This window comes from Mesorhizobium sp., from assembly GCF_041661565.1.
GTDB lineage: Bacteria > Pseudomonadota > Alphaproteobacteria > Rhizobiales > Rhizobiaceae > Mesorhizobium.
Genome location: NZ_JBAZUD010000018.1, coordinates 1 through 47,968 on the forward strand (window position 1 = coordinate 1; position 47,968 = coordinate 47,968).

Below are 47,968 nucleotides of genomic sequence, written 5' to 3' on the forward strand. Positions count from 1 at the left end.
TCGAAATCGAGCGGCCGGATCGTGCGCAGGTCGATGATCTCGGCATCGATGCCCAGGCCGCGCAGCTCGGCTTCGGCCTTCACCGCATAGGTCATGCCGATCCCGAAGGAAACGATCGTGACGTCCTTGCCAGATTTGTGGATGCGCGCCTTCCCGATCGGCAGCACGAAATCGTCCAGCTTCGGCACGTCGAACGACTGGCCGTAGAGGATCTCGTTCTCGAGGAAGATGATGGGGTTGGGATCGCGGATCGCGGCCTTGAGCAAGCCCTTGGCGTCGGCGGCGCTATAGGGCATCACCACCTTCAGCCCGGGAATATGGCTGTACCATGCGGCGTAGCACTGCGAATGCTGGGCGGCGACGCGGGCGGCAGCCCCGTTCGGGCCGCGAAACACGATCGGCGCGCCCATCTGGCCGCCGGACATGTAGAGGGTCTTGGCGGCCGAGTTGATGATCTGGTCGATCGCCTGCATGGCGAAGTTGAAGGTCATGAACTCGACGATCGGCTTCAGGCCGGCCATCGCCGCGCCGACTCCCACGCCGGCAAAGCCGTGTTCGGTGATCGGCGTGTCGACGACGCGACGCGGCCCGAACTCCTGCAGCAATCCTTGCGTAATCTTGTAGGCGCCCTGGTATTCGGCGACCTCCTCGCCCATCACGAAGACGTCTCCGTCACGGCGCATTTCCTCGGCCATCGCGTCGCGCAACGCTTCGCGAACCGTGGTCGAGACCATCTCGGTGCCAGCAGGAATGTCCGGATCGGCGGCGATCTCGGTTTTTGGCGCGGCTGCCACGGGTGTAGGGGCAGGCTTTTCAGCCTGCTTTTCATCCGCCGGGGCTTTTTCCACCGGAGCTTTTTCCTCGGCCACGGGAGCGTCTGCCTTCGGCGGTGCTTCCGCCTTTGCGGGAGCAGCGGCCTTGCCGATATCGGAGGCGCTCTCGCCCTCCTGCAACAGGACCGCGATCGGCGTGTTGACCTTGACCCCTTCGGTGCCGGCAGCGACCAGGATCTTGCCCAGCGTGCCCTCATCGACGGCTTCGACTTCCATCGTCGCCTTGTCGGTTTCGATCTCGGCGATGACGTCGCCGGCGACAACCTTGTCGCCCTCGTTCTTCAACCACTTGGAAAGATTGCCCTCTTCCATGGTCGGCGAAAGGGCGGGCATGAGAATTTCGATCGGCATGTCCTTGCCCTCCCGTTACAATACGATATCGGTCCAGAGCTCAGACGGATCCGGCTCCGCGTCGTTCTGGGCAAATTCGGCGGCATCGGCAACGACGTCGCGAACCTCCTTGTCGATGGCCTTCAATTCGTCCTCGGTCGCCCACTTCTTCTCGATCAGCCGTGCCTTGACCTGCTCGATCGGGTCATGCTCCGAGCGCATCTTCTGCACTTCTTCCTTTGAGCGGTACTTCGCCGGATCGGACATCGAGTGGCCGCGGTAGCGATAGGTCTGCATCTCGAGGATCAGCGGGCCATTGCCGGAACGGCACCATTCGGTAGCCATGTCGCCGGCCGCCTTGACGGCCCGCACGTCCATGCCGTCGACCTGGATGCCGGGAATCTTGAAGGAGGCGCCGCGATGCGAAAAATCCGTCTCGGCCGAAGAGCGGGAGACCGAGGTGCCCATCGCGTAGCGGTTGTTCTCGATGATGTAGATCACCGGCAGCTTCCACAGCGAGGCCATGTTGAAGCTTTCATAGACCTGGCCCTGGTTGGCCGCGCCATCGCCGAAATAGGTCAGCGAAACATTGTTGTTGTCACGATAGCGGTTGGCGAAGGCGAGACCCGTGCCCAGCGACACCTGAGCGCCGACAATGCCGTGGCCGCCATAAAAGTGCTTTTCCTTGGAGAACATGTGCATGGAGCCGCCCTTGCCCCGGGACAGCCCCCCGCGGCGGCCGGTCAATTCGGCCATGACGCCGCGCGGCGAAAGCTCCATCGCCAGCATGTGGCCATGGTCGCGATAGGCGGTAATCATCTGGTCGCCGTCGATCAGCGCCATCTTCATGCCGGTGACGACAGCCTCCTGTCCTATATAGAGATGGCAGAAGCCGCCGATGAAGCCCATGCCGTAGAGCTGGCCGGCCTTCTCCTCGAAACGACGGATGAGCAGCATGTGCCGATAGGCGGCAAGCTCTTCGTCCTTGGTGAAGTCGACGGGCTTTGGTGTCGAAAGCCCTGATTTTCCATCGGATTTGGATTTCGCAGGCGCTTTTCTGGCGGCGGTGGCCATGCATAACTCCCTGTTGCGTCTCTTCGCGGACATTGGAGCAAGATCAAATCCGCTCCGGGGAGATCAGCGCCTCCCCATCGATTTCCGGGAGGCTAACACGCGTAACAGCGTTGCGCCATGCCGAATTTGCATAGCTGGCATGCGACTAACCGTTTAAAATCATTGAAAATATTGGCGATTAACCAGATAACGGTTATTTTGCTGGAGCCGGCAGCATGATGGTGATTTCGTCGGCCTGGGACAGGTTGAGCGCCCGGCGCGCCTGCTCGTCGAGCATGTCCTTCTCCAGCGTGCCTTCGTGCATGAGGCGAACGCGGCGTTCGAGCTCCATCCGGCGCGCCTTGATCGCGTCGAGTTGCCCCTGCAAGGCGACCGTCTGGGCTTCCAGCTGATATTTCGAATTGATGCCGAACTCGCCATGGTAGGCGTGGAAGCCGAAATAGGCCAGGAAGGCCACGCAAAGCGAGGGTATGATCAGCCGGCCGGTGTTTCTCTGCTTGTGCTGACGCGTCCACATCGCCCGTTCCCTCGCGGCCGCGGACTCAAGGCGGCTCCCGATCTTTTTGGCCCGATTGTGCTTAACGGACGGTTACGCAGCGCCGGCCCGGCGGCAACGAAATGAAAAAGGGCGGGAATGACCCGCCCTTTGTTTCGACATTCATCGAACCGTTTGGCTCGGTTCAACCCTTCAGCACCGACTTGCCGGCGTAAAGCGCCTGCTTGCCCAGCTCTTCCTCGATACGGATGAGCTGGTTGTACTTGGCCATTCGGTCCGAGCGCGACAGCGAGCCGGTCTTGATCTGTCCGCAATTGGTGGCGACGGCGAGATCGGCGATGGTCGAATCCTCGGTTTCGCCCGAGCGGTGCGACATGACGGCGGTGTAACCAGCTTTGTGCGCGGTCTCGACGGCGTCGAGCGTTTCGGTCAGCGAGCCGATCTGATTGACCTTGACCAGGATCGAATTGGCGACGCCCATGCGGATGCCGTCGCGCAGCCGCGCGGTGTTGGTGACGAACAGATCGTCGCCGACCAGCTGCGTCTTCCTGCCGATGAGGTCCGTCAGGAACTTCCAGCCTTCCCAGTCATCCTCCGCGAGGCCGTCCTCGATCGAGATGATCGGATAGTCGGCGGCCAGCTTGGCGAGATATTTGGCCTGGGTCTTCGGGTCGCGAGTCTTCTTCTCGCCCTCATAGACGTAATTGCCATCCTTGAAGAATTCCGTCGCCGCGCAATCCAGGCCGAGCGCGACCTCCTCGCCCGGCTTGAAGCCGGCCTGCTCGATCGATTCCATGACGAAATCAAGCGCCACCGGCGCGCTCTTCAAGTTCGGCGCGAAGCCGCCCTCGTCGCCGACATTGGTGTTGTGGCCGGCGTCCTTCAGCTTCTTCCTGAGCGTGTGGAAGATCTCCGAACCCCAGCGGACGCCTTCGCGCAGCGTCGGCGCGCCGATCGGCAAGATCATGAACTCCTGGAAGTCGATCGGATTGTCGGCATGCGCGCCGCCATTGATGATGTTCATCATCGGCACGGGCAGGATATGCGCCTTGGTGCCGCCGACATACCGGTAGAGCGGCAGGCCGGCAGCTTCTGCGGCCGCCTTGGCCACCGCCAGCGAAACGCCGAGAATGGCGTTGGCGCCAAGCCGGCTCTTGTTGGGCGTACCATCGAGTTCGATCATGGTCTGGTCGATATGGATCTGGTTCTCGGCTTCCATGCCGCCGATCGCCTCGAACAGTTCGCCATTGACCGCTTCGACGGCTCTCAGCACGCCTTTGCCGAGATAGCGGGCGCCGCCGTCGCGCAGTTCAACCGCTTCGTGAGCGCCTGTCGACGCGCCGGACGGCACGGCGGCGCGGCCCATAGAGCCGTCTTCGAGAATCACATCGACCTCGACGGTCGGATTTCCACGGCTGTCCAGGATTTCACGCCCGACAATGTCGATGATGGCGGTCATTGCTATGTCCCCGATTGATCGATGAAGCGTTGGCGCCCGTCTTAGCCAAAGCAACGCAAAAGGCAATCGGCCGAGCGGCGAATCTTGAGACGCACGCGATTCACGAAGCGCGAATTCCTGTCATCATAAGTCATGTCCGCGGGCATTTGATTTAAGCTATGGGTGTCTCCGCGCGGGGCGAAACGAGAGGAGTTTCGCCATGTCTGAGTTAAGCGGTATTGTCAGTCTTTTGCTGATCGCGGCTGCGTTCCTGACCTCATGCGACAATCAGCAGTCTCCACCCAAGGCCATGGCGCCGCTGCAGATCAGCGGCCAGGCGGCATATTGAATCAAAGGGGGCGCCAGTGATGGCGCCCCCTTTGATTTCAACGTCCGAAGCTCAGTGCCAATACGGCGTGACCTTGAAATATTCATAGGACGCGTCGCGCGCGGTTTGGCCGTCGGCTCCCGCCAGTTCGTTGATCGAGTAGGCAGGGGCCGCCTGCAACTCATCCTTGGAGAACGGCACGACATAGCCGCCCTTGTCCTTGTCATAATCGAGGCTCGCCCAGGGAACCGCGTGATATTTCTCACCGATGCCAAGAAAGCCGCCGAACCCGATCACCGCGAACATGATCCCATTCGACGTCTTGTCCAGCATGATGTCCTCGATGCTGCCGATGCTCGTGCCTTCGGTGTTGTAAACCGAGGTGCCGATGACTCGCGAAGCGGCGATGGCTTCAGTATGGCCTGTCTGGGTCGTCATGATCTGCTCCTCATGTCATTAAATGATACTTTGACAATGAGCAGCCGGAACGAAAGTTCCCTCATTTGTTAAGGCCTGAGCCGGCAAACCCGACAAACAGAACCTCCCGCCCGAGCATCATCCGCGCTTACAAACGCCGGCAGCAAGCGCTTGCTTCAGCGACCCTTCGCGATACGATCGAATGCCATCAGCTTTTCCAGCAGGGCCGGCATGTCCTTCAGCGGCAGCATGTTCGGGCCGTCGGAAGATGTCGAATGGTCAGGGTCCTGGTGGGTCTCGATGAAGACGCCGGCGACGCCGACAGCGACGGCCGCGCGGGCCAGCGTCTCGACAAAGCGACGCTCGCCACCTGATGAGCCGCCCTGCCCGCCCGGCTGCTGAACCGAATGCGTGGCATCGAAGATGACCGGCGCTCCGATCTCGGCCATGATCGGCAAGGCACGCATGTCCGAGACCAGCGTGTTGTAGCCGAAGGACGCGCCACGCTCGGTGGTGAGCACATTGGCGTTGCCGGAACCGGTAATCTTGGCGACAACGTTCTTCATGTCCCAGGGAGCGAGGAACTGCCCCTTCTTCACGTTGATGACCTTGCCGGTTTTCGCGGCGGCGACCAGCATGTCGGTCTGGCGCGACAGGAAGGCTGGTATCTGCAGCACATCGACATGCGGTGCGACGATCGCACATTGCTCCTCGGTGTGCACATCGGTCAGAACGGGAAGCGAAAATTCCTTCCGAAGTTCGTCGAAGACGGGAAGCGCCGCGTCCATCCCGGCACCCCGCGTCGCTGACAGCGAGGTGCGATTGGCCTTGTCATAGCTGGTCTTGTAGACGAGGCCGATGCCGAGCTTGCTGGTCAATTCCTTCAGTGCGCCGGCCATGTCGAATGCATGCTGGCGCGATTCGAACTGGCATGGGCCGGCGATCAGCGACAGCGGCGCGCTGTTGTCGAAGACGACAGTGCCGACGGTAACCGACGAGTTGGGCCCCATGGAATTGGCCGCTTGGGGGTTGGTCATGGAATCTCCCGGAAGATGAAAGCCACGCCCTGCCCCGGCGCAGGCGGCACGACGATATCCTTGCCCGATATATCGTGCTGGATGGCGTTGCTCGCAAGCAGCCTCGATGTGGCATCGATGCGGTCGACCGAAAAGACGACGGCGGCAAAGCGAAGGTCCGTCGGCGGGCCGGACGGCAGGACAAAGCGCGAGGTGAAGGACGCCGGATCGAGGACGCTAAGGACCGCGTTCGGCAAGTGAAACGCGCCGCCCTGCTCTTCGGGGACGGGAGCGTTTATTGCCACCGAAATCAATCGATGCTGGTCGACAGGCCGGTCGCTGACCGCCACGATCTCGACAATCCCGGTGGCGCCGTTGGCATGAGCTTGCAAAGCCGCACGGTCCACCTTCGGCGCATTGACCCGCTCGCAGGCGAACAGGAAAGCGTCCGTCGCCTCGCGGCCAGATGCGAAGGCGAGCTTGAAGGAGGCAATCTCACTCTTTCCGGCCGTATCCGTGAAGGCGCGCGAAAAGCTCAGCTTATCTCCGGCTGACAGGCCGGCATCGACAAAACGGGCATGGTCGGCATCCGCATCGGCGGTGCCCAGGACGACCGCGGAAAACCCCTCGTCGCCAAGGACGTCGCGATAGAGACGGTCACGCGCGACAAAGACATTGCCGTCGGCAATAGCCTGCATGGCGGCCTGTTGATTGCCGACCGCGAGGGGTTCGAGATACGTGCCGTCGGCGAGGAAGACGCAGCAATTTTCTGTCCCGAACGGATGAATGCCGGTGGGCGCGACAACGAAGCCAAGGGAACCAAGCCGCCGTCGCGCGCCCTCGACGCTCTGCGTCGGCAGCACCAGATGATCGAGCGGATGAGTGCTGGATGAGGCTGTTCGGATCATGCCGGCGCGATGTGCATCATTCCGCGCCGCGGTTCAAGGCTTGATCGTGATCGTCGCCCCCAGATGGCGTCGCAACATTCAAGCGAAATACTCCCCCGTCTCTTCTGCCGCATCAAGAATTGACGTTAGGATATCCCCCGCGTGGGGGATGCTCCGAATTCCGGTGTGAACCATGGTCACGCGGTGTGCGATTCGACACCGACCGACTCTGGTTGCCCTGCCCCACGGCTGAAACTGATTGACGATGACGGGCAACAGCATGCTCAGGCTCGTGGACCATTGCCGGATCTGTCGCATTGGACGAGGTGAAGGCTTGGCGAAGGGCCCGCAACCTGCCCGGCGACCTCCATGTGCTGCCAGGCTATTTCGTGGGCGCCGAGAAACGCGCTTGCTTGAGCGCGGCCTCGGTCAGGTCCTTGCCACGACGTCGGCGGAATAACGCATTTCGCGCAAGGGTTTGACCTTGCTGGTTGTCTGCGCGTAGAGCGGGTGCGCCTTGTAGGCGGCCAAAGCCGCGTGATCGGCGAATTCGGCGTAGACAACGACATCGACCTCGTCCGACAGCGGATCAACCTTGGTGTTGAGGGTCACCTCGAAAAGACTGGAATGAGGAATTTCTCCCAGCGCCAGCAGGCCGGTGCGCACCGCCTCCACATCCTCTTTGCGCCGCGCGCTGAAGAAAACGATATGCCGGATCAACCCCGCCTCCTCGATCTGATTGCCGGGGTCTTTTGTGTCGGCATGAGGGGTGCGTCAACCGGCAGGATGTCGCGGCGGCAGGTCGTTCTTGTCGAGGCTAGAACTTGGCGGTGACGTATCGCACCGCATGGCTCACTTGCCTGACCGTAGTGTCAAGGTACCGGCCCTGATTGTAGAGGCCATCCCAGATCAGGAAAAACGCAAGCGCGCTGATAATGATTACGTAACGCATGCCTAAAGCTATCGCATCATCTGGCCCGCCGCCATAGGCGTATTGGCGACTTTGGCTCGGATCGTCGCAGACAAGCGAAAGACACCGCCGTCGTGAAACTCGGCGGCGATTGGCCCGTACCTTTCATTGACCACGCCTTGGCGTGCAGGTGCCGCCCAGAGCGGACGAGTCGATGCAAGGGGACCAGATGAATATCGTGCCTATCAACCGTGGCGGAGATGGCGGCAGGAAGAAAATAGCTGTGATCGGGTCGGGAGTTTCGGGAGCTGCGGCGGCGTGGGCGCTTCACCCCACGGCCGATGTGACGGTGTTCGAGGCATCCGATCGCGCGGGCGGGCACACCGCGACGGTGGATATTGACTATGACGGCACGCCGATCTCGGTCGACACCGGTTTCATCGTCTACAATCAACTCGCCTATCCTAACCTTTGCGCGCTGTTCTCGCATCTCGGCGTCGCCACCCACGAGAGCGACATGGGTTTTTCGCTGTCGCTTGACGGCGGCAAGCTCGAATGGTGCGGCTCGACGCTGCGCACGATATTCGCGCAGAAGCGCAATTTCTTCTCGCCCGGATTTCTGTGGATGCTGCGCGAGATCCTGCGCTTCAACAAGGAATGCGTTGTCGATCGCGACAGCGGCTCGCTCGGCCATACGACCATCGGCGACTATCTCGAGAAGAAGGGCTATTCGGCGGCATTCCGCGACAATTACCTGATGCCGATGGCAGCCGCGATCTGGTCGACCCCAAGGGCCAGGATGCTCGACTATCCGGCCACGAGCTTCATCTCGTTCTTCGAGAACCACCGCCTCATCCACGGCGAGCGCCCGACATGGCGCACCGTCAGCGGTGGCTCGCGCAATTACCTGCGCAAATTGCTGGCCCCGCTCGGTTCCCGCGTGCGGCTCTCTAGCCCGGTCAGGACCATCGTCCGCGATGCGTACGGCGTCACCGTTTGGGCGGGAGACCAGCCCTCCGACCGATTCGACGCCGTGATCATCGCGGCTCACAGCGATCAGGCGCTCGCCATGTTGGGCGATGCGTCCAACGTCGAGGAGACGGTTCTTTCCTCGATTCCGTACCGGCCCAATCGCGTCGTCCTGCACCGTGACACCAGGCTGATGCCCAAGCGCCGGGCCGCGTGGGCGGCGTGGAACTATCTGCGCTCGTCCTGCGACCGGGACGAGCCCGAAGTCTCGGTCACCTACTGGATGAACAAGCTGCAGGGCATCGATGCGGCCAAGCCGCTCTTCGTTTCGCTCAATCCCGTAGTAGAGCCACGCAAGGATCTGGTGTTCGGCGAATGGACTTTCGACCATCCGCAATACGACGCCCGCGCCTTGTCCGCGCAGGCTCGGCTCGATGACATCCAGGGCGTGCGCGGTACCTATTTCGCGGGTGCCTGGACTGGCCATGGCTTTCATGAAGATGGACTGCGTTCCGGGCTTGCGGCGGCTGTGGCACTCGGTGCTAAGGTGCCATGGCATGCCGTCCCCAGCGAATTTCCCGAGCGCGCCATGGCGGCGGAATAGTGCAGACCCGATGACCAGGAAGCGCGTCTCGACCATGGCAGTAAACGGACCGCCGCCAAGAGCGGCGGGCGTGCTCTACCCTGGCGAGGTCATGCATGCGCGGCTAAAGCCGTTCGGCCACCGCTTCACCTACTCGGTCTTTTCCTTGCTGGTCGACATCGATCGACTGGCCGAACTGGGCCGCGCGACCTTCTTGCTGGGGGTCAACCGCCGGGGCCTGTCCTCATTCCACGAAAGCGACCATGTCGAGCGTGGCGGCGAAACGCTGCGGGCCTTTGCCGACCGGTTGCTCGCCGGCGCGGGATTGACCGTACCGGCCGCGCGCGTCCTGCTGCTCGCCTATCCGCGCATACTGGGCTACGTCTTCAATCCGATCTCGGTCTATTTCTGCTACGACAGGGCGGACAGGCTGATCGCCATGATCTATGCCGTCCGCAACACATTCGGTGAGCGGCACACCTACGTCGCCCCGGTCGAGGTGGGGGATCTCAGTGAGGCCGGCGTGCGCCAGGCGCGAACCAAGATCTTCCATGTATCGCCATTCATCGACATGGGCGCGCGCTACAACTTCCACATATTGCCGCCGGGCAAGGTGGTGCGCCTGCGTATCCATGAAACGGAAAAGGGCGAACCGTTGCTGTCGGCGACCTTTGTCGGCGAGAGCAGAAAACTTGGTACAGCCCAGCTTGCAGGCTGCCTCTTGAAGTTCCCCCTCATGACGTGGAAGATTGTGGCCGGGATTCACTGGGAAGCGCTGAAGCTCTGGTTGAAGGGCGCGCGCTTTCGTTCGAGCCCGCCCGCCGCCGAACCGGTCAGCTACCGGGATCAGGCGACGGCGTTCGAACCTGGCGAATGATCCAAGAGAACCGTGGCCGGGCAATTGGGGCCGGCACCACGGAAATCCAGGGGCATGAGATGGCGCAAAAGGAACATCTTGGCATTTCGTTGAGCGAGGCGGTGAGGCTTGACGAGTTCAATTTCGCCGAGATCGTCAAGGGCCTGCCGGCCAAGGCGCGCATGGTGCTATCCGCGGCGATGAACCTGCCGCGCGGCTCGCTCAAGGTCAGGATGCCGGACGGCCGTGCCGTTCTCGTGGGGGGCAAGGGCCCCGGTCCGGACGCGGAACTTGTTCTCAAGAACTGGCGCCTGCCCGGCCGCGCTTTTTCCGGCGGCACGATCGGCGTTGCCGAATCCTACATGGACGGCGATTGGGAGAGCCCTGACGTCACCAGCTTCCTCGAATTGTTCGTGGTCAATTCTGCGACCGGCGAGCGTATCGCAGGAGGTGCAAGCTGGCTCATCAACACGGTCCAGCGCATTCGCCATTGGTTCAACGAGAACACGCGCACCGGCTCGCGGCGCAATATCTCCGCCCATTACGACCTCGGCAACTCCTTCTACAAGGAATGGCTCGACCCGAGCATGACCTATTCGTCGGCGCTCTACGCCAACGGCGCCAACGACCTGGAAAGCGCACAGGCCGCGAAATACCGGGCGCTGGCCAAGGATACAGGGATCGGACAACGTGATCGCGTCCTCGAGATCGGCTGCGGCTGGGGCGGTTTCGCCGAATTCGCGGCGCGCGAGATCGGCTGCCACGTGACGGGCCTGACGATCAGCCGTGAGCAGCACGACTATGCCCAGGCCCGGATACAAAAGGCCGGACTTGGCGAGAAGGTCGACATCAAATTGCAGGATTATCGCGACGAGACAGGCACCTACGATCGCATTGCTTCCATCGAGATGTTCGAGGCCGTTGGTGAAAAGTACTGGCCCGTCTTCTTCGGCAAGATGAAGTCCTGCCTGAAGCCCGGCGGCACCGCCGGCCTGCAGATAATTACCATCAACGAAGACTCCTATGAAACCTATCGCGCCAGGCCCGATTTCATCCAGCGCTATGTGTTTCCCGGCGGCATGCTGCCGACGCCATCCATCCTCAAGGCGCTGGGCACGGATCATGGCCTCGCCCAATTGCGCGAGCGCGTGTTTCCGCAGGACTATGCACGCACGCTCGCCGAATGGCGCGAACGATTCTGGGGATCGTGGGAGAAGATCGTCCCGCTCGGCTTCGACGATCGCTTCAAGAAGCTCTGGGAATTCTATCTCCACTATTGCGAAGCCGGCTTTCGTGCCAGCTACATCGACGTTCGCCAGGTAGTCTACAAGGCGTAGGTGACGTAGCTGCTGACGGCTCGGAAAGGGGGCGTGGTCGAACCGAACCGGTTCGAGACGGATGTCTCATTCGACGACCTTGCCCGACGGCTCGAGTGCGCGAATCGTCCGACTGCGGAATTCAGCCCTTGTCCTCGTCACCCTGGGTGATCAGTCGGGCACTGCGCTGGCCGGTCGCGTAGATCCATAGCCAGCTTAGCGACACCGCCAGCCGGTTTCGAAAGCCGATCAGGAAATAAATGTGGGCTACTCCCCACAGCCACCAGGCCGCCCAGCCGGTCAGCTTGAACCAGCCCAAATCGATCACCGCCGCACGCTTGCCGATGGTGGCGAGATCGCCATCATGCCTGTAGCGGAAAGGACGCGGGGTCGCGTCGCCGGCCAGGCGCGCCTTCAGCGTGGCAGCGACATGCTGGCCCTGTTGCTTGGCGGCCGGCGCAACGCCGGGGACAGGCCGCCCATCCGGTCGCAACACATGCGCGGCATCGCCGATGACGAAAATTTCCGGGCTGCCGGGCACCGTGAGATCGGGCTCGACGAGCACCCTCCCCGCCCGGTCGGCTTCAGCGCCAAGCCACTCGGCGGCCGGCGATGCGGCGACACCCGCGGCCCACAGGATGGTTCTCGCGGCCAGTTGCCTGTCGCCAAAGACCACGCCCTCCGCGTCGCACCGTGTCACGGCCCGGCCGAGTTCGATCGTCACGCCCAGCCGTTCGAGCGCCTTTTCGGCATAGTCGGAGAGCTTTGGCGCGAAATTGGCAAGGACGCGATCACCTGCCTCGATCAAGACAACCCGTGCCTGGCGTGTATCGATGTTGCGGAATTCGCCACGCAGCGTGTCGTGCGCCAACTCGATGATGGTGCCGGCCAGTTCCACGCCGGTCGGCCCACCGCCGACGATTGCGATGGTCAGCAGCGCCTGGCGCTTGATGGGATCGGTCTCCCGCTCGGCCTGCTCGAAGGCCAGCAGGATGCGCCGCCTGATCGTGGTTGCATCCTCCAGCGTCTTCAGGCCCGGCGCGAAAGGCTCCCATTCGTCATGGCCGAAATAGGCGTGGCGGGCACCGGTGGCCAGCACCAGCGTGTCGTAGGCGACCGCACTGCCGTCGTCGAGCAGCACGCGTTTGCCGGGGCGGTCGACGCCGACGACATTGGCGAGCAGCGTGGTCACATCCTTGCGCTTTCGCAAAAGGTGCCGGATCGGCCAGGCAATCTCGGACGTTGCCAGCGCCGTGGTCGCAACCTGGTAAAGCAGCGGCTGGAAGAGGTGGTGGTTACGCTTGTCGATCATGGTTATGCGCACCGGCGTGCCACCAAGTGCTCGGGTGAATTCCAGACCGCCGAAACCCGCGCCGACGACGACGACATGATGGCTGGCCTCACTCATCTCACTCACCCCGGTGGATCGAAGCTGAAATAGGAGTTCTTGTGCGCCGCAACAATGCCTCGGCTCTTGCGTCTCCCCCGGTGCCTGGTGCGCCACGCTCGCCGATTTCGCTGCGGAGTCGCCGTGTAGTGTCGGGAATGCACATGCCGGATGCTCCTGCCCCGGTATAGCCTCGCGCGACACATTGAGGTGACACATGGCTAAAGATCACGAAGACGGGGGTCCGGCGCAATATCCTTCGTCGCCCTCCTCTACGCACGAACCGGGCCCCGAGGCTGGACCGACTTCGAGCGACTGGAGCGATGTCAAACGATGGCGCAAGGCCGAGCGTGAGCGCTTGATCGCGGCCCGGCTTGCCGTTTCTCCCGACACGCGCGCAGCAATGTCGCATCTTATCGCCGAGGGCCTCGACACCATCATCGGCGATGTCGCCGGCCGCATGGTCAGTCTCTACTGGCCGTTTCGTGGCGAGCCGGACCTGCGGCACTGGATGGCGTCCATCAATGCACGTGGCGGCCGCACCGCACTGCCCGTCGTCATCGAAATCGGCCAGCCGCTGATCTTTCGCGCCTATGTGCCCGGAGACCGGCTGGACAAAGGCGTCTGGAACATACCGATCCCGGCCGAGGGCGACCCTGTGCTGCCGGACGTGGTCATATCGCCGATCGTCGGCATCGACCCCGGCAACTATCGCCTGGGCTATGGCGGCGGATTCTTCGACCGCACGCTGGCGGCGATGCCGTTCAAGCCGCTGGTCATCGGCGTCGGTTACGAACTGCAGCGCATGGCAACGATCCATCCGCAGCCGCACGACATTCCGATGGACCGGGTCGTTACGGAGGATTCGCGCTAGCTAGGCCATCTCCGGCTTCATGCCCATCGCGGTTCGATCGACGATCTCGCGCAGGGCGAAGGAGGAATTGATCTTGGTGACGTGCGGCATCGCCGACAGCCACTCCTTATGGATGCGCTCATAGTCGACGAGATCCTTGGCCGCGATGCGCAGGATGTAATCGTACTCCCCCGACATCAGGTGGCAGGACAGCACATTGGGGCAGCGCTTGATCGCTGCCTCGAAATCCGACAGTGTTTTTTCGAACTGTCCAGACAGCGAGATGTGTACGATCGCCGTCATCTGATGACCAAGCGCCGCGTTGGAGAGACGCGCGTGATAGCCACGGATGGTCCCCGACTTCTCCAGATTGTCGAGCCGGCGCGAGCAGGCCGACTGCGACAGGCCGACCTTCTCGGCAAGGGCCGCGTTGGGTATCCGGCCGTCCTTCTGCAATGCCTCCAAAATGGCGATATCAATCCTATCGAGCGGCATTATTCGTGAATCCTGCGAACATATCACTGTTTTGCGCAACGATTATCGAAACAAGAGGATCCGCGCAAGCGCATTCGCAAAGACCTGCGCCACGATTCGTGGTTCAATTCTCCCATACAGGGAACGAGCCCCCAAGGGCCGGATCAGGAGAAGAAGAATGCGCGTCGGCTGCCCCAAGGAAATCAAGAATCATGAGTATCGCGTCGGGCTGACGCCCGGTGCTGTCCGCGAATATGTCGCCCATGGCCATGAAGTGCTGGTCGAAACCGGCGCCGGCGCCGGAATCGGCGCCGATGACAATGCCTATCGGGCCGCCGGCGCCACCATCGCCAGGACCGCCGCCGACGTGTTCGCCAAATCGGACATGATCGTCAAGGTCAAGGAGCCGCAGCCCAATGAATGGGCGCAGCTTCGCGAAGGCCAGATCCTGTACACCTATCTCCATCTGGCACCGGACCCGGAGCAGACCAAGGGACTGCTTGCTTCGGGCGTGACTGCAATCGCCTATGAGACGGTCACCGATGACCGTGGCGGCCTGCCGCTGCTGGCGCCGATGTCGGAAGTCGCCGGACGACTTTCGATCCAGGCGGGCGCCACGGCGCTGCAGAAGGCCAATGGCGGCCGCGGCGTGTTGTTAGGCGGCGTGCCCGGCGTACTGCCAGGCAAGGTCACCGTGCTCGGTGGCGGCGTGGTCGGGCTGCATGCGGCCAGGATGGCGGCGGGGCTCGGCGCCGACGTCACGATCATCGACCGCTCGATCCCGCGCCTGCGCCAGCTGGATGATCTGTTCGCCGGCCGCGTCCACACCCGCTATTCGACGGTCGAGGCGCTCGAAGAAGAGTGCTTTTCGGCTGACATCGTCGTTGGGGCCGTCCTGATTCCCGGCGCCGCCGCACCAAAGCTGGTCACGCGCGAAATGCTGTCCGGCATGAAGAAGGGCGCGGTGCTGGTCGACGTCGCCATCGACCAGGGTGGCTGCTTCGAGACCTCTCACGCCACCACGCATGCGGAGCCGACCTACGAGGTTGACGGCATCATCCATTATTGCGTCGCCAACATGCCCGGCGCGGTGCCGGTGACGTCCGCCCACGCCCTCAACAATGCGACGCTGCATTATGGCCTCCAGCTTGCCGACAAGGGCCTGAAGGCGCTGATCGACGACCATCACCTGCGCAACGGCCTCAACGTACACAAGGGCAAGATCACCAATCGGGCGGTCGCCGAAGCGCTCGGTTACGAGCTGGTCGAATCGAAAGCCGTTCTCGCTGCCTGATTCGCAACTCGTGCGCTGATCGATGATGCCGGCGGCGGTGGCCGCCGACAATTTTTTGCCGCGCATTGTCCAAAATCTCACCTTGAAATGCTCAAAGCCATTTCAACCAAAGATTACAAAGAGGCAGCATGGCCCAAGGGGCGTTCGTTTATCCCCGCTGTTGCAATTTTGCTACAGACAAAGCGGGGGAGCCCGGTTAGTCATGACAAATCAATAGGCAAGGGGCAATGTAATGAAACGTTCTATCCTTCTCGCGGCCGCAGCTGTCGTCGCTATCTCTTCCCACGCTTTTGCAGCGGACGCGGTCGTGGAAACACCAGTCGGTGACGCCGCAACCTGGACGGGCCTTTACTTCGGTGGTTTCGCCGGCGGGTCATTCGGCGATACCGATTTCGAGGCAGGCCCAAGCGGTGGCCCTACCCTACTCGGACTTTCGGTCTCGGCCAGCGGGTTCACTGGTGGTGGCCAGATCGGTTACGATTGGCAGGTCGACAATTTCGTGTTCGGCGCCGTGGCTGATATCGCGTTCAGCGATTACAAGGCAAAAGTATCCGCCGAGATTATTCCTTTCGGCTCAGGCGAGGCGGAATCGAAGCTGCAATATCTCGGCACAGTTCGTGGTCGCCTGGGATACGCATGGGATCGCGCCCTGATCTACGGCCATGGCGGTTTGGCCTATGGCAAGTCGGAACAGACGATCTCCTTTAACGGCAATGAGATATACAGCGGTAGCAAGACCCGTACTGGCTGGACCGTAGGTGCCGGTATTGAGTACAAGCTGACGGATCATGTGTCGTTTGGAACGGAATACGCCTATGTCGATCTTGGCAACAAATCGATCTATGATGATGGCGACACCTTCGTGAATGAAGATTTGAAGTTCCACACGATCAAGGCGCTCGTAAACTACCGCTTCTAATCGCCTCGGCCGATTTATAGACTCTCGGCTGCCGGCCAACCCTTCGATCGGTGACAAACCCCGCCAATGGCGGGGTTTTTCTTTGATGACAGCCTTTTTGGCGATACAGGCACCGTTAGTGTCTGGCGGCAGACACCGCTCTATTCCTAATGCTATGCGTTGCGTCGCGACCAGGGAGTGGGAGGCGCTACGGCTAACACCTTGGAACCAGCGCACCACGAGCGAAGCCGTGCTCACAGGCAACAAAAAAGCGGAGCCAAGGCCCCGCTTCCTAGAAGTCGAGATTGCCGCCGGTTCATCCGCGGTCGGCCAATCGATCGACAATGACCTTTTAGCGCGACAATGCGACGGGAGTGCGACAGCCGTTTCAGTCGGCAGCCGAGCCTTGCCCGTCAGGCCCGGTCGATCCTGCACTGGTAGCAATTGTTGCGCGCTGAACGGACATGCACGTAGGCGATGTCGCCGCGTCCAAACAGGGTCTCTGTCCGCTCTGCGATTGTCCCGGTCGGGATGACGCCGCCGCTGCCGTAGACGATGCGGTCGCCCCGGTCGTAGCCGCGCACGATATAATCAGGACTTTCAAGAATCTCCGGCAGCGCTTCATCTTCGGTGGCCCGCTCGCATTCTTCGGCGTGCAGGAAGATCGGCCCGGTCTCCGCATAGGGCTGTAGCTTGGGGAATGGCCGGTAGGCCAGAACAAGGTAGCCCTGCCCCGCAGCGATGTTCTTCAGGCAGTGCCGGCAAGGCACGCCGTCTCCGTCCGAGACCTTCAACTCCGGCATATAACCGTACGCGTCAGGCCCACCGCGCTGCAGGGCCCTGACAGGTTCGGTGGGTAGGGCTTTGAAGTGGATGGGCATGACAAGATCTCCGTTTCCATTGACCGGAGATTATTTGCCAGCACCGATGCTTCCCACCCGATTCATGCAAAGGATACGGTACGGCCAAGCGTCGGTTGTCGCTAAAAGCGCGGTGATTGTAAGCCGGCTTATTTATTGTTAAGCCGGGCCGGGGATTGGCGAATTGATGACTTGGCAACCACTACCTAACGTGGAACGAAGCCTCGATATTCGAACCGTTCAGAAGCCGGCTTAGGTTACGGCCGCATGACACTGGCCGAGCGTTCCAGGAAGGGCATGGGACGAACGGTTTCCTTCTTCTGCGCCACTGGCGTGAAGCCGAGCTTCTGGTAGAGCGGCAGCGCCGCGGGATGGTCCAGCGTGCAGGTCTGCACCGTCACCCGCCGCGGTCCATACGACCATGCCGCCGTGATCGCCGCGCCCAGGAACCAGCGGCCGATGCCTTGCCCGGTGGCATGCTCCATCATGCCGAAATAGGCAAGCTCCACCTCGTCAGGCAGATGCGGCTTGAGATCGAAGAACCCGGCGGGCGCCCCGTCGAGGTAGAGCACCCGGATGTCACGGTCCTCACGGTGTATGCCGGCTGAAAGTTCTTCGTCATCCAGCCTCAACACGTTGACCCAGTGCCATTTACGCCCCACCCGGTCCATCAGGTAACGGTAAAAATGGAGAGGAATGTCCTTGGTCTTCAGCAGCGCGATCTGGCGGTTGTAGGGCACGGGGGGCGAATACGCCGGCGGCACATGCATCTCGAGAAAGGTCACCGTGACGCCGATGTCCCGCGGTGTGCCGTTTTCCATCGTCATCATTCCTTGCCGGTCACCACGGGCGTATCGGGGAGCGAACCCCATTCCGCCCAGGAGCCGTCGTAAAGCCTGTTGTCGCTATGGCCAAGCGTTTCCAGCGCCAGCGTGATGACCGCCGCCGTGACGCCCGAACCGCAGGAGGTGATGACCGGTTTGGAAAGATCGATGCCTGCCTCCTCTATGGCCTTGCGCAGGCTGTCCTTGGACTTCAGCACGCCGTTCTCAGAAAGCGTCGAATAGGGAACGTTGTGCGCGCCGGGCATATGGCCGGAACGGATTCCGGCGCGGGGCTCGGGCTCCGCTCCCGTGAAGCGGCCGGGCCCACGGGCATCGGCGATCTGGCTTTCGCCGGTCTCGACGATCCGGCGCATGTCGGCCAGGCTTGCCACCCGAACGGCGTCGAAATCGGCATGAAACACGTTCGGTGCGATCTTTGTCGGCTCCGCCGTTACCGTCCGGCCAGCGGCTTTCCAGCCGTCAAGGCCGCCTTCCAGGATATAGGTCTGGAAGACCCCCATCACCCGGAACATCCACCAGGCGCGCGGCGCCGAGAAAAAGCCTGGGCCGTCATAGACGACGATCGTGTCGTCCGCCGAAATGCCCATCGCACCGACGTATTGCGCGAAATGCTGTGCCGTTGGCAGGGTGTGCGGCAGAGGGGAATTCGGATCCGAAATCGCATCCTGATCAAGAAACCGGGCGCCTGGAATATGCGCCGCTTCATATTCGGCGCGGGCGTCGCGATTCTGTGCCGGGAGATACCAGGACGCGTCAATGATCGTCAGGCCTGGTTGGCCCAGTCGGTCCTGCAGCCAGTCCGCATCGACGGTGAAAGGACTGTCTTCAGCCATTTGTCTCTCCTGCTTTGCTTGGCGGCGACTTGCTTGTCAGACCGCCGGCATCGGACCAAAACGGATGCGGAAGCGCCGGTTCTCGCGGCCCTTCTTCTCGATCTTGCCGATATGGATCTCACCGACTTCGCCGGTGCTTTTGACATGCGTGCCGCCACATGGCTGACTGTCGACCGAACCGTTGTCGCCGATGCAGACCAGGCGGATCTTGCCGGTGCCGACCGGCGGGCGCACGTTCTTTGATTTCACCAGGCCGGGGTTGGCCGCCAGTTCGTCGTCGCTGATCAGCCTGGTGAAGATGGGATGATCGGCCCGCACCAGATCCATCAGGCTCGCCGTCACCTCTTCCTTGCTGAAGCTGGCATCGGGAATGTCGAAGTCGACCCGGCTGTCATCCTCCGCAACAGAAGCACCCGTTATGGGAAATGGGCAGGCGACCGTCAGCAAATGACAGGCCGCGTGCATGCGCATCAACAGGTGCCGCCGCTCCCAATCGATCGCCAAGCCCAGTTTCTCGCCGACGGCCGGCAGGCCCTGCCCCGGCGCCGGCACGTGAATGATCTCCTCCTTGCTTTCACCGGTGATGGTGGCGGTAATGGCGATGCTGCTGCCATCGGCGCGCTCGAGATGGCCCGTATCGCCTGGCTGGCCACCCGACGTGGCGTAGAAGATCGTCCTGTCGAGAAGGATGCCGCCGCGGTCGTTCACGGCAACGACAGTCGCGTCAGCCCTGCGCAGATAGGCATCGTCGCGAAATAGCGCTTGTGTCTTGTACGCCATCAATCGACCTCTTCGAACGGCACCGAGATGGTGCTCCGCTCTTCCATCCAATGCGGGACCGGCAGGTTCTTCTCACGCAGGAACTCCGGGTTGAAGAGCTTCGACTGGTAACGTGTGCCATAGTCGCAAAGAATGGTCACGATGGTGTGGCCGGGGCCGAGTTCCCTGGCCAGCCGGATCGCGCCGGCGATGTTGATGCCGGACGAGCCGCCGAGGCAGAGACCTTCCTCCTGGATCAGGTCGAAGACGATCGGCAGCGCGTCCTCGTCCTTGATCTGGAAGGAGAAGTCAGGCGTGAACCCTTCGAGATTGGCGGTGATGCGCCCCTGCCCGATGCCTTCGGTGATCGAACTGCCCTCGGCCTTCAGCTCGCCGCTGGTGTAGAAATTGTAGAGCGAGGCGCCCAGCGGATCGGCGAGCGCGATCTTGACGTCCTTGCTCTTTGCCTTCAGCCCCATGGAGACTCCGGCCAGCGTCCCACCCGAGCCGACAGCCGAAACGAAACCGTCGACCTTGCCGCCGGTCTGGCTCCAGATCTCCTCGGCCGTGGTGCGGATGTGGCCATCGCGGTTTGCGGTGTTGTCGAACTGGTTGGCCCAGATGGCACCGTTCGGCTCCGTCCTCGCCAACTGCTCGGCCAGCCGTCCCGACAGTTTCACGTAATTGTTCGGGTTCTTGTAAGGCACGGCGGGCACCTCGATCAGCTCCGCGCCGAGCAGCTTGATCGTATCCTTCTTTTCCTGGCTCTGCGTGTCGGGAATGACGATGACCGTGCGATAGCCAAGCGCCTTGGCCACCAGCGTCAGCCCGATCCCGGTATTCCCGGCCGTCCCCTCGACGATGACGCCACCGGGCTTCAGCAAACCGCGTTGCTCGGCGTCGCGGATGATGAACAGGCCGGCACGATCCTTGACCGACTGACCAGGGTTCATGAATTCGGCCTTGCCCAGGATCTCACAACCGGTTTCTTCCGAAGCCTTGTTGAGGCGGATCAGGGGCGTGTTGCCGATCACGTCGATCACAGAGCGGTTCATTTAGGATTCCTTGTGAAGGTGCGCGAAACCCTAGAAACCCGAAGCATCGGTTTCAAGGCAAGAATTTGCCTGGTCCAGTCGCTTTCCGGCACCAAACCTGCCTCGCGCTCCACCGTTCATTTCCGTACCGCGTTCAAAAGTCCCCTTTTCATTCAATTCCTTCATCGCTAGAGCAGGCAGGCAGAAGTCCACAGGGCGCAGCATGACACTCTATCGGGCAAACCCGAAGCACGGCGTCGCCTGGATCACCGGCGGCAGCAGCGGTATCGGCCGCGCGCTGGCCAGGGATCTTGCGTCGCAGGGCTACGCCGTCGCCGTGACGGCACTCGACGACCAGCCGATCGACACGCTTGCCGTCGAGACCGCACAGATGCCGGGCAGCGTCACCGCCTTCCCCTGCGATGTCACCGACGAGCCGCGCATGGCCAGAACGGTCGCCGCCATCGAAAAGCAGCTCGGCCCCATCGTGCTGGCTGTCTTCAACGCCGGAAACTACATTTCCACGCCAGGGGAGGCACTCGTCGTCGACGATTTTCGTCGCTCCTTCGACGTCAACTATTTCGGGATTATCAACGGCTTGGTGCCTGTCATGGAACGCATGCGCGTGCGTGCCCGCGGCCACATTGTCCTCGTCGGCTCGGTCACTGCCTATTTTGGCTGGCCGACCACGGCCGCCTATGGCGGCACCAAGGCGGCCATCAATATCCTGGCCGAGTCGCTGAAATATGATTTTGACAAGATGAATGTGCGGATCCAGGTGTTCAATCCGGGCTTCGTGGACACGCCGCTGACCGCCAAGAACATGCTGCCGATGCCGGGCCTGATGCCGGTCAACCGGGCGTCGCGCCGCATGGCGCGGGGCATCAAGTCCGGCGGCTTCGAAGTGAATTTCCCTCGTCGGACGAGCTGGCCGCTGAAACTGCTCAGTCTGCTGCCGAGGCCAGTGTGCCGATGGGTTATCGGCATCATGACCAATTGGAAGGCGCGCCCGTTGCATTACGACCGCAAGCCGCCAAGCGAATAACGCTGGTCGAAGCGGCTGGCCTCCCACCCTTGACCGACGTTGCCTGTTTGTGGGCGCGGTCATAATTTGAGACATTGTTGCGTGGAGTTCGCGATGGGGCGACTGATCGTGCTTGCTGTACTGGGCGTCGTCGTCTTCCTTGCGCTGGCGTTTGTACTCGGTCCACGTGTAGCAGTGGACACCACGATCCGTTTCGATCCAACGGTCATCGGTGACGATCCGCAGGCCTATGTGGCAAAGGTGGAAGCCGCGGTGCCCGGAATTCGCGACGGGCTGGAGAAGGAGATAGTGTGGGCCAACCCAATGGTTCATGCCAGGACGCCGCTCGCGATCGTCTATATCCATGGCTTTTCCGCATCGAAGGGCGAGATCCGGCCATTGCCGGACGATGTGGCCGACCAACTGGATGCCAATCTCTACTACACCAGGCTTACCGGCCACGGGCAGGACGGCGCGGCGATGACGCAAGGCAGCGTCAATGCCTGGATCAACGACTATGAGGAGGCGATCGCCATCGGCCGGGCGATCGGCGACAAGGTCATCGTCATCTCGACCTCGACAGGCGGCTCGCTGGCAGCGTGGGCGGCAACGCAGCCGGACGGGTCGAACGGGGTGGCGGCGATCGCGTTCATCTCGCCGAATTTCGGCGTGAGGGCATCCGGTGCCGAAATCCTGACCAAGCCGTGGGGCCAGCAGATCGCCCAGCTTGTCGCCGGCACCGAACGCGGCTTCGTGCCGCGCAACGCGCTGCACGAGAAATTCTGGACCCACAGCTATCCGATGGCCGCGACACTGCCCATGCAAGCCCTGACTGAGCTCGCCTACGCTGCTCCGGTGGAGAAGGCGACGATCCCCGCGCTGTTCATCTTTTCGGATTCTGACAAGGTCGTGCGGGCGGAGCGCACTCGCGAGATCGCCGCCCGCTGGGGTGGCGAGCACGAACTGGTCCCCATTGAAACCACCGGCGATCCCGACAATCACGTCATTGCCGGTGATGCCCTGTCGCCATCGACCACCGCTTTTCTCGCCCAAAGGATCGTGGTGTGGATCCAGGCGGTGGTGAAGTAGGTTCGCACGAAAAAGGGCGGCTGAAGCATCGCTTCAACCGCCCTCGCCTTTGTCTTTCGCAGCAGATCAACCAGCCCTGGGCGGGTTGATCGGAGCGCGATCCGGCTTAAGCCGCGCGCGCCGCTGGACGCTTGCCGCCGAAGCGGCGCTTGTTGTTGCCCTTGAAGGCAGGCTTGGCGCCATCCGGCTTGCGCTCGCCTGCAAAGGCCGGCTTGTCGCCAAAGCGTTTCTTGCCGAAACCATTGGCCTCGCCGCCCGGCCGCCTGCCATCGCGACGGCCATTGCGGTCGTTGCGGTCATTGGCGGGCTCGAAGCGCTCGTTCTTCTCAGCCGGATTGCGCAGCGGATCCGGGCTGCCGAGATGGTCGGCAACAACAGGCAGCTTGGTGCGGATGATGCGCTCGACCTGGCGCAGCTTGCTGGCCTCGGAAGGATCGCAAAGCGTGATCGCAATGCCGTCCATGCCGTTGCGGCCGGTGCGGCCAATGCGGTGGACGTAGCTCTCGGCCTCGTCCGGCAGGTCGAAGTTCACGACATGGCTGATGCCGGGAACGTCGATGCCGCGCGCGGCGATGTCGGTCGCCACAAGGATGCGAACCGAACCTTCGCGGAAATCGTTGAGCGCCTTCTGGCGGGCATTCTGCGACTTGTTGCCATGGATGACGGCGGCCTTGAAGCCATCGCGCTCGAGGTCCTTGGTCACCCTGTCGGCGCCATGCTTGGTGCGCGAAAAGATGATGACGGATTTCATCGCTTCGTCGGCGAGCATCGTCGACAGAACTTGGCGCTTCTGCTTGGTGCGGGCGAACACGACGCCCTGCACGATCTCGGCCGCCGCCGTGCTGTGCGGAGCGACTTCGACGCGGATCGGGTTCTTCAGCAGGCCTTTCGCCAGTTCGGCGATTTCGGCCGGCATGGTCGCCGAGAACAGCACCGTCTGACGGTCGGGAGCGGTCGCCTTGGCGATGCGCTTGACGTCGTTGATGAAGCCCATGTCGAGCATGCGGTCGCCTTCGTCGAGCACCAGCCATTTGGTGTCGGCGAGGACGAGATCGCCTTCCCGCACGAGATCGGTCAAACGGCCGGGCGTGGCGATCAGGATGTCAACGCCGGGAGCAACCTTCTTCACCTGGCTGAAGCGGGAGACGCCGCCCAGCACCAGGGCGGTCGAGACATGCGCGCCCTTGGCGAGCAGCTTGATCATGTCCTCGATCTGCACGGCGAGTTCGCGGGTCGGCGCCAGAATCAGCGCACGCGCCGTCTTCGGCCGGCGCTTGGTGCCGAGAGCGATGATCTTCGACAGGATCGGCAGCGCGAAGGCGGCCGTCTTGCCCGAGCCGGTCTGGGCAATGCCGAAGATGTCACGGCCTTCCATCTGCGGCGGGATCGCTTGGAACTGGATGGGCTTCGGCTCAGTGAAGCCGGCATTGTGGGTTGCCTTGAGCAGCGCGCCCGTAATTCCAAGTGCCGCGAAACCGGTAAGTTCCGCGGTGTTGCCGGTGAGGGTAGTGTTGCCGGCTAGGGTGTTTTCGTTGGTCAAAATAGTCTTCTTTCACGCGGCGCACGGCCGCAAACATCGATGGCGGCGGGGCGCAACCCGCCGTCGAAAAATCTGTCATGAACGACAAGGCGGGCGGACTGTCACGTCCACTCGGCTGCGCTGTCGTGCCCGCAGGCATCATGCCACGGGGCTTTTTCGCCGCTTTGTGATGTACCGGAAAGAGGGCCGATATATCGGAAAGGGGGAAAACAGACGCAACCAGTCTCATTCGTCGAGAAGGCCGGATTGATTCCGGCCCAAGCGCCTATGCCGCCGCATATGGCCCAGTTCGCTCCGAAATGCAAGGGCTTCATGCTGCAGCGCAAACAAACTCGCGGCCAGCGGCGCTTGCGCTGGGCCACGGTCGCGATTACCACGAAATGCCGAGGTCGGGGAGGATGACTGATGAAGGATGTGCTGAAGGAACTCGAGCGGCGCCGCGACATCGCCCGCATGGGTGGCGGCCAGGCGCGCATCGATGCCCAGCACAAGAAGGGCAAGCTCACCGCGCGCGAACGCATCGAGGTGTTCCTCGACGAAGGCTCGTTCGAGGAGTTCGACATGTATGTCGAGCACCGCTCGACCGATTTCGGCATGGAGAAGACAAAGTTCGCCGGTGACGGCGTCGTTACCGGCTGGGGCACCATCAACGGCCGTCCCGTCTATCTCTTCGCCAAGGACTTCACCGTGTTCGGTGGTTCTTTGTCCGAAGCCCACGCCGAGAAGGTCATCAAGGTTCAGGAGATGGCGCTGCGCAACCGTGCGCCGATCATTGGCCTCTACGATGCCGGCGGCGCGCGTATCCAGGAGGGCGTCGCGGCGCTTGGCGGCTATGCCGAAATCTTTCAGCGCAATGTGCTTGCCTCGGGCGTCATTCCGCAGATTTCTGTGATCATGGGCCCATGTGCCGGCGGCGACGTCTATTCGCCGGCCATGACCGATTTCATCTTCATGGTGCGCGACACGTCCTACATGTTCGTCACCGGGCCTGATGTGGTCAAGACCGTCACCAACGAGACCGTGACCGCCGAAAGCCTCGGCGGCGCCTCCGTCCACACGACCAAATCCTCCATCGCCGACGGCGCTTATGACAATGACGTCGAGGCTCTGCTGCAGATGCGTCGTCTGGTCGACCTGCTGCCCGCTTCCAACACATCCGAGATCCCCGAGATCGAATGCTACCAGTCGGTGACCGACCACGATCTGTCGCTGGACCGGCTGATTCCGGACAACGCCAACAAGCCCTACGACATCAAGGAGCTGATATCGAAGGTCGCCGACGAGGCCGACTTCTTCGAGATTCAGCAGAATTTCGCCAAGAACATCGTCACCGGGTTCGGTCGCGTCGAGGGCCGCACCGTCGGCTTCATCGCCAACCAGCCCATGGTGCTGGCCGGCGTGCTCGATTCCGACGCAAGCCGCAAGGCGGCGCGCTTCGTGCGTTTCTGCGACTGCTTTTCGATCCCGCTCGTCACCTTCGTCGATGTTCCCGGCTTCCTGCCCGGCACCGCGCAGGAATATGGCGGCCTGATCAAGCACGGCGCGAAGCTTCTGTTCGCCTATGCCGAGGCCACAGTGCCGAAGATCACCGTCATCACCCGCAAGGCCTATGGCGGCGCCTACGACGTAATGGCGTCGAAACATCTGCGCGGCGACATGAACTATGCCTGGCCGACCGCGCAGATCGCGGTGATGGGCGCCAGGGGCGCGGTCGAGATCATCTACCGAAAGGATATCGGCGACGCGGAAAAGATCGCAGCCCATACAAAGGCCTACGAGGACCGCTTCCTGTCACCCTTCGTCGCCGCCGAACGCGGCTATGTAGATGAAGTGATCATGCCTCACTCGACCCGCCGCCGCATCGCGCGGGCGCTGAGGATGCTGCGCAACAAGGACATGCAGAACCCCTGGAAGAAGCACGACAACATCCCGTTGTGATCAACGTCGTGCAGGGGATAGCCGCTTAGCGGCTGCCCCGAGCCGCGACAAGCTCGTGCAGCACCGGCACCATCGCCGATGGCAAATCTTCGGCGATCAGCCCCGGGCCGAAGCGGCTGCCGGCCTCGGCATGGATCCAGACCGCGGCGCAGGCCGCTTCGAACGCCGGCATGCCTTGCGCCAGCAGCCCGGCGGTGATTCCCGACAGCACATCCCCCGATCCGGCGGTGGCGAGCCATGCCGCGCCATTGGCATTGATCGCCGCCCTGCCATCGGGAGCGGCGATGACGGTGTCCGCGCCCTTGTAGACGATGACGGCGTTGGCCCGAATGGCCGCCTTGCGCGCCTTGTCCAGCTTGGATAAGGCCGCGTCTCCGGCGAGATCCGGAAACAGCCTGGCAAACTCCCCCTCATGCGGTGTCATCACCAGGGCCGGCGCGTTGGCCTGGCGAGAAGCCTCGAACAGACTGTCCGGCGTTTCGCGAAATGACGTGATCGCATCGGCGTCGAACACAAGGCCATCGATGCGGGGCCGGTCCGGTGGTCGCCCGGACGCAAGCAGCGCCATTGCGAAGGCCCGCGTCCTTTGGCCGACGCCGAATCCTGGCCCGAGGACAAAGGCCGACGGCCGGCGCTGTTCGATAAAACCCTCAATATCCGCGACGTCATCGGTCTTGCGCAGCATGATCGAGGTCAGATGCGCCGCGTTGACCTGCATGGCGTTCGCCGGCGACAGCACCGTCACCGCCCCGGCCCCGCTCCTGGCGGCGGCAAGCGCAGACAGCCGGGCAGCCCCTGTGGCGCCCGGGCCGCCGGAAAACACCCCGGCATGGCCGCGCTTGTACTTGTGCGCGTCGACCGCCGGCATCGGAAAATCGGCCAGCCAAAGCGCCGGCGTGTTCTCGAACGTCCGGGGCCGGAGGCTCGCAATGATGCCGTCGCCGATGCCGATATCGGCTACCACGATCTCGCCGCATCGCTCCCTGCCCGGCAGCAGCAGATGGCCGGGCTTCTTGCGCGCGAAGGTGACGGTCACGTCGGCTCGGAACGCCCTACCCCCGAGCACTTCGCCGCTGCCGCCCGAGACACCGGACGGCAGGTCGATGGCGACTACCGGCAATTTCAGACGGGTGACGATGTCAACCGCCCTGGCGGCATCGCCCGACAGCGCCTTGGACAGCCCTGCCCCATAGAGCGCGTCGACCACGATCGAACCCTCTTCGGGGTCGAGTCCAGACAATGGCCGCGGCTTGATCGGGCATTCCGCGGCCGCGAGCACCGCGTCGCTTCCGGGCCTTGGCGCACCGAGTGCCCAGACCACGGTGTCGACGCCGCTCTCGCCCAACAGGCGGGCGACGACGTAACCGTCGCCGCCATTGTTGCCGGGGCCGCAAAGGACATGGACGCGGCGTGCGGCGGGATAGCGCTCGAGGACGACGGCGGCAGCGGCAGCGCCGGCGCTCCGCATCAGCCCGATGCCGTCGACCGGACCTGCGTCGATCGTCAACCGATCGGCCTCGCTCATTTCAGCGGGAGAAAGAAGTTCGTCGCTCATGCATTGCCGATCCGCATCCGATCAAGCATTGTCCAATTTTCGATCCGAAGCAAACAAGGAGGAGTTGGCGCGGTCCGCGATGATAGCCGGGGACGGAAAATCTCCGTCAAAAACTGCCCGTTTATTGGGCACGGTGCCTAATTATTTCGCGGATAGGCATGCTGGCGCTATACATGTTGCAGCGGCCCGAGCCGCGTCCCGGGCAGCGAATGACGCGAATTTGTGTCCCGGCGCGACGTAGCTTGGCGATCATCTAAGACCGCTTCGAATCCATCCGTTTGGCACGCTTCGTGCTTGATGGAGGCGCAAGCGGGGCTCACAACCCGTTCTTTTGGCAGTGGAGGCCATTTTTACATGAAGAAGATCGAAGCGATCATAAAGCCATTCAAGCTGGACGAGGTGAAGGAAGCGCTTCAGGAGGCCGGACTGCAGGGTATCACCGTGACCGAGGCCAAGGGCTTCGGCCGCCAGAAGGGCCATACCGAACTCTATCGCGGCGCCGAATATGTCGTCGATTTCCTGCCCAAGGTGAAGATCGAGGTTGTGCTGGGCGACGACGCGGTCGAAGGTGCGATCGAGGCTATCCGCAAGGCGGCCCAGACCGGTCGTATCGGCGACGGAAAGATCTTCGTTTCCAACATCGAGGAGGTCGTGCGAATCCGCACTGGCGAAACGGGCATGGACGCGGTCTGATCCGGACCGCCATGCTTCCGGGACGCCATCACCAAGAAACGTCATTAAACAGGGACAAATGACATGACGACAGCCAAAGACATCATGAAGCAGATCAAGGACAACGACGTGAAATTCGTTGACCTGCGCTTCACCGACCCGAAGGGCAAGCTGCAACACGTGACGATGGATGTCGTCGAGGTCGAGGAAGATATGTTCGCCGACGGCGTCATGTTCGACGGTTCCTCGATTGCCGGCTGGAAAGCCATCAACGAGTCCGACATGGTTCTCATGCCCGATCCGGACACGGTCCACATGGATCCGTTCTTCGCGCAGTCGACCATGGTTATCCTGTGCGACATCCTCGACCCGGTTTCGGGAGAATCCTACAATCGTGATCCGCGTGGCACGGCCAAGAAGGCCGAGGCCTACATGAAGGCGGAAGGCATCGGCGACACCATCTTTGTCGGCCCCGAGGCCGAGTTTTTCGTCTTCGACGACGTCAAGTACAAGGCCGATCCCTACAACACCGGCTTCAAGCTCGATTCCACCGAACTGCCGTCGAACGACGACACCGACTACGAGACCGGCAATCTCGGCCACCGCCCGCGCGTCAAGGGCGGCTATTTTCCGGTGCCGCCGATCGATTCCGCGCAGGACATGCGCTCCGAGATGTTGACCGTGCTCGCCGAGATGGGCGTGCGCGTCGAAAAGCACCACCATGAGGTGGCGGCTGCCCAGCACGAGCTTGGCATCAAGTTCGACGCGCTGGTGCGCAACGCCGACAAGATGCTGATCTACAAATATGTGGTGCATCAGGTTGCCAACGCCTATGGCAAGACGGCCACCTTCATGCCGAAGCCGATCTTCGGCGACAACGGTTCCGGCATGCACGTTCACATGTCGATCTGGAAGAATGGCAAGCCGACCTTCGCGGGCAATGAATATGCCGGGCTCTCGGAAAGCTGCCTGTTCTACATCGGCGGCATAATCAAGCATGCCAAGGCCATCAATGCCTTCACCAACCCGCTGACCAATTCCTACAAGCGTCTGGTGCCTGGCTATGAAGCGCCGGTGCTGCTCGCCTATTCGGCGCGCAACCGCTCCGCGTCCTGCCGCATTCCGTTCGGCTCGTCGCCCAAGTCCAAGCGCGTCGAGATCCGCTTCCCCGATCCGGGCGCGAACCCCTACCTCGGCTTCGCGGCGCTGCTGATGGCCGGCCTGGACGGCATCAAGAACAAGATCCATCCCGGCCAGCCGATGGACAAGGATCTCTACGACCTGCCGCCGAAGGAATTGAAGAAGATCCCGACCGTGTGCGGTTCGCTGCGTGAGGCTCTGCAAAGCCTCGACAAGGACCGCGGCTTCCTGAAAGCCGGCGGCGTCTTCGACGACGACCAGATCGACAGCTACATCGAGTTGAAGATGGCCGAGGTGATGCGCTTCGAAATGACCCCGCATCCCGTCGAATACGACATGTACTACTCGGTCTAATACCAATCCGACACCCAGGCCCCTGAAGGATTCTCGTCCTTCAGGGGCCTTTTGTTGTCTGCCGACGCGCTGCGCGATTGTCCGCGCCCTCCGCCTTCACGATCCTTGAAACCCGGACGCCTCGCCAAGCGTATGTTATGATGCGTCTTCAGACCGCATCATTTCCGAGGGGCCATCTTTCGAGGAAAACGGAGACAGGCATGCGCCGCGCTTATTTGGCATTCGCAGTCATTCCATTCATCGTCGCGTCGTCGGCGTTCGCGGGCGATGCCGAAATCAAGGCCGGCCAGGGTGCTATCGACGGACAGCTCAGAGCCCTCATCGCCAATGACGGGGCCAAGGCCTACAGCTTTGCCGCGCCGAATGTGAAGCAAATATTCCCGACCGTCGATGCCTTCATGAACATGGTGACCAACGGCTACCCGCCGGTGCGCAAGCCGCAGACCTATGCCTTCGGCAAGGTGGAGGAGACGAGCCCGGGTTCGATCGTCCAGCAGGTGCTGATCGTCGGACCCGACGGCAAGGACTACGAAGCGGTGTATACGCTGCAGCAGCAGCCCGACGGCACGTTCCAGATCACCGGCTGCAGCCTGCGCGCCTCGAATTCGCTGAGCACCTGAGGGTTACAGCGCCGGGATATCGCCCCTCGCCCAGGCCTCTGTGATCTCGGCCCCTCGTGCCTCGAAGGTGCCTGTCTCGATCGCGGCGCGGATGTCCTGCATCAGCTTCTGATAATAGGAAAGATTGTTCCAGGTCAGCAGCATGGCGCCGAGCGCTTCCTGCGATCTCACCAGATGGTGCAGATAGGCGCGCGAATAGTCGCGCACGGCAGGGCAGTCGCTTTCCTCGTCGAGCGGGCGCGGGTCATCGGCATGGCGGGCATTGCGCAGATTGACCTTACCGCGCCTGGTGTAGGCGAGGCCATGCCGGCCGGCCCGCGTCGGCATCACGCAATCGAACATGTCGATGCCACGCGCCACCGATTTCAGGATATCGTCGGGGGTACCGACCCCCATCAGGTAGCGCGGCTTGTCGTCAGGCAGTTCCGGACAGGTGATGTCGAGCATATCGAGCATCACCGCCTGCGGCTCGCCGACCGCCAGCCCACCGACCGCATATCCCTTCAGGTCCATCGCGCTCAAGGCCTGCGCCGAACGGACCCGAAGCTCCGCATTATCGCCGCCCTGGACGATGCCGAACATGGCCTTGCCCGGTTGGTCACCGAAGGCCGTCTTGCAGCGCTCGGCCCAGCGCAGCGACAACTCCATGGCACGCTCGATTTCCTTTAACTCCGCGGGCAGCGCCGTGCATTCGTCGAGCTGCATCTGAATGTCGGAATCGAGCAGGCCCTGGATTTCTATGGAGCGCTCCGGCGACATCTCGTAGGCGGCACCGTCGATGTGCGACCGGAAGGTGACGCCCTTCTCTGTCAGTTTTCGCAGCTTCGACAGCGACATCACCTGGAAGCCGCCGCTGTCGGTCAGAATCGGATGCGGCCAGCGGGCGAATTCGTGCAGACCGCCCAATCGTGCCACGCGCTCGGCGCCGGGCCGCAGCATGAGATGATATGTGTTGCCGAGGATGATGTCGGAGCCGACGCCGCGCACCTGGTCCATGTACATGGCCTTGACGGTGCCGCCAGTGCCGACCGGCATGAAGGCCGGCGTGCGGATTTCGCCGCGCGGCATGTCGATGACGCCGCGCCGCGCCTTGCCGTCGGTTGCCAGAACCTTGAAGGTGAACGGCTTAGCCATTGAATTCCTTGTCGTGCACGGGCGCGCCGGGTGCCTGGCTGTCGAGCGACTGACGGTATTGGACGCAGCCGCGCATGAATTTCGGCCAGGGCGGCACGGCGATCGATGGCTCGGTCTTCTCGGGCAGCAGATCCCACAGGTCGGGATGATGCCAGCAGAGATCATGGCCCGATGTATCTCGGTGCGCCCGGATCGCGGCGCGCAGCTTTTTCACTTCCGCGATCAGACTTTCACGGTCAAAGGCTTGCAGGTCATCGTCCATCGCTCATCTCCGCTCGGTAGAGAAGGCTCGCATCGCCATACGAGTAAAATCTGTAGCCATTTTCGATCGCATGCGCATAGGCCGCGCGCATCGTTTCCAGGCCACTGAAAGCAGAAACCAGCATGAATAGCGTCGAGCGCGGCAGGTGGAAATTCGTCATCAGCAGATCGGCGGTGCGAAAACGGTAGCCCGGCGTGATGAAAATCTCGGTCGGGCCAGACCAGGGCGCCAGCGTGCCATCCGCGCGCGCGGCGCTCTCTATCAGGCGCAGCGATGTCGTGCCCACCGCAATGATGCGCCCGCCCCTCGCCTTCGCCGCGTTCAGGGCATCGGCTGTCGCCTGGCTGACCGACCCGGTCTCGGCATGCATCTTGTGGTCGGCGGTGTCGTCCACCTTCACCGGCAGGAACGTGCCGGCACCGACATGCAAGGTGACGAAGCGGCGTTCGACGCCCTTGGCGTCGAGCGCGGCGAACAGCTCCGGGGTGAAATGCAGGCCCGCCGTGGGCGCCGCGACGGCGCCCTCCTCCCTGGCATAGATAGTCTGGTAGTCGGCGCGGTCGCGCTCGTCGTCGTCGCGCTTGGAGGCGATGTAGGGCGGCAACGGAATGTGGCCGACGGCGTGCAGCGCCTCGTCGAGGAACGGACCCGACAGGTCGAAGCCGAGCAGCGCCTGGCCGCCATCGCCCTTCTCGATCACCGTGGCATCGAGTTGCCCGAGGAAGCAGGAACTGCCGTCATGGCCGAAATGGATGCGGTCGCCGACAGCGATGCGTTTGCCCGGCCGCATGAAGGCCAGCCATCGATCCGGCGCCACGCGCATGTGCAGCGTGGCATCGACTTGCGCCCTCGCCTCGCCGCGCTGACGGACACCCCTAAGCTGCGCGGGAATAACCTTGGTGTCGTTGAAAACCAGCACGTCGCCGGCCTTGAGCAAGGATGGCAGGTCGGCAACCGTCCGGTCGCCCAGCCCTTCGCCGGGCTTGACCACCAGCATCCTGGCACTGTCGCGCGGCTGTGCCGGGCGAAGCGCGATGCGCTCATCCGGCAGATCGAAGTCAAAAAGGTCGACGCGCATTGGAAATCAAAACAGCCGGACGAGCAGCGCTCCGGCCAGGAGAAGCACCGCGCCGGCGACGCGGCCCAGCGAGATTTCACGCACCGCCACGCCGAGGAACCCGATGCGGTCGATCAGCATGCCGGCCAGCAACTGGCCGGCTACGAGGAACGCCATGAGGGCAGCGGCCCCGATGCGTGGGGTCAGGATCGTCGACAACGTGACATAGAAGCCGCCCAGCATGCCGCCGGCCACGAACAACCACGGGGCCGGCGCCTTCCAGTCAAGCGATATGCCTTGCAACTTCACCAGGGCAAGGGAGATGATGCCGAGCACGACCGCGCCCGAAAGAAACGAGAACGCCGCCGCAGCGACCGGGAGACCCAGGCCGCGCGCCAGTTGCGAATTGATCGGGGCCTGAATGGCAATGAAGGCGCCGGACAGGATGCCGAGAATCGACCAGACGACGCCCATCATTGTCGTTTTCCCTATTTGACGTCGGCCGCGACCTTCAGCGACACGATCTTGTCGGGATCCGGCACCGGCTCGCCACGCTTGATCTTGTCGACATTGTCCATGCCTTCGATGACCTGGCCCCAGACCGTATACTGGCGATTGAGGAAGGCTGCGTCGTCGAAGCAGATGAAGAACTGTGAGTTGGCCGAGTTCGGATTCTGCGAACGGGCCATCGAACAGGTGCCGCGGCCATGGTTGGCATTCGAGAATTCGGCCTTGAGATCGGGCTTTTCGGAGCCGCCCATGCCAGCCCGGGACGGAGCGAATGTGGGCTTGCTGGAGTTGCCGAACTTCACGTCGCCGGTCTGGGCCATGAAGCCCTCGATGACGCGATGGAAGACCACGCCATCATAGGCGCCTTCGCGTGCGAGTTCCTTGATGCGGGCAACGTGGCCAGGGGCCAGGTCGGGGAGTAGTTCGATCACGACCGTGCCCTTGGTCGTTTCCATGATGAGCGCGTTCTCGCGGTCCTGGATGTCTGCCATGTGATATATCCTCTTTTGAAAAACAGATTTACTTGTCGGCGGCGATGCGCACCTTGATCATCCGGTCGGGATCGGAAACCGTGCCATTGTCGGCCTCGTCACCCTTCTTGATGTGATCCACCAGTTCCATGCCGCTGATGACGTTGCCGACGATGGTGTACTGGCCGTCGAGCGGCGGCGCCGGCGCGAACATGATGAAGAACTGTGAATTGGCGGAGTTCGGGTCCTGCGAACGGGCCATGCCGACCACGCCGCGCTTGTAGTGCTCGGTCTGCGAGAACTCGGCCGGCAGGTCGGGCAGATCGGAGCCCCCCGTGCCGACGGCCTCGGCGCTGAAGCCCTTTTTCAGATTGCCGAACTTGACGTCGCCGGTCTGCGCCATGAAGCCATCGATGACGCGATGAAAGGCGACATTGTCATAGGCACCCTGGCGCACCAGCTTCTTGATCTGCGCGACATGCTTGGGCGCCAGATCGGGACGCAGCGCGATGGTCACATCGCCATCCTTCAACGTGATGATCATCGTGTTTTCCGGATCGGCGGCATAGGCCGAAACGGATGCGGTCACAAGACCGGCGAGCACGACAAGGAACGAGGCGAGCCTTTTGAGCTGCATGAGGATTTTCTCCGGGCTTATTTCGCGAATTTGGCGGTGAGCGCGCCGGCAACCGCGGCCGGCACGAAGGGACGGATGTCGCCCCCCATCGAGGCAATCTGGCGGACAAGTGTGGCCGTAATGGTGCGCACGGAAGGGCTGGCGGGCAGAAACACTGTCTGCAAATTGGGGGCCATGGTTTCGTTCATGCCAGCCATCTGCATTTCATAGTCGAGATCGGTGCCATCGCGCAGTCCGCGGATCATGATCGATGCGCCTTGCTTCCTGGCAGCGTCGATGACCAGCCCATCGAAGGCGACCACCTTGATGCGGTCGCCATCCCGGCCGAATTCGGCTTTCGCGGCGGTCTCGATCAGCGCCACCCGCTCCTCGAACGAGAACAGCGGCGTCTTGCCCGGGTGAATGCCGATCGCGGCATAAACGATGTCGGCGACCGCGAGCGACGCCTTCAGCACATCGAGATGGCCGTTGGTCAGCGGGTCGAAGGAGCCGGCATAGAGGGCAATGCGTTCAGTCATGGCTGGTGCTTCTAATGCATGATCCCAAAAAGTGGAAATCGGTTTTCGCGGACAAATGGTTTTCGTTTGTCCTGGAGATCATGCCCAAATGAAAGCTGGAGCCTGTTCCATCTTCAGTCCACCAAGATGGAACAGGCTGTAGCGAGCTTCTCTCGATAAGGCAATTCCGACTGGCAAGCGCGCCGTGAACCTTTTCTTGACCATGAACGACAGATGAACACGCTGATCACGAAGCCTTCACGCACCGTTCACTAGCTTGCTTCTTCATAAGATGAAACCAAAGTCCCATCTACTCGTTGTAAGGCGCAGGAGAACACGCACATGCTGATCTACATGCTAGCCACCGCAATGACCGTCGCCATGCTGATCGCCACCGTATTCGGGTTGCATCAGGAAGCACAGCGCGTCCGCGTCAAGGCGACCACAAAACGCTATGAAGGCTTCGGTCAGCGCAAACCGTTTCGCCACTACTAACCAGCCTCGATCTGCCCGAACGCCCGCCATTGGCCGGCGTAGACTGATCGATCGGAGCGGCGACTAGTCCGTAGAATCCGGCGCACCGTCCGGAACCGCAGCGGACCCAGAAGTGTCCTCGAGACCTTCTTCGATGTCGTCCTCAGCCTGGGGCTCAGAGATCCGCTCGACCGAAACCACCTTTTCCCCTTCAGCGGTGTTGAAGATGGTCACGCCCTTCGTCGCGCGGCTGGCAAAACGGATTCCGGCCACCGGGACCCGGATGACCGTGCCGCCGTCCGACACCAGCATGATCTGATCATCATTTCCGACAGGGAACGTTGCAACCAGCCTGCCGATCTCGGCCGCTTTTGAAACGTCGGTGGCGCGGATGCCCTTGCCGCCACGTCCGGTCAGCCTGAAATCGTAGGAAGAGGAACGCTTCCCGTAACCGAATTCGGTCACCGTCAGCACATACTGCTCGTGCGCCTTCAGGAACTCGTAGCGCTCGTCGGAAAGCTCGGTCTCCTCGCCGACATCTTCATTGGTCAGCGCGATCTCTTCCTCTTCACCGGCAGCGATGCCGGTGGCTAGCCGCCGTTCCGCCGCTGCCCGCTTCAGATAGGCAGCGCGCTCGGCCGGTGACGCGTCGACATTCTCGATCACCGACATCGAGATGATGCGATCGGTCTCGGCCATGGTGATGCCGCGCACGCCGACAGAATTGCGGCTCTGGAACACGCGGACGTCGCCGACCGGGAACCGGATGCACTGGCCGGAACTGGCCGTCAGCAGCACGTCGTCATCGTCGGTGCAGGTTTCGACACCGAGGATTTCGTCGCCCTCTTCCTCCAGTTTCATCGCGATCTTGCCGTTGCGGTTGACCTGGACGAAGTCGGAAAGCTTGTTGCGGCGCACCGTGCCGCGCGTGGTCGCGAACATCACGTCAAGTTCGCCCCAGCTGGTCTCGTCCTCGGGCAGCGGCATGATGGTGGTGATGCGCTCGCCCTGCTCCAGCGGCAGCATGTTGATCAGCGCCTTGCCGCGCGACTGCGGATTGCCGATCGGCAGCCGCCAGACCTTCTCCTTGTAGACGATGCCGCGCGAGGAGAAGAACAGCACCGGCGTGTGCGTGTTGGCAACGAACAGCCGGGTGACGAAATCCTCGTCCTTTGTCGACATGCCGGAGCGGCCCTTGCCGCCGCGGCGCTGCGCCCGGTAGAGCGACAGCGGCACGCGCTTGATGTAGCCCGAATGGCTCACCGTCACGACCATATCCTCGCGCTGGATCAGGTCCTCGTCTTCCATGTCCGCGCCACCGTCGGTGAGTTCGGTGCGGCGTGGCGTGCCGAACTCGTCGCGCACGGCGGCCAGTTCGTCCTTGACGATCTGCTGGATACGCGCGCGGGACGACAGGATGTCGAGGTAGTCCTTGATCTCGTCGCCGATCGTGTTCAGTTCATCGGCGATTTCGTCGCGTCCAAGCGCGGTCAGTCGCTGCAGGCGCAATTCGAGGATGGCGCGCGCCTGCTCCTCGGACAGATTGTAGGTGCCATCCTCGTTGATGCGATGGCGCGGATCGTCGATCAAGAGGATCAGCGATTCGACGTCGCCGGAGGGCCAACGCCGTTCCATCAATTGCTCGCGCGCCGTCTGCGGGTCCGGCGCGGTGCGGATCAGCTTGATGACTTCGTCGATGTTGGCGACGGCGATGGCGAGGCCAACCAGCACATGGGCGCGGTCGCGCGCCTTGCGCAGCAGGAACTTCGTGCGCCGGCTGATTACCTCTTCGCGGAACGACACGAAGGCCTTCAGCATGTCGGTCAGCGTCAGCAATTCGGGCTTGCCGCCGTTCAGCGCCACCATATTGGCGCCAAACGACGTCTGCAGCGGCGTGAAGCGGTAAAGCTGGTTGAGGATGACGTCGGCGACGGCGTCACGCTTGAGCTCGATGACGACGCGATACCCCTGGCGGTCGCTTTCGTCGCGGATGTCGGAAATGCCCTCGATGCGCTTGTCGCGCACCAATTCGGCCATCTTCTCGATCATCGACGACTTGTTCACCTGATAGGGGACTTCGGTGATGATGATCGATTCACGGTCGTTGCCGCGCTGCTCGATGTTGACCTTGCCGCGCATGACGATGGAGCCGCGGCCGGTCGAATAGGCGCTGTAGATGCCGGAGCGGCCGAGCACGATGCCGCCGGTCGGGAAATCCGGCCCCGGGATGATCTCCATCAGCGCCGGCAGGTCGATCGCCGGATTGTCGATGATGGCAATGGCGGCGTTGCAGACCTCGCCCAGATTGTGCGGCGGAATGTTCGTAGCCATGCCGACGGCGATGCCGCCCGAGCCGTTGACGAGAAGATTGGGAAACCGCGCGGGCAGCACCTTCGGCTCGCTGCCGGACGCATCGTAGGTGTCCTGGAAATCGACGGTGTCCTTGTCGATATCCTCCAGCAGCTCGTGCGCGACCTTGGTCAGGCGCGATTCCGTGTAGCGCATCGCCGCCGGCGGATCGCCGTCGATCGAGCCAAAATTGCCCTGCCCGTCGATCAGCGGCACGCGCAGCGACCAGTCCTGCGCCATGCGCACGAGGGCGTCGTAGATCGACGCGTCGCCATGCGGATGGTACTTACCCATCACGTCGGCAACCGGGCGCGCCGACTTCACATATTTGCGGTTCCAGTGGTAGCCGCTCTCATGCGCGGCGAAGAGAATGCGGCGGTGCACCGGCTTGAGGCCGTCGCGCACGTCGGGTAGCGCACGACTGACGATCACGCTCATCGCGTAATCGAGGTACGAACGCTGCATCTCCTCGATGATCGAAATCGGCTCGATGCCCGTTGGGCCGCCATCGGCGCCGCGCGGTGTCTTCTGGTCAGTCAAATCTGGTCACAATCTCTGCAGGAATCACTTGCCGCTTATATAGGAAGCCGGCCCGAAACTCCAATGTTCGCGGCGCTTTTCCGCTGTCATATTTGCTGGCGATTTCAAAAGGATACCGCCGATTGCGACGATATGCCGACCGAGGCTCGCCAACCACGGCGGTGCGCCACGCCTCGTGGCCGGCTGGCGGCTAGGATGCCGCGTCTTGCTGGCCGGTCACGCCGTTGCCGTCGCGGCGTCGTATCCCAGGACCATCGGCTTGAAGCGAAAGACCCTCGCTCGGCTGGGTCCGGACCGTCGCGACCGTCCGCAACTTGGATCGGCCGTTGCGGCGACGTCCAGCGACATGGCTTTGCTCTAGGCCCGGCTTTGCTCTACGAATGTCAGGGTCCGGCCGCGCCCGGGTGCAGGGGTTAGAGATGCCGAGCTTCGACAGCTTGTTCAACGCCTTCGTCACCATTCTCGTGACCATCGATCCGCCCGGCCTGGCGCCGCTGTTCCTTGCGGTGACACGCGGCATGAATCGGGAGGAGCGCCAGCAGGTATCGGTGCGCGCCTCGATCATCGGCTTCCTGGTGATGGCGCTGTTCGCGCTTGCCGGCGCCTCAATCCTGGCCGTGTTCGGCATCACGTTGCCGGCCTTTCGTGTCGCCGGCGGCTTCCTGCTGTTCTTCATCGCCTTCGAAATGGTGTTCGAGCGACGGCAGGACCGCAAGGAGAAGATCGGCGACGTCGCCATCACCAAGGACATGATCCACAACATCGCCGCGTTCCCACTGGCGATCCCGCTGATCGCAGGCCCCGGCGCGATTTCGGCAACGGTCCTGCTCTCCGGCTCGTTTCAGGGCTTTGCCGCGCAGGCGGCACTGGTCGGCATCATCTTCGTCTGCCTGGCCATAACCTATCTGGTGTTCGTGCTGTCGGAGCGCATCGACCGCATCCTCGGCCACACGGGTCGCTCGATCCTGACGCGGTTGCTCGGCGTCATCCTGGCGGCGCTTGCGGTGCAGTTCGTGGCCGACGGCATCAAGGCGCTGATGGTGGGATAGCGCAGGATCTGCGCGGTCCCCAACCACGCCTTGGCAACGGTCCATGGGAATTCAACAGTCGCGAAGCTCTTGCTCAGCATCGCGCGCCGACCAATCGCCTAGAGCAATTCCAGGAAAAGTGTGTGCCGTTTTCCGTCCGGAATTGCGTCAAAACAAAGATTTGGAGCAGGTCGCCGTTTCCATGAAGCGGTGAACTGATCTAAACGATCGATCGCTGATTAGCGGATCCGTCCGCTCAGAACGGGATCTCGTCGTCCAGCTCGCGTGACGAACCACCACCACCGCCCTTGGGAGCGCCGCCACCGCGATTGAAGCTCTCACTCGGGCTGGACTGGCCAAAATCGGACCCTCGGCTTCCGCCGCCCGAATAGCCGCCAACCTGCCCGCCCTCGCCTTGGCCGCGTGCATCCAGCATCTGGAGTTCGCCACGGAATTTCTGCAGGACGACTTCCGTCGTGTATTTGTCGTTGCCGGTCTGGTCCTGCCACTTGCGCGTCTGCAGCTGGCCCTCGACATAGACCTTCATGCCCTTCTTCAAATATTGCTCGGCGACCTTGGCCAGCTGCTCATTGAAGATGACGACATTGTGCCACTCGGTCTTTTCCTTGCGCTCGCCGGAATTCTTGTCGCGCCAGCTTTCGGAGGTGGCAATGCGGATGTTGACCACCGGCTCGCCCGAATTCAGGCGGCGAACTTCCGGATCGGCACCGAGATTACCGACCAGAATGACCTTGTTGACGCTACCCGCCATCTCACTTCTCCGCGCTCATCCGAACAAATTTTTGTTGGCGCACCTTACAGCCTTCGGACAGCCGACGCTTGCCGCGGCTGCCTTTTTGCACAAGGTTTTTGTTCCCTGTTCGTTCCTATCGGCATCGCTCATGCATGTCAAGGAGATGAGTCGTTGGGGTTTGAAGCGCCTCGGCCCGCGGTCCTCTGGGAATAGCCCCACCCGACTTGAGGATCTGCCGTCCTTCGACATCGCGGTGTCGAAGTTTTGAACAGACCGGTCTGGTCCCGTTGGCGAGACGCCACTATAAACCTGCGATGACCCCTACCCCTGCGCACCGGAAATCGCATCGCATCATCGCCGTCGCGGCGGTCGTCATTGCCGGCTCCTTATCCGGCGCTGCACGCGCCGGTGACAATTCTGCGCCCAACCAGACAGGCGCCTTGCCGGGGGTTACCAGCGATTATCGCATCGCCAAACCAGCCCCCGCGCCTGAGCCCGACGATGCGTTCCCCAGCAATGGGACTGGCCAGTTCAAGATCGGCGATACCGACGTCAGGATTTCCGGCAGCATCACTGTCGATATGGGTGCCGGCGCGACCGGGCTGCCGCGTCACTGACAAGGCGCAATTCACCTGTCATCCGCTCCATAAAACAGCCCCGCCGCGCTTACGCGTAGGACGGGGCTTTTCTGGATCTCAAATCCAGTCTGTGCCGGAAGTGTACTTCCGGCTGTGATTTCGGATGCTTCGCGGTGTCAGCCGACGATCCGACTAGCAGTCTCTGATTTTCGGGGGATACGGCAGGTCACGGTTTGTCGGGAAGCGAAACGCTAACCCTGGCACTTATGCCTGCCGCGGCTCCAACCAGATGTGGAGCCCTTGGGGACTATCAGGTGGCGTCATGCTCCGCTCCTTGTCCACTGTGACCAGTGCTGTCCCGAAGCGCGGATCGCGACTGCCTGCGGCGTCTCGCAGACCGCCTCTGGGCGGCGATGCCATCGAAAGACGGCGGCTTCGTTGACGTTTGGAGTCTGCTCCCCTCGTTCGAAGACGTCAACCGCTCATTAGCCGATTAGGAAAAATGTGATCGCCGGGTTGTTCGACCCAACCCAGGATGCACAGCTTTTGTCAGGAGCATGTTCGGCCTTTGTTCTTTCTGCTTGCCCCCTCGCGTGAAAGACGGTTAAACGACTGCTGTCGGGAGTTGTGGCGTCTCTCGACGTGGCGGCAAAAAGACCTACATAGGGGGTGGTCGGGAAAACCCCGCCAATCCCATGAATTCCAGATCCGAGGCGGCGAGCGGCGATGGCCGACCATAAATTCCTTTCGGTTCGCGGGGCGCGCGAACACAATCTGAAGAATGTTGATCTCGATCTGCCGCGTGACAGTCTCATCGTCATGACCGGCCTGTCGGGCTCCGGCAAATCGTCGCTCGCCTTTGACACGATCTATGCCGAGGGCCAGCGCCGCTATGTCGAAAGCCTGTCGGCCTATGCGCGGCAATTCCTCGAGATGATGCAGAAGCCGGACGTCGACCAGATCGACGGGCTATCGCCGGCCATCTCCATCGAACAGAAGACCACGTCGAAGAATCCACGCTCGACGGTCGGCACGGTCACCGAGATCTATGACTATATGCGGCTTCTGTTCGCACGCGTCGGCATTCCATATTCCCCGGCCACCGGCCTGCCCATCGAAAGCCAGACGGTCAGCCAGATGGTCGATCGTGTGCTGGCCGTTGAGGAAGGCACGCGCCTGTTCATCCTGGCGCCGATGGTGCGCGGCCGCAAAGGCGAATACCGCAAGGAACTGCTGGAACTTCAGAAGAAGGGCTTTCAGCGCGTCAAGGTCGACGGCGTCTTCTACGAGATCGCAGATGTGCCGGCGCTCGACAAGAAGTACAAGCACGACCTCGACGTCGTCGTCGACCGCATCGTCGTGCGCGGCGACCTCGCCACAAGGCTGGCCGACTCCCTCGAAACCGCGCTGAAACTGGCCGATGGGCTGGCAGTGGCCGAATTCGCAGACAAGCCGCTCGACTCCAGCCAGACCGGCGTCGATTCGGTCAACAAGTCAAAGAACGAGACGCATGAGCGCATTCTTTTCTCCGAGAAGTTCGCCTGCCCCGTGTCGGGCTTCACCATTCCGGAAATCGAGCCCCGGCTGTTTTCCTTCAACAACCCATTCGGCGCCTGCCCGGCCTGCGACGGTCTCGGCAGCCAGCGCGCCATCGACGGCAATCTGATTGTTCCCGACGAGAATATCTCGCTGCGCGACGGCGCCGTCAGCCCTTGGGCGAAGTCGACCTCGCCCTATTACGCGCAGACGCTGGAGGCGTTGGGCAAGGCCTACGGATTCAAGCTCGGCGACAAGTTCAGGGACCTTAGCGAAGAAGCCAAGGAAGCCATCCTGCGCGGCACGGGCGAGCGCGAAATCACATTCCAGTACGATGATGGCCTGCGTTCCTACAAGACGACCAAGACCTTCGAGGGCGTCATCCCCAATCTGGAGCGCCGCTGGAAGGAGACCGAATCCGCCTGGATGCGCGAGGAGATCGAGCGTTTCATGTCGGCAACCCCCTGCCCCGCCTGCAAGGGTTATCGGCTGAAGCCGGAAGCGCTGGCAGTCAAGATTGCCGGCAAGCACATCGGCGAGGTCACCGAACAGTCCATCCGCAACGCCGACAGCTGGTTCACCGCACTGCCGGCGCAGCTCAACGACAAGCAGAACGAGATCGCGGTGCGGGTGCTCAAGGAGATCCGCGAGCGCCTGCGCTTCCTCAACGATGTCGGGCTCGATTATCTCACCCTGTCGCGCAATTCCGGCACGCTGTCGGGCGGCGAGAGCCAGCGCATCCGGCTGGCCTCGCAGATTGGCTCCGGCCTCACCGGCGTGCTCTACGTGCTGGACGAGCCGTCGATCGGCCTGCACCAGCGCGACAATGCGCGGCTGCTGGATACGCTGAAGCATCTGCGTGACATCGGCAACACGGTCATCGTCGTCGAGCATGACGAGGACGCCATCCTGCATGCCGACTATGTCGTCGACATGGGCCCAGCCGCCGGCATCCATGGCGGCGAGATCATCGCCCAGGGCACGCCGCAGCAGGTCATGGCCAATCCCAATTCGATCACCGGCAAATATCTGTCGGGCGAACTTGAAGTGGCGACGCCTGGCGTGCGGCGCGAGGCCAAGAAGGGTCGGCGCCTGAAAATCGTCGGCGCGCGCGGCAACAATCTCAAGAACGTCACGGCCGAAATCCCGCTTGGCACCTTCACCGCGGTCACCGGCGTTTCGGGCGGCGGCAAGTCGACTTTCCTGATCGAGACACTGTTCAAGGCGGCCTCGCGCCGCATCATGGGGTCGCGCGAGCATCCGGCCGAGCATGACCGCATCGAGGGTCTCGAATTCCTCGACAAGGTCATCGACATCGACCAGTCGCCGATCGGCCGCACGCCGCGTTCGAACCCGGCGACCTATACCGGCGCGTTCACGCCGATCCGCGACTGGTTCGCCGGCCTGCCGGAAGCCAAGGCGCGCGGCTACCAGCCTGGACGCTTCTCCTTCAACGTCAAGGGCGGCCGCTGCGAGGCCTGCCAGGGCGACGGCGTCATCAAGATCGAGATGCACTTCCTGCCCGACGTCTATGTCACCTGCGATGTCTGCCACGGCAAGCGCTACAATCGCGAGACGCTCGATGTCCTGTTCAAGGGCAAGTCGATCGCCGACGTGCTCGACATGACGGTCGAGGAAGGCGTCGATTTCTTCGCCGCCGTGCCTGGCGTGCGCGACAAGCTGGAAACGCTGAACCAGGTTGGCCTTGGCTACATCCATATCGGCCAGCAGGCGACGACGCTTTCGGGTGGCGAGGCGCAGCGCATCAAGCTCGCCAAGGAGCTGTCGCGCAAGGCGACCGGCAAGACGCTCTACATCCTCGACGAGCCGACCACCGGACTGCACTTCCACGACGTCGCCAAGCTGCTGGAAGTGCTGCATGAACTGGTCGACCAGGGCAACACGGTCGTGGTCATCGAGCATAATCTCGAAGTGATCAAGACCGCAGACTGGGTGCTCGACCTCGGCCCCGAGGGCGGCGACGGCGGCGGCGAACTGGTCGCCCAGGGAACGCCCGAAGCCATCGTGCGCGAGAAGCGCAGCTACACCGGCCAATTTCTCAAGGAGCTGCTGGAGCGGCGCCCCGGGGGCAAGCGCGAAGCGGCGGAGTGATGAGCGCGACTGTTGGCGCCCAGGGAGCTTTTCAATGACCCCACGGAGGGCATTTGACGGCGATCTGCCAGCCATCGTCTCGCTGACCCAGTCAGCCTACGCGCCCTACACGGCGCTGTTGGGCGCGCCGCCTATCCCGGTCACGGAGGATTATGCACCGCGCGTCGCGCGCGGCGAGGTCTGGCTCCTGGAGGATGGCACCCAGCTTGCCGGGGCGCTCACGCTGGAAAGGCACGACGACCACGCGTTGATCTTCTCCGTCGCTGTCGCACCGCAATTTCAGGGCAATGGCTTCGGCGTAGCGCTGCTCAACTTCGCCGAGCAACAGACGCGATTGTGGGGCCTGCCTGAGGTACGGCTCTATACCAATGCGAGAATGGAGCGGAACATCGCGCTCTATCTCGCCTATGGGTTTCACGAAACGGGTCGAAGGCCCAATCCATATCGGCAAGGATGGGTGCTCGTCGACATGGCCAAGCCAGTCGGGGGCATGGCCAAGCCAGTCGGGGACATGGCCGAGTCAGTCGGGGACATGGCCAAGCTGATCGACGGGATCGCGCCCGCCTGATTTTCTGCCTAGGGGAGGACGACAATGAGCAAATCGGGAACAATTCGCGCCGGCATGGGCGGATGGACGTTTGAGCCTTGGGACACATCCTTCTATCCCGAGAAGCTCTCCAAGGCGAAGCAGCTCCACTATGCCAGCCGCCAGGTGCCCAGCATCGAGGTCAACGGCACCTACTATTCCAGCTTCAAGGAACCGACCTTCGTCAAATGGGCCAATGAGGCGCCGGACGGTTTCGTCTATGCGCTGAAGGGCAACCGCTTTGTCACCAACCGCCGTGTGCTCGGCGAGGCCGGTGAATCCGTGGCGCGCTTTCTCGGTTCGGGCGTCGCGGCGCTCGGCGACAAGCTCGGGCCGATCCTGTGGCAATTCGCGCCGACCAAGAAATTCGATGCGGACGATTTCGAGGCCTTTCTGAAGTTGCTGCCCGAAAGGCAAGATGGCGTAGCACTGCGTCACGCCCTCGAGGTGCGCAACGACAGCTTCATCGTACCCGAATTCGTGGCACTGGCGCGCAAGTACAAGGCGGCGATCGTCTATGCCGACCATGCCAAATACCCCGCTATAGCCGATGTGACCGGCGATTTCGTCTATGCGCGGTTGCAGGCCGGCAGTGACGACAATCCCGACTGCTACACGCCCAAGGCACTCGACGAGTGGGCCGAGCGGGCAGATATCTGGGCGCAAGGCAAGGTGCCAGCCGACCTCCGGCGGGCCGATCCCACGACAGAGGCTCCTGTCAAACCACGGGATGTGTTCATCTATTTCATCAGTGAGGGCAAGGTCCGCGCGCCGTTCGGAGCCATGGCCCTGATGAAGCGGGTCACGGATTGACGGCTTCGCACCGGTCGCGACGTCCCCTTTTGGGCAAGCCGGCGTTCGTGACATGTTAGGCACAATCCGTAACCTTATCGATACTTCCTTGCTCCATGATTGCCGGACGCCAAGCCGCAGAGCTGAACCGCCGCCGGCAAGGAACGAGGGGCATGTCGCTGGACTACACTTCACTTTTGCTGGCCGTAGGTTTTTCCGCGGCCTGCCTTGGCCTGACATTGTTTGGCATGTGGCTGACCGCTCGCTCGGAGAAGTTCCTGCTGACTTGGGCAGTCAGCCTGTTTTTCGTGGTCAGCGATATCTTCGCGTACGACGCCTATATCGACATGCCCGGGCGACTGCTGGGGGTCTTGACGCTTGCCCTGCTCCTGCTTGGCTTTTCAATCATGCTCGGGGCCGCCTACCAGTTCAGAACCGGCGACTCACCGATGCCGCGCACGATATTCGGCTGCGTGTCGCTGGTCGTGACGCTGCCGCCGATGGCTTTGGGCTATGACGGCCTCGCCTTCATGTTCGAGAATCTGTTTGCCGCCTTGCTCCTGTTCGCGACGGCGCGCGAATACTGGAAAGGCCGCGAAGAAGCTCCAGCCCTGACGATCGGCATCACCGCCCTCTATTCGGCCACGGCAGCCTCCTTCGCTCTCTGCGCCCTTGTCCTGGCCCTCGATGGAAAGCTGGCCCTTGGACACGCGCCAAGCAATTGGGCCGAGGAATTGAGCCTCATCATCGTCATTGCCAGCATGACTGGCATCGGCGCCCTGTCGCTGGCGCTCAACCAGGGCCGCCTCGCCAGGCATCATCGCCACAATGCGCTGACCGATCCCTTGACGGGCCTGCTCAATCGACGTGCCCTGTTCGACCTGCACGGCAATGCCCCGGTCGGCGCGTTCACCGCCGTGGTCGTATTCGATCTCGATAATTTCAAGGCAATCAACGACGAATTCGGCCACGCGGCCGGCGACGAGGTGCTCAGGATATTCGCCGGGGAACTCGCCGGCAATCTTCGTCCGTCCGACGTCGCCGCGCGCATGGGCGGCGAAGAGTTCGCGCTGGTAATCAAGCGCGCGCTGCCTGAAACGGTGGAGGCGGCGGCCGAGGCCATAAGAACCGGTTTCGCGACGCGCCAGATCAAGACCGAAACTGGCTCTTTCATGTGCACCGTCAGTGCAGGGTTCGCATTCGGCGCCAAGGAAGGCCTCAGCTTCGACAAGGTGCTCAGCGCCGCCGACAGGGCGCTTTACGACGCCAAGCGCGGCGGTCGCAACCGCGTCAACGCATCGAAATACCGGCGCGCGAGCTAGAGTAATTCCAGGAACGTGTTCGGTCTTCCGTACGGCGGTTACCCAGATCGCCTGCGCTGCGACCTCGTCCTGCTCGCTGGAACGCGAACGATTGCCCGTTTTCCGGGTGGCGCGCTCCTCGGCAGGCTTGGGACGGACTCGAGCCTGCACGTATCCGCTATTGCCGGTACAATCCTTCAGCGTCTGCGATGGCCGTTCGAGCACACCACAGTCATGCAACATTACGTTAGTGAAAGCTGATAGATTTTCTTAACATCATATCATTTAGAATGGTATCTGTTGAGGCGTGGGTGATGTCTTGGGCCATGAATTCAGATACGGTCGGGAGCGAAGACATCCCGAAAAACCAAAGCGTCATCCGCTGAACTTTGTGTTCGACCCTTTGTATCCGATGATCATGGTGGTGATCTTCGCGGCTTTTGGGATCTGGTATTTCGATGTTCCACGGCAAAGGCTGTTCGACATGGACATGAGCCATCTGATCGGAAAATGGACGCGCTAGCCTCAGCACGGTACTAGCCTCATTCGAACAGCCGACCTTGCGCTGCGTCGCATCAGCAAGCCGGTCAGGCCCTACGGATTGGCCTGCCTTGCCGCTTCCGCCTCCGCCACGTCGACCACGCACAGCAGCTCGCCATTTTCGCCGGACACGCGAACCAGCCAACCGGATAGATCGTCGATGCCCGGCTGAAGATCGACCAGGAGATC

Annotated in this window: 48 protein-coding genes; 21 read left to right on the forward strand and 27 right to left on the reverse strand. The window is 62.2% G+C overall.

Going from position 1 to position 47,968, the window contains the following annotated elements; all coding sequences use genetic code 11:
• From WC739_RS05315 to eno, 4 genes are all read right to left on the reverse strand, one after another.
• Window positions 1-1,184: pyruvate dehydrogenase complex E1 component subunit beta (locus WC739_RS05315; RefSeq protein ID WP_372951972.1), on the reverse strand; the 1,184-nt coding region annotated here is incomplete at its 3' end.
• Between the two features lie 15 nt (window positions 1,185-1,199).
• The gene (gene pdhA / locus WC739_RS05320; protein ID WP_372951973.1) at window positions 1,200-2,237 is read right to left on the reverse strand and encodes a pyruvate dehydrogenase (acetyl-transferring) E1 component subunit alpha; all 1,038 of its coding nucleotides are present in this window, start codon (window positions 2,235-2,237) and stop codon (window positions 1,200-1,202) included.
• 193 nt (window positions 2,238-2,430) lie between these two features.
• Window positions 2,431-2,754 (reverse strand): septum formation initiator family protein, encoded by a 324-nt coding sequence (locus tag WC739_RS05325; RefSeq protein WP_372951974.1) that lies wholly within the window; start codon window positions 2,752-2,754, stop codon window positions 2,431-2,433.
• 163 nt (window positions 2,755-2,917) lie between these two features.
• Window positions 2,918-4,192, reverse strand: coding sequence for a phosphopyruvate hydratase (eno, locus tag WC739_RS05330; RefSeq protein WP_372951975.1), 1,275 nt, complete (start codon window positions 4,190-4,192; stop codon window positions 2,918-2,920).
• 199 nt (window positions 4,193-4,391) lie between these two features.
• Between eno and WC739_RS05335 the strand changes: the two genes are divergently transcribed.
• Entirely contained in the window at window positions 4,392-4,520 is a 129-nt protein-coding gene (locus tag WC739_RS05335) for a hypothetical protein (RefSeq protein WP_372951976.1), read from the forward strand.
• Window positions 4,521-4,571: 51 nt separating this feature from the next.
• On the opposite strand, the gene WC739_RS05340 is transcribed toward WC739_RS05335, so the two are convergent.
• The 5 genes from WC739_RS05340 to WC739_RS05360 all read right to left on the reverse strand — a co-directional run bounded on the left by WC739_RS05340 (window position 4,572) and on the right by WC739_RS05360 (window position 7,771).
• Window positions 4,572-4,937, reverse strand: coding sequence for a PRC-barrel domain-containing protein (locus WC739_RS05340; RefSeq protein ID WP_372951977.1), 366 nt, complete (start codon window positions 4,935-4,937; stop codon window positions 4,572-4,574).
• A 155-nt stretch (window positions 4,938-5,092) separates the two neighbouring features.
• Window positions 5,093-5,953, reverse strand: a complete 861-nt coding sequence (gene kdsA, locus WC739_RS05345; protein WP_372951978.1) for a 3-deoxy-8-phosphooctulonate synthase — start codon at window positions 5,951-5,953, stop codon at window positions 5,093-5,095.
• Entirely contained in the window at window positions 5,950-6,840 is an 891-nt protein-coding gene (locus tag WC739_RS05350) for a VOC family protein (protein ID WP_372951979.1), read from the reverse strand. The genes kdsA and WC739_RS05350 overlap by 4 nt, the downstream gene beginning before the upstream one ends.
• Before the next feature lie 408 nt (window positions 6,841-7,248).
• Window positions 7,249-7,539, reverse strand: coding sequence for a Dabb family protein (locus WC739_RS05355; RefSeq protein WP_372951980.1), 291 nt, complete (start codon window positions 7,537-7,539; stop codon window positions 7,249-7,251).
• Between the two features lie 97 nt (window positions 7,540-7,636).
• Window positions 7,637-7,771: a hypothetical protein gene (locus tag WC739_RS05360; RefSeq protein WP_372951981.1), complete on the reverse strand. Its 135-nt coding sequence runs from the start codon at window positions 7,769-7,771 to the stop codon at window positions 7,637-7,639.
• A gap of 187 nt (window positions 7,772-7,958) precedes the next feature.
• Between WC739_RS05360 and WC739_RS05365 the strand changes: the two genes are divergently transcribed.
• The 3 genes from WC739_RS05365 to WC739_RS05375 are packed head-to-tail and all read left to right on the forward strand — an operon-like array spanning window position 7,959 to window position 11,474.
• Complete coding sequence (locus WC739_RS05365) at window positions 7,959-9,302, forward strand: NAD(P)/FAD-dependent oxidoreductase (RefSeq protein WP_372951982.1); 1,344 nt, start codon at window positions 7,959-7,961, stop codon at window positions 9,300-9,302.
• A 10-nt stretch (window positions 9,303-9,312) separates the two neighbouring features.
• The gene (locus WC739_RS05370; protein WP_372951983.1) at window positions 9,313-10,158 is read left to right on the forward strand and encodes a DUF1365 domain-containing protein; all 846 of its coding nucleotides are present in this window, start codon (window positions 9,313-9,315) and stop codon (window positions 10,156-10,158) included.
• Window positions 10,159-10,217: 59 nt separating this feature from the next.
• Window positions 10,218-11,474, forward strand: coding sequence for a class I SAM-dependent methyltransferase (locus WC739_RS05375; protein WP_372951984.1), 1,257 nt, complete (start codon window positions 10,218-10,220; stop codon window positions 11,472-11,474).
• A gap of 121 nt (window positions 11,475-11,595) precedes the next feature.
• On the opposite strand, the gene WC739_RS05380 is transcribed toward WC739_RS05375, so the two are convergent.
• The gene (locus WC739_RS05380; RefSeq protein WP_372951985.1) at window positions 11,596-12,861 is read right to left on the reverse strand and encodes an NAD(P)/FAD-dependent oxidoreductase; all 1,266 of its coding nucleotides are present in this window, start codon (window positions 12,859-12,861) and stop codon (window positions 11,596-11,598) included.
• A 196-nt stretch (window positions 12,862-13,057) separates the two neighbouring features.
• Here WC739_RS05380 and WC739_RS05385 point away from each other — a divergent pair, with 196 nt between their 5' ends.
• Entirely contained in the window at window positions 13,058-13,714 is a 657-nt protein-coding gene (locus WC739_RS05385; protein ID WP_372951986.1) for a 5-formyltetrahydrofolate cyclo-ligase, read from the forward strand.
• Here the strand turns inward: WC739_RS05385 and WC739_RS05390 are convergent, their stop codons facing one another.
• Window positions 13,715-14,188, reverse strand: coding sequence for an Lrp/AsnC family transcriptional regulator (locus tag WC739_RS05390; RefSeq protein ID WP_013531467.1), 474 nt, complete (start codon window positions 14,186-14,188; stop codon window positions 13,715-13,717).
• A 157-nt stretch (window positions 14,189-14,345) separates the two neighbouring features.
• Between WC739_RS05390 and ald the strand changes: the two genes are divergently transcribed.
• Window positions 14,346-15,461 carry an alanine dehydrogenase gene (gene ald, locus WC739_RS05395; RefSeq protein WP_372951987.1) on the forward strand — a complete coding sequence of 372 codons (1,116 nt, stop codon included), beginning with the start codon at window positions 14,346-14,348 and terminating at the stop codon, window positions 15,459-15,461.
• A 232-nt stretch (window positions 15,462-15,693) separates the two neighbouring features.
• On the forward strand, window positions 15,694-16,380 hold the full coding sequence (locus WC739_RS05400) for an outer membrane protein (RefSeq protein WP_372951988.1): 687 nt from the start codon (window positions 15,694-15,696) through the stop codon (window positions 16,378-16,380).
• 392 nt (window positions 16,381-16,772) lie between these two features.
• Here the strand turns inward: WC739_RS05400 and WC739_RS05405 are convergent, their stop codons facing one another.
• The 5 genes from WC739_RS05405 to WC739_RS05425 all read right to left on the reverse strand — a co-directional run bounded on the left by WC739_RS05405 (window position 16,773) and on the right by WC739_RS05425 (window position 20,711).
• Complete coding sequence (locus WC739_RS05405; protein WP_372951989.1) at window positions 16,773-17,240, reverse strand: DUF1203 domain-containing protein; 468 nt, start codon at window positions 17,238-17,240, stop codon at window positions 16,773-16,775.
• A 236-nt stretch (window positions 17,241-17,476) separates the two neighbouring features.
• Window positions 17,477-18,040: a GNAT family N-acetyltransferase gene (locus WC739_RS05410; protein ID WP_372951990.1), complete on the reverse strand. Its 564-nt coding sequence runs from the start codon at window positions 18,038-18,040 to the stop codon at window positions 17,477-17,479.
• A gap of 5 nt (window positions 18,041-18,045) precedes the next feature.
• Window positions 18,046-18,897 (reverse strand): 3-mercaptopyruvate sulfurtransferase, encoded by an 852-nt coding sequence (sseA, locus tag WC739_RS05415; protein WP_372951991.1) that lies wholly within the window; start codon window positions 18,895-18,897, stop codon window positions 18,046-18,048.
• A 36-nt stretch (window positions 18,898-18,933) separates the two neighbouring features.
• A complete protein-coding gene (locus WC739_RS05420; protein WP_372951992.1) occupies window positions 18,934-19,677 on the reverse strand; it encodes an alanyl-tRNA editing protein in 744 nt (247 codons plus the stop codon).
• Window positions 19,677-20,711 (reverse strand): cysteine synthase A, encoded by a 1,035-nt coding sequence (locus tag WC739_RS05425; RefSeq protein WP_372951993.1) that lies wholly within the window; start codon window positions 20,709-20,711, stop codon window positions 19,677-19,679. Before WC739_RS05425 ends, WC739_RS05420 begins: the two co-directional genes overlap by 1 nt.
• A 202-nt stretch (window positions 20,712-20,913) precedes the next feature.
• Between WC739_RS05425 and WC739_RS05430 the strand changes: the two genes are divergently transcribed.
• Together WC739_RS05430 and WC739_RS05435 are read left to right on the forward strand one after the other, a co-directional pair.
• Window positions 20,914-21,735 (forward strand): SDR family oxidoreductase, encoded by an 822-nt coding sequence (locus WC739_RS05430; RefSeq protein WP_372951994.1) that lies wholly within the window; start codon window positions 20,914-20,916, stop codon window positions 21,733-21,735.
• Between the two features lie 93 nt (window positions 21,736-21,828).
• Window positions 21,829-22,803, forward strand: coding sequence for an alpha/beta hydrolase (locus WC739_RS05435; protein ID WP_372951995.1), 975 nt, complete (start codon window positions 21,829-21,831; stop codon window positions 22,801-22,803).
• 106 nt (window positions 22,804-22,909) lie between these two features.
• Here WC739_RS05435 and WC739_RS05440 read toward each other — a convergent pair whose 3' ends face one another.
• Window positions 22,910-24,343: a DEAD/DEAH box helicase gene (locus WC739_RS05440; RefSeq protein ID WP_372951996.1), complete on the reverse strand. Its 1,434-nt coding sequence runs from the start codon at window positions 24,341-24,343 to the stop codon at window positions 22,910-22,912.
• A 405-nt stretch (window positions 24,344-24,748) separates the two neighbouring features.
• Between WC739_RS05440 and WC739_RS05445 the strand changes: the two genes are divergently transcribed.
• Window positions 24,749-26,281 carry an acyl-CoA carboxylase subunit beta gene (locus WC739_RS05445; RefSeq protein ID WP_372951997.1) on the forward strand — a complete coding sequence of 511 codons (1,533 nt, stop codon included), beginning with the start codon at window positions 24,749-24,751 and terminating at the stop codon, window positions 26,279-26,281.
• A gap of 25 nt (window positions 26,282-26,306) precedes the next feature.
• On the opposite strand, the gene WC739_RS05450 is transcribed toward WC739_RS05445, so the two are convergent.
• A complete protein-coding gene (locus tag WC739_RS05450) occupies window positions 26,307-27,836 on the reverse strand; it encodes an NAD(P)H-hydrate dehydratase (RefSeq protein WP_372951998.1) in 1,530 nt (509 codons plus the stop codon).
• Window positions 27,837-28,190: 354 nt separating this feature from the next.
• On the opposite strand from WC739_RS05450, the gene WC739_RS05455 reads away from it, so the two are divergent.
• From WC739_RS05455 to WC739_RS05465, 3 genes are all read left to right on the forward strand, one after another.
• Window positions 28,191-28,529, forward strand: coding sequence for a P-II family nitrogen regulator (locus WC739_RS05455; protein ID WP_006205430.1), 339 nt, complete (start codon window positions 28,191-28,193; stop codon window positions 28,527-28,529).
• 63 nt (window positions 28,530-28,592) lie between these two features.
• Complete coding sequence (glnA, locus tag WC739_RS05460; RefSeq protein WP_372951999.1) at window positions 28,593-30,002, forward strand: type I glutamate--ammonia ligase; 1,410 nt, start codon at window positions 28,593-28,595, stop codon at window positions 30,000-30,002.
• Between the two features lie 200 nt (window positions 30,003-30,202).
• Window positions 30,203-30,622 (forward strand): DUF4864 domain-containing protein, encoded by a 420-nt coding sequence (locus WC739_RS05465; RefSeq protein WP_372952000.1) that lies wholly within the window; start codon window positions 30,203-30,205, stop codon window positions 30,620-30,622.
• Window positions 30,623-30,625: 3 nt separating this feature from the next.
• On the opposite strand, the gene tgt is transcribed toward WC739_RS05465, so the two are convergent.
• The 7 genes from tgt to coaD form a co-directional block, all read right to left on the reverse strand.
• A complete protein-coding gene (gene tgt, locus WC739_RS05470; protein WP_372952001.1) occupies window positions 30,626-31,756 on the reverse strand; it encodes a tRNA guanosine(34) transglycosylase Tgt in 1,131 nt (376 codons plus the stop codon).
• The gene (locus tag WC739_RS05475; RefSeq protein ID WP_372952002.1) at window positions 31,749-32,018 is read right to left on the reverse strand and encodes a hypothetical protein; all 270 of its coding nucleotides are present in this window, start codon (window positions 32,016-32,018) and stop codon (window positions 31,749-31,751) included. The genes tgt and WC739_RS05475 overlap by 8 nt, the downstream gene beginning before the upstream one ends.
• Window positions 32,008-33,096, reverse strand: coding sequence for a tRNA preQ1(34) S-adenosylmethionine ribosyltransferase-isomerase QueA (queA, locus tag WC739_RS05480; protein WP_372952003.1), 1,089 nt, complete (start codon window positions 33,094-33,096; stop codon window positions 32,008-32,010). Before queA ends, WC739_RS05475 begins: the two co-directional genes overlap by 11 nt.
• A gap of 6 nt (window positions 33,097-33,102) precedes the next feature.
• Window positions 33,103-33,552, reverse strand: coding sequence for a DMT family transporter (locus WC739_RS05485; RefSeq protein ID WP_372952004.1), 450 nt, complete (start codon window positions 33,550-33,552; stop codon window positions 33,103-33,105).
• 11 nt (window positions 33,553-33,563) lie between these two features.
• Window positions 33,564-34,076: a peptidylprolyl isomerase gene (locus WC739_RS05490; protein ID WP_372952005.1), complete on the reverse strand. Its 513-nt coding sequence runs from the start codon at window positions 34,074-34,076 to the stop codon at window positions 33,564-33,566.
• Window positions 34,077-34,104: 28 nt separating this feature from the next.
• The gene (locus WC739_RS05495) at window positions 34,105-34,599 is read right to left on the reverse strand and encodes a peptidylprolyl isomerase (protein WP_372952017.1); all 495 of its coding nucleotides are present in this window, start codon (window positions 34,597-34,599) and stop codon (window positions 34,105-34,107) included.
• Between the two features lie 110 nt (window positions 34,600-34,709).
• Window positions 34,710-35,210, reverse strand: coding sequence for a pantetheine-phosphate adenylyltransferase (coaD, locus tag WC739_RS05500; RefSeq protein WP_372952006.1), 501 nt, complete (start codon window positions 35,208-35,210; stop codon window positions 34,710-34,712).
• 321 nt (window positions 35,211-35,531) lie between these two features.
• Between coaD and WC739_RS05505 the strand changes: the two genes are divergently transcribed.
• A complete protein-coding gene (locus WC739_RS05505) occupies window positions 35,532-35,684 on the forward strand; it encodes a hypothetical protein (protein ID WP_372952007.1) in 153 nt (50 codons plus the stop codon).
• A 63-nt stretch (window positions 35,685-35,747) separates the two neighbouring features.
• Here the strand turns inward: WC739_RS05505 and gyrA are convergent, their stop codons facing one another.
• The gene (gyrA, locus tag WC739_RS05510) at window positions 35,748-38,552 is read right to left on the reverse strand and encodes a DNA gyrase subunit A (RefSeq protein WP_372952008.1); all 2,805 of its coding nucleotides are present in this window, start codon (window positions 38,550-38,552) and stop codon (window positions 35,748-35,750) included.
• Window positions 38,553-38,971: 419 nt separating this feature from the next.
• Between gyrA and WC739_RS05515 the strand changes: the two genes are divergently transcribed.
• On the forward strand, window positions 38,972-39,601 hold the full coding sequence (locus WC739_RS05515) for a MarC family protein (protein ID WP_372952009.1): 630 nt from the start codon (window positions 38,972-38,974) through the stop codon (window positions 39,599-39,601).
• A 235-nt stretch (window positions 39,602-39,836) separates the two neighbouring features.
• Here the strand turns inward: WC739_RS05515 and WC739_RS05520 are convergent, their stop codons facing one another.
• On the reverse strand, window positions 39,837-40,352 hold the full coding sequence (locus WC739_RS05520; protein ID WP_372952010.1) for a single-stranded DNA-binding protein: 516 nt from the start codon (window positions 40,350-40,352) through the stop codon (window positions 39,837-39,839).
• A gap of 296 nt (window positions 40,353-40,648) precedes the next feature.
• Here WC739_RS05520 and WC739_RS05525 point away from each other — a divergent pair, with 296 nt between their 5' ends.
• The 6 genes from WC739_RS05525 (at window position 40,649) to WC739_RS05550 (ending at window position 47,762) form a co-directional block, all read left to right on the forward strand.
• Window positions 40,649-40,951 carry a hypothetical protein gene (locus tag WC739_RS05525; protein ID WP_372952011.1) on the forward strand — a complete coding sequence of 101 codons (303 nt, stop codon included), beginning with the start codon at window positions 40,649-40,651 and terminating at the stop codon, window positions 40,949-40,951.
• Window positions 40,952-41,638: 687 nt separating this feature from the next.
• The gene (uvrA, locus tag WC739_RS05530) at window positions 41,639-44,560 is read left to right on the forward strand and encodes an excinuclease ABC subunit UvrA (RefSeq protein ID WP_372952012.1); all 2,922 of its coding nucleotides are present in this window, start codon (window positions 41,639-41,641) and stop codon (window positions 44,558-44,560) included.
• A gap of 34 nt (window positions 44,561-44,594) precedes the next feature.
• Window positions 44,595-45,128 (forward strand): GNAT family N-acetyltransferase, encoded by a 534-nt coding sequence (locus tag WC739_RS05535; protein WP_372952013.1) that lies wholly within the window; start codon window positions 44,595-44,597, stop codon window positions 45,126-45,128.
• A gap of 24 nt (window positions 45,129-45,152) precedes the next feature.
• The gene (locus tag WC739_RS05540) at window positions 45,153-45,959 is read left to right on the forward strand and encodes a DUF72 domain-containing protein (RefSeq protein WP_372952014.1); all 807 of its coding nucleotides are present in this window, start codon (window positions 45,153-45,155) and stop codon (window positions 45,957-45,959) included.
• 152 nt (window positions 45,960-46,111) lie between these two features.
• Window positions 46,112-47,260 carry a GGDEF domain-containing protein gene (locus WC739_RS05545; protein WP_372952015.1) on the forward strand — a complete coding sequence of 383 codons (1,149 nt, stop codon included), beginning with the start codon at window positions 46,112-46,114 and terminating at the stop codon, window positions 47,258-47,260.
• A gap of 370 nt (window positions 47,261-47,630) precedes the next feature.
• Window positions 47,631-47,762: a hypothetical protein gene (locus WC739_RS05550; protein ID WP_372952016.1), complete on the forward strand. Its 132-nt coding sequence runs from the start codon at window positions 47,631-47,633 to the stop codon at window positions 47,760-47,762.
• The last annotated feature ends 206 nt before the right edge of the window (window positions 47,763-47,968 follow it).

Bases quoted from the DNA above. Each gene is read 5' to 3' on its own strand.
- WC739_RS05525 (WP_372952011.1), top strand. From the start codon at position 40,649: ATGACCCCTACCCCTGCGCACCGGAAATCGCATCGCATCATCGCCGTC.
- WC739_RS05365 (WP_372951982.1), top strand. From the start codon at position 7,959: ATGAATATCGTGCCTATCAACCGTGGCGGAGATGGCGGCAGGAAGAAA.
- WC739_RS05340 (WP_372951977.1), bottom strand. From the start codon at position 4,937: ATGACGACCCAGACAGGCCATACTGAAGCCATCGCCGCTTCGCGAGTC.
- WC739_RS05370 (WP_372951983.1), top strand. From the start codon at position 9,313: ATGACCAGGAAGCGCGTCTCGACCATGGCAGTAAACGGACCGCCGCCA.
- WC739_RS05545 (WP_372952015.1), top strand. From the start codon at position 46,112: ATGTCGCTGGACTACACTTCACTTTTGCTGGCCGTAGGTTTTTCCGCG.
- WC739_RS05385 (WP_372951986.1), top strand. From the start codon at position 13,058: ATGGCTAAAGATCACGAAGACGGGGGTCCGGCGCAATATCCTTCGTCG.
- queA (WP_372952003.1), bottom strand. From the start codon at position 33,096: ATGCGCGTCGACCTTTTTGACTTCGATCTGCCGGATGAGCGCATCGCG.
- glnA (WP_372951999.1), top strand. From the start codon at position 28,593: ATGACGACAGCCAAAGACATCATGAAGCAGATCAAGGACAACGACGTG.
- WC739_RS05375 (WP_372951984.1), top strand. From the start codon at position 10,218: ATGGCGCAAAAGGAACATCTTGGCATTTCGTTGAGCGAGGCGGTGAGG.
- WC739_RS05465 (WP_372952000.1), top strand. From the start codon at position 30,203: ATGCGCCGCGCTTATTTGGCATTCGCAGTCATTCCATTCATCGTCGCG.
- uvrA (WP_372952012.1), top strand. From the start codon at position 41,639: ATGGCCGACCATAAATTCCTTTCGGTTCGCGGGGCGCGCGAACACAAT.
- WC739_RS05360 (WP_372951981.1), bottom strand. From the start codon at position 7,771: ATGCGTTACGTAATCATTATCAGCGCGCTTGCGTTTTTCCTGATCTGG.
- tgt (WP_372952001.1), bottom strand. From the start codon at position 31,756: ATGGCTAAGCCGTTCACCTTCAAGGTTCTGGCAACCGACGGCAAGGCG.
- WC739_RS05435 (WP_372951995.1), top strand. From the start codon at position 21,829: ATGGGGCGACTGATCGTGCTTGCTGTACTGGGCGTCGTCGTCTTCCTT.
- WC739_RS05495 (WP_372952017.1), bottom strand. From the start codon at position 34,599: ATGATCATCACGTTGAAGGATGGCGATGTGACCATCGCGCTGCGTCCC.
- coaD (WP_372952006.1), bottom strand. From the start codon at position 35,210: ATGACTGAACGCATTGCCCTCTATGCCGGCTCCTTCGACCCGCTGACC.
- ald (WP_372951987.1), top strand. From the start codon at position 14,346: ATGCGCGTCGGCTGCCCCAAGGAAATCAAGAATCATGAGTATCGCGTC.
- WC739_RS05445 (WP_372951997.1), top strand. From the start codon at position 24,749: ATGAAGGATGTGCTGAAGGAACTCGAGCGGCGCCGCGACATCGCCCGC.
- WC739_RS05515 (WP_372952009.1), top strand. From the start codon at position 38,972: ATGCCGAGCTTCGACAGCTTGTTCAACGCCTTCGTCACCATTCTCGTG.
- WC739_RS05410 (WP_372951990.1), bottom strand. From the start codon at position 18,040: ATGGAAAACGGCACACCGCGGGACATCGGCGTCACGGTGACCTTTCTC.
- WC739_RS05455 (WP_006205430.1), top strand. From the start codon at position 28,191: ATGAAGAAGATCGAAGCGATCATAAAGCCATTCAAGCTGGACGAGGTG.
- WC739_RS05420 (WP_372951992.1), bottom strand. From the start codon at position 19,677: ATGGCGTACAAGACACAAGCGCTATTTCGCGACGATGCCTATCTGCGC.
- WC739_RS05475 (WP_372952002.1), bottom strand. From the start codon at position 32,018: ATGGACGATGACCTGCAAGCCTTTGACCGTGAAAGTCTGATCGCGGAA.
- WC739_RS05400 (WP_372951988.1), top strand. From the start codon at position 15,694: ATGAAACGTTCTATCCTTCTCGCGGCCGCAGCTGTCGTCGCTATCTCT.
- WC739_RS05520 (WP_372952010.1), bottom strand. From the start codon at position 40,352: ATGGCGGGTAGCGTCAACAAGGTCATTCTGGTCGGTAATCTCGGTGCC.
- WC739_RS05540 (WP_372952014.1), top strand. From the start codon at position 45,153: ATGAGCAAATCGGGAACAATTCGCGCCGGCATGGGCGGATGGACGTTT.
- WC739_RS05535 (WP_372952013.1), top strand. From the start codon at position 44,595: ATGACCCCACGGAGGGCATTTGACGGCGATCTGCCAGCCATCGTCTCG.
- eno (WP_372951975.1), bottom strand. From the start codon at position 4,192: ATGACCGCCATCATCGACATTGTCGGGCGTGAAATCCTGGACAGCCGT.
- sseA (WP_372951991.1), bottom strand. From the start codon at position 18,897: ATGGCTGAAGACAGTCCTTTCACCGTCGATGCGGACTGGCTGCAGGAC.
- WC739_RS05405 (WP_372951989.1), bottom strand. From the start codon at position 17,240: ATGCCCATCCACTTCAAAGCCCTACCCACCGAACCTGTCAGGGCCCTG.
- WC739_RS05390 (WP_013531467.1), bottom strand. From the start codon at position 14,188: ATGCCGCTCGATAGGATTGATATCGCCATTTTGGAGGCATTGCAGAAG.
- WC739_RS05485 (WP_372952004.1), bottom strand. From the start codon at position 33,552: ATGATGGGCGTCGTCTGGTCGATTCTCGGCATCCTGTCCGGCGCCTTC.
- kdsA (WP_372951978.1), bottom strand. From the start codon at position 5,953: ATGACCAACCCCCAAGCGGCCAATTCCATGGGGCCCAACTCGTCGGTT.
- WC739_RS05380 (WP_372951985.1), bottom strand. From the start codon at position 12,861: ATGAGTGAGGCCAGCCATCATGTCGTCGTCGTCGGCGCGGGTTTCGGC.
- pdhA (WP_372951973.1), bottom strand. From the start codon at position 2,237: ATGGCCACCGCCGCCAGAAAAGCGCCTGCGAAATCCAAATCCGATGGA.
- WC739_RS05425 (WP_372951993.1), bottom strand. From the start codon at position 20,711: ATGAACCGCTCTGTGATCGACGTGATCGGCAACACGCCCCTGATCCGC.
- WC739_RS05430 (WP_372951994.1), top strand. From the start codon at position 20,914: ATGACACTCTATCGGGCAAACCCGAAGCACGGCGTCGCCTGGATCACC.
- WC739_RS05505 (WP_372952007.1), top strand. From the start codon at position 35,532: ATGCTGATCTACATGCTAGCCACCGCAATGACCGTCGCCATGCTGATC.
- WC739_RS05490 (WP_372952005.1), bottom strand. From the start codon at position 34,076: ATGGCAGACATCCAGGACCGCGAGAACGCGCTCATCATGGAAACGACC.
- WC739_RS05450 (WP_372951998.1), bottom strand. From the start codon at position 27,836: ATGAGCGACGAACTTCTTTCTCCCGCTGAAATGAGCGAGGCCGATCGG.
- WC739_RS05335 (WP_372951976.1), top strand. From the start codon at position 4,392: ATGTCTGAGTTAAGCGGTATTGTCAGTCTTTTGCTGATCGCGGCTGCG.
- WC739_RS05325 (WP_372951974.1), bottom strand. From the start codon at position 2,754: ATGTGGACGCGTCAGCACAAGCAGAGAAACACCGGCCGGCTGATCATA.
- WC739_RS05350 (WP_372951979.1), bottom strand. From the start codon at position 6,840: ATGATCCGAACAGCCTCATCCAGCACTCATCCGCTCGATCATCTGGTG.